Origin of the sequence: Glycomyces sp. L485 (assembly GCF_022548875.1) — a bacterium.
Taxonomy (GTDB): Bacteria; Actinomycetota; Actinomycetes; order Mycobacteriales; family Micromonosporaceae; genus Glycomyces.
The window spans coordinates 1-57671 of sequence record NZ_JAKZEW010000013.1 but is presented as its reverse complement, the minus strand read 5'-3'; the positions used below and the strand labels follow the sequence as shown (position 1 = coordinate 57671).

General features: G+C 69.6%; 48 protein-coding genes (1 of these 48 running past the window's edge). 36 read left to right on the top strand and 12 right to left on the bottom strand.

The genetic code is table 11. The features are described 5' to 3' along the window. The 5 genes from L0U85_RS09075 to L0U85_RS09055 form a co-directional block, all read left to right on the top strand. Nucleotides 1-1409, top strand: partial view of a cation acetate symporter gene (locus tag L0U85_RS09075; protein WP_241377438.1) — the 3' portion only. It extends 271 nt beyond the left edge of the window; the window shows 1409 of its 1680 coding nt (coding positions 272-1680); its start codon lies beyond the left edge, outside the window; the stop codon is at nt 1407-1409. Nucleotides 1410-1548: 139 nt separating this feature from the next. After that, nucleotides 1549-2547 carry a histidine kinase gene (locus tag L0U85_RS21255; protein ID WP_347177406.1) on the top strand — a complete coding sequence of 333 codons (999 nt, stop codon included), beginning with the start codon at nt 1549-1551 and terminating at the stop codon, nt 2545-2547. Then, nucleotides 2544-3299, top strand: a complete 756-nt coding sequence (locus L0U85_RS09065) for a LytTR family DNA-binding domain-containing protein (protein WP_241377436.1) — start codon at nt 2544-2546, stop codon at nt 3297-3299. The genes L0U85_RS21255 and L0U85_RS09065 overlap by 4 nt, the downstream gene beginning before the upstream one ends. Nucleotides 3300-3367: 68 nt before the next feature. Then, on the top strand, nt 3368-3709 hold the full coding sequence (locus L0U85_RS09060) for a hypothetical protein (protein WP_241377435.1): 342 nt from the start codon (nt 3368-3370) through the stop codon (nt 3707-3709). Continuing rightward, the gene (locus L0U85_RS09055) at nt 3706-5199 is read left to right on the top strand and encodes a cation acetate symporter (protein WP_241377434.1); all 1494 of its coding nucleotides are present in this window, start codon (nt 3706-3708) and stop codon (nt 5197-5199) included. Before L0U85_RS09060 ends, L0U85_RS09055 begins: the two co-directional genes overlap by 4 nt. Nucleotides 5200-5405: 206 nt before the next feature. Here L0U85_RS09055 and L0U85_RS09050 read toward each other — a convergent pair whose 3' ends face one another. Next, entirely contained in the window at nt 5406-7322 is a 1917-nt protein-coding gene (locus tag L0U85_RS09050) for a heavy metal translocating P-type ATPase (RefSeq protein ID WP_241377433.1), read from the bottom strand. A gap of 56 nt (nt 7323-7378) precedes the next feature. Between L0U85_RS09050 and L0U85_RS09045 the strand changes: the two genes are divergently transcribed. From L0U85_RS09045 to mgtE, 9 genes are all read left to right on the top strand, one after another. After that, on the top strand, nt 7379-7741 hold the full coding sequence (locus L0U85_RS09045) for a metalloregulator ArsR/SmtB family transcription factor (protein ID WP_241377432.1): 363 nt from the start codon (nt 7379-7381) through the stop codon (nt 7739-7741). A gap of 39 nt (nt 7742-7780) precedes the next feature. After that, entirely contained in the window at nt 7781-9487 is a 1707-nt protein-coding gene (locus L0U85_RS09040) for an ABC transporter ATP-binding protein (RefSeq protein ID WP_241377431.1), read from the top strand. Beyond that, nucleotides 9484-11229, top strand: coding sequence for an ABC transporter ATP-binding protein (locus tag L0U85_RS09035; protein WP_241377430.1), 1746 nt, complete (start codon nt 9484-9486; stop codon nt 11227-11229). The genes L0U85_RS09040 and L0U85_RS09035 overlap by 4 nt, the downstream gene beginning before the upstream one ends. A gap of 40 nt (nt 11230-11269) precedes the next feature. Next, entirely contained in the window at nt 11270-13009 is a 1740-nt protein-coding gene (locus L0U85_RS09030; RefSeq protein ID WP_241377429.1) for an ABC transporter ATP-binding protein, read from the top strand. Next, nucleotides 13006-14793 carry an ABC transporter ATP-binding protein gene (locus tag L0U85_RS09025; RefSeq protein ID WP_241377428.1) on the top strand — a complete coding sequence of 596 codons (1788 nt, stop codon included), beginning with the start codon at nt 13006-13008 and terminating at the stop codon, nt 14791-14793. Before L0U85_RS09030 ends, L0U85_RS09025 begins: the two co-directional genes overlap by 4 nt. Before the next feature lie 530 nt (nt 14794-15323). Next, the gene (gene gatC / locus L0U85_RS09020; protein WP_241377427.1) at nt 15324-15623 is read left to right on the top strand and encodes an Asp-tRNA(Asn)/Glu-tRNA(Gln) amidotransferase subunit GatC; all 300 of its coding nucleotides are present in this window, start codon (nt 15324-15326) and stop codon (nt 15621-15623) included. Between the two features lie 2 nt (nt 15624-15625). After that, nucleotides 15626-17128, top strand: coding sequence for an Asp-tRNA(Asn)/Glu-tRNA(Gln) amidotransferase subunit GatA (gene gatA, locus L0U85_RS09015; protein WP_241377426.1), 1503 nt, complete (start codon nt 15626-15628; stop codon nt 17126-17128). A gap of 5 nt (nt 17129-17133) precedes the next feature. Continuing rightward, nucleotides 17134-18621 (top strand): Asp-tRNA(Asn)/Glu-tRNA(Gln) amidotransferase subunit GatB, encoded by a 1488-nt coding sequence (gene gatB, locus L0U85_RS09010; protein ID WP_241377425.1) that lies wholly within the window; start codon nt 17134-17136, stop codon nt 18619-18621. Nucleotides 18622-18937: 316 nt separating this feature from the next. Beyond that, entirely contained in the window at nt 18938-20281 is a 1344-nt protein-coding gene (gene mgtE / locus L0U85_RS09005; protein ID WP_241377424.1) for a magnesium transporter, read from the top strand. A gap of 4 nt (nt 20282-20285) precedes the next feature. On the opposite strand, the gene L0U85_RS09000 is transcribed toward mgtE, so the two are convergent. Then, on the bottom strand, nt 20286-21899 hold the full coding sequence (locus L0U85_RS09000; RefSeq protein WP_241377423.1) for a metallophosphoesterase: 1614 nt from the start codon (nt 21897-21899) through the stop codon (nt 20286-20288). Continuing rightward, on the bottom strand, nt 21899-23050 hold the full coding sequence (locus L0U85_RS08995; protein ID WP_241377422.1) for a PQQ-dependent sugar dehydrogenase: 1152 nt from the start codon (nt 23048-23050) through the stop codon (nt 21899-21901). Before L0U85_RS08995 ends, L0U85_RS09000 begins: the two co-directional genes overlap by 1 nt. A gap of 35 nt (nt 23051-23085) precedes the next feature. Here L0U85_RS08995 and L0U85_RS08990 point away from each other — a divergent pair, with 35 nt between their 5' ends. Then, a complete protein-coding gene (locus L0U85_RS08990; RefSeq protein ID WP_241377421.1) occupies nt 23086-23997 on the top strand; it encodes a 2-hydroxyacid dehydrogenase in 912 nt (303 codons plus the stop codon). Here L0U85_RS08990 and L0U85_RS08985 read toward each other — a convergent pair. Next, nucleotides 23994-24431, bottom strand: a complete 438-nt coding sequence (locus L0U85_RS08985) for a PH domain-containing protein (RefSeq protein ID WP_241377420.1) — start codon at nt 24429-24431, stop codon at nt 23994-23996. The genes L0U85_RS08990 and L0U85_RS08985 overlap by 4 nt on opposite strands. A 141-nt stretch (nt 24432-24572) precedes the next feature. On the opposite strand from L0U85_RS08985, the gene L0U85_RS08980 reads away from it, so the two are divergent. Both L0U85_RS08980 and L0U85_RS08975 read left to right on the top strand, forming a co-directional pair. After that, nucleotides 24573-25076, top strand: a complete 504-nt coding sequence (locus tag L0U85_RS08980) for a hypothetical protein (protein ID WP_241377419.1) — start codon at nt 24573-24575, stop codon at nt 25074-25076. A gap of 118 nt (nt 25077-25194) precedes the next feature. Further along, nucleotides 25195-26040: a Beta-galactosidase C-terminal domain gene (locus L0U85_RS08975; RefSeq protein ID WP_241377418.1), complete on the top strand. Its 846-nt coding sequence runs from the start codon at nt 25195-25197 to the stop codon at nt 26038-26040. A 296-nt stretch (nt 26041-26336) separates the two neighbouring features. Here L0U85_RS08975 and L0U85_RS08970 read toward each other — a convergent pair whose 3' ends face one another. Both L0U85_RS08970 and L0U85_RS08965 read right to left on the bottom strand, forming a co-directional pair. Further along, nucleotides 26337-27011: a Crp/Fnr family transcriptional regulator gene (locus L0U85_RS08970; RefSeq protein WP_241377417.1), complete on the bottom strand. Its 675-nt coding sequence runs from the start codon at nt 27009-27011 to the stop codon at nt 26337-26339. Between the two features lie 128 nt (nt 27012-27139). Next, nucleotides 27140-27829 (bottom strand): DUF3159 domain-containing protein, encoded by a 690-nt coding sequence (locus L0U85_RS08965; RefSeq protein ID WP_241377416.1) that lies wholly within the window; start codon nt 27827-27829, stop codon nt 27140-27142. Nucleotides 27830-27968: 139 nt separating this feature from the next. Between L0U85_RS08965 and L0U85_RS08960 the strand changes: the two genes are divergently transcribed. From L0U85_RS08960 to L0U85_RS08940, 5 genes are all read left to right on the top strand, one after another. Next, nucleotides 27969-28979, top strand: coding sequence for a hypothetical protein (locus L0U85_RS08960; protein WP_241377415.1), 1011 nt, complete (start codon nt 27969-27971; stop codon nt 28977-28979). 13 nt (nt 28980-28992) lie between these two features. Beyond that, the gene (locus L0U85_RS08955; protein ID WP_347177405.1) at nt 28993-30000 is read left to right on the top strand and encodes a GntG family PLP-dependent aldolase; all 1008 of its coding nucleotides are present in this window, start codon (nt 28993-28995) and stop codon (nt 29998-30000) included. A 101-nt stretch (nt 30001-30101) separates the two neighbouring features. Then, nucleotides 30102-30290 carry a (2Fe-2S)-binding protein gene (locus L0U85_RS08950; RefSeq protein WP_241377413.1) on the top strand — a complete coding sequence of 63 codons (189 nt, stop codon included), beginning with the start codon at nt 30102-30104 and terminating at the stop codon, nt 30288-30290. 163 nt (nt 30291-30453) lie between these two features. After that, on the top strand, nt 30454-30933 hold the full coding sequence (gene bfr / locus L0U85_RS08945; protein WP_241377412.1) for a bacterioferritin: 480 nt from the start codon (nt 30454-30456) through the stop codon (nt 30931-30933). Nucleotides 30934-31188: 255 nt separating this feature from the next. Further along, entirely contained in the window at nt 31189-33819 is a 2631-nt protein-coding gene (locus tag L0U85_RS08940) for an endo-1,4-beta-xylanase (RefSeq protein WP_241377411.1), read from the top strand. A 58-nt stretch (nt 33820-33877) separates the two neighbouring features. On the opposite strand, the gene L0U85_RS08935 is transcribed toward L0U85_RS08940, so the two are convergent. The 3 genes from L0U85_RS08935 to proC all read right to left on the bottom strand — a co-directional run bounded on the left by L0U85_RS08935 (nt 33878) and on the right by proC (nt 36214). Beyond that, nucleotides 33878-34315 carry a GNAT family N-acetyltransferase gene (locus L0U85_RS08935; protein WP_241377410.1) on the bottom strand — a complete coding sequence of 146 codons (438 nt, stop codon included), beginning with the start codon at nt 34313-34315 and terminating at the stop codon, nt 33878-33880. Nucleotides 34316-34323: 8 nt separating this feature from the next. Next, a complete protein-coding gene (locus L0U85_RS08930; RefSeq protein WP_241377409.1) occupies nt 34324-35268 on the bottom strand; it encodes an NAD-dependent epimerase/dehydratase family protein in 945 nt (314 codons plus the stop codon). Nucleotides 35269-35407: 139 nt separating this feature from the next. Next, nucleotides 35408-36214 carry a pyrroline-5-carboxylate reductase gene (gene proC / locus L0U85_RS08925; RefSeq protein WP_241377408.1) on the bottom strand — a complete coding sequence of 269 codons (807 nt, stop codon included), beginning with the start codon at nt 36212-36214 and terminating at the stop codon, nt 35408-35410. A gap of 177 nt (nt 36215-36391) precedes the next feature. Here proC and L0U85_RS08920 point away from each other — a divergent pair, with 177 nt between their 5' ends. The 6 genes from L0U85_RS08920 (at nt 36392) to L0U85_RS08895 (ending at nt 44806) form a co-directional block, all read left to right on the top strand. Further along, nucleotides 36392-37801 (top strand): cytochrome ubiquinol oxidase subunit I, encoded by a 1410-nt coding sequence (locus tag L0U85_RS08920; protein WP_241377407.1) that lies wholly within the window; start codon nt 36392-36394, stop codon nt 37799-37801. 9 nt (nt 37802-37810) lie between these two features. Then, nucleotides 37811-38809, top strand: a complete 999-nt coding sequence (cydB, locus tag L0U85_RS08915) for a cytochrome d ubiquinol oxidase subunit II (protein WP_241377406.1) — start codon at nt 37811-37813, stop codon at nt 38807-38809. After that, a complete protein-coding gene (gene cydD / locus L0U85_RS08910) occupies nt 38806-40449 on the top strand; it encodes a thiol reductant ABC exporter subunit CydD (protein ID WP_241377405.1) in 1644 nt (547 codons plus the stop codon). Before cydB ends, cydD begins: the two co-directional genes overlap by 4 nt. Continuing rightward, the gene (gene cydC, locus L0U85_RS08905; protein ID WP_241377404.1) at nt 40446-42143 is read left to right on the top strand and encodes a thiol reductant ABC exporter subunit CydC; all 1698 of its coding nucleotides are present in this window, start codon (nt 40446-40448) and stop codon (nt 42141-42143) included. Before cydD ends, cydC begins: the two co-directional genes overlap by 4 nt. A gap of 96 nt (nt 42144-42239) precedes the next feature. Further along, the gene (locus L0U85_RS08900; protein ID WP_241377403.1) at nt 42240-42872 is read left to right on the top strand and encodes a hypothetical protein; all 633 of its coding nucleotides are present in this window, start codon (nt 42240-42242) and stop codon (nt 42870-42872) included. 236 nt (nt 42873-43108) lie between these two features. Then, complete coding sequence (locus L0U85_RS08895; RefSeq protein WP_241377402.1) at nt 43109-44806, top strand: stealth family protein; 1698 nt, start codon at nt 43109-43111, stop codon at nt 44804-44806. Between the two features lie 45 nt (nt 44807-44851). Here the strand turns inward: L0U85_RS08895 and L0U85_RS08890 are convergent, their stop codons facing one another. Further along, on the bottom strand, nt 44852-46963 hold the full coding sequence (locus L0U85_RS08890; RefSeq protein WP_347177403.1) for a M3 family metallopeptidase: 2112 nt from the start codon (nt 46961-46963) through the stop codon (nt 44852-44854). A 35-nt stretch (nt 46964-46998) separates the two neighbouring features. Between L0U85_RS08890 and L0U85_RS08885 the strand changes: the two genes are divergently transcribed. The 4 genes from L0U85_RS08885 (at nt 46999) to L0U85_RS08870 (ending at nt 51359) form a co-directional block, all read left to right on the top strand. Beyond that, nucleotides 46999-48078 carry a metallophosphoesterase gene (locus tag L0U85_RS08885; protein WP_241377400.1) on the top strand — a complete coding sequence of 360 codons (1080 nt, stop codon included), beginning with the start codon at nt 46999-47001 and terminating at the stop codon, nt 48076-48078. A 350-nt stretch (nt 48079-48428) separates the two neighbouring features. Next, complete coding sequence (locus tag L0U85_RS08880) at nt 48429-49667, top strand: helix-turn-helix domain-containing protein (protein WP_277605578.1); 1239 nt, start codon at nt 48429-48431, stop codon at nt 49665-49667. Nucleotides 49668-49753: 86 nt separating this feature from the next. Continuing rightward, nucleotides 49754-50587, top strand: a complete 834-nt coding sequence (locus L0U85_RS08875; RefSeq protein ID WP_241377398.1) for a Nif3-like dinuclear metal center hexameric protein — start codon at nt 49754-49756, stop codon at nt 50585-50587. Next, nucleotides 50577-51359 (top strand): hypothetical protein, encoded by a 783-nt coding sequence (locus L0U85_RS08870; RefSeq protein WP_241377397.1) that lies wholly within the window; start codon nt 50577-50579, stop codon nt 51357-51359. The genes L0U85_RS08875 and L0U85_RS08870 overlap by 11 nt, the downstream gene beginning before the upstream one ends. A gap of 49 nt (nt 51360-51408) precedes the next feature. Here L0U85_RS08870 and trpD read toward each other — a convergent pair whose 3' ends face one another. Both trpD and L0U85_RS08860 read right to left on the bottom strand, forming a co-directional pair. Beyond that, on the bottom strand, nt 51409-52518 hold the full coding sequence (gene trpD, locus L0U85_RS08865; protein WP_241377396.1) for an anthranilate phosphoribosyltransferase: 1110 nt from the start codon (nt 52516-52518) through the stop codon (nt 51409-51411). Between the two features lie 23 nt (nt 52519-52541). Next, complete coding sequence (locus L0U85_RS08860) at nt 52542-52901, bottom strand: hypothetical protein (protein ID WP_277605587.1); 360 nt, start codon at nt 52899-52901, stop codon at nt 52542-52544. Nucleotides 52902-53165: 264 nt separating this feature from the next. Between L0U85_RS08860 and L0U85_RS08855 the strand changes: the two genes are divergently transcribed. The 4 genes from L0U85_RS08855 to L0U85_RS08840 all read left to right on the top strand — a co-directional run bounded on the left by L0U85_RS08855 (nt 53166) and on the right by L0U85_RS08840 (nt 57459). Continuing rightward, nucleotides 53166-53786: a heme-copper oxidase subunit III gene (locus tag L0U85_RS08855; protein WP_347177402.1), complete on the top strand. Its 621-nt coding sequence runs from the start codon at nt 53166-53168 to the stop codon at nt 53784-53786. A gap of 180 nt (nt 53787-53966) precedes the next feature. Then, entirely contained in the window at nt 53967-54773 is an 807-nt protein-coding gene (locus L0U85_RS08850; RefSeq protein ID WP_241377394.1) for a cytochrome c, read from the top strand. Beyond that, entirely contained in the window at nt 54770-55885 is a 1116-nt protein-coding gene (locus L0U85_RS08845) for a Rieske 2Fe-2S domain-containing protein (protein WP_241377393.1), read from the top strand. The genes L0U85_RS08850 and L0U85_RS08845 overlap by 4 nt, the downstream gene beginning before the upstream one ends. 29 nt (nt 55886-55914) lie before the next feature. Further along, entirely contained in the window at nt 55915-57459 is a 1545-nt protein-coding gene (locus L0U85_RS08840; protein WP_241377392.1) for a ubiquinol-cytochrome c reductase cytochrome b subunit, read from the top strand. Nucleotides 57460-57671: the final 212 nt, after the last annotated feature.

Here is a 57671-nt window from a genome sequence, read left to right as displayed (position 1 = left end):
TGGTCGCCTGGCTCATCGCGCTGCTGCTCGTGGCCGAGCTGCTGCGCAACTCCGGCCGGTTCACCATGGCAGACGTGCTCTCCTTCCGGATGCGCCAGAGGCCGGTACGCACCGCGGCCGCCGTCTCCACCATGAGCGTCTCGATCTTCTACCTGATCGCGCAGATGGTCGGCGCCGGCGCCCTCATCGCGCTCCTGCTCGGCATCCAGGAAGGTGAGACCTTCCTCGGCATGGACGCCGCCACCGCAAAGATCGCCGGCATCGTCCTGGTCGGACTCCTGATGATCTTCTACGTCGCCCTCGGCGGCATGAAGGGCACCACCTGGGTCCAGATCGTCCAGGCGTGCGTGCTCCTCGGCGGCGCGGCCCTGCTGGCCCTGCTGGTCCTCGCCGACTACGGGTTCAACCTGTCGAACCTGCTCGGCGACGCCGCTGAGGCGTCCGGAGCCGGAGCCGCCTTCCTCGAACCGGGGCAACGCTTCGGTGCGGAGGTCGCCGGCGACGCCACCGCGACGATGTGGAACAAGCTCAACTTCATCAGTCTCGCGATGGCCCTGGTGTTCGGCACGGCCGGCCTGCCCCACATCCTTATCCGTTTCTACACCGTCCCCGACTCGCGGGCGGCCCGCAAATCGGTCAACTGGGGCATCGGCCTGATCGGCACGTTCTACCTGCTCACCCTGGTGCTCGGCTTCGGCGCCGCCGCCATCGTCGGCGCGGAGGCGATCACGGCACAGAACCCTGCCGGCAACACGGCCGCGCCCCAGTTGGCCGAGGCGGTCGGATCCAACATCGGCGGCTCCACGGTCGGCTCGATCCTGCTGGCCCTGATCGCTTCGGCGGCGTTCGCGGCCATCCTCTCGACCGTCGCCGGACTGGTCATCGCCTCGTCCTCGTCGCTGGCGCACGACCTGTACAACAGCGTCATCAGGCGCGGGGCTGCCAGCGACCGCGAGGAGGTCGTCTTCGCCAAGTTCGCCGCGATCGGCGTCGGCGTCGTCGCGATCATCCTGGCGATCTTCGCCCAGACGCTGAACGTCGCCTTCCTGGTGGCGCTGGCCTTCGCGGTCGCCGCCTCCGCCAACCTCCCCACGCTGCTGCTGAGCCTGTTCTGGAAGCGGTTCAACACGGCCGGCGCGGTCGCGGGGATCTACGGCGGACTCATCTCCGCCATCGGACTGGTGGTCTTCTCGCCGGTCTTCTCCGGCAATCCTGGTTCGCTGCTCGGCGAAGGGGTCGACATCGCCTGGTTCCCGATGTCGAACCCTGGCTTGGTGTCCATTCCGCTGGGGCTCGTCTGCGCCGTGGTCGGTACGCTGACGTCCTCCGAATCGAGGCCGGACCGGTTCGCGACCCTCCAGGTGAGGGCGCTGACAGGTGCGGGCTCGGAGCGGGCCGTGAAACACTGAGTCACTTCCACGCGGGGAGGGCCTACCCTCGGCCCTCCCCGCGGTTCCATGTGCCCCACGTTACAGTTGGCGGGTGATCGCGAGATCCCCTCACCAGCAACTGCGCCGCCGCGGCACCAATGCGGCGGCGCTGGCCGCCCTGCGGCTCTCACGCCAGGTCGGCGAGGCCCTCGCCGACGGGCTCGCGGGCAAGCACGCCGGCGACGCGGCCCGCCGCCTCGCCCGCCTCCTCGGCGCAGACGCGGTCGCGCTCGCCGACTGCGACCGGGTCCTCGCCGCCTGGGGCCGGTTCGATCCCGCCGCCGCCTCGCAGATCCTCGCCGAGACCCTCGATGAACTCGAGACCGTCACCGACCCACCCCTGCGCGCTGCGCCCCTCGTCGTCTCCGGGGACCTCGCCGGGGGACTCATCGTCGCCGGTGACGTCACCGACGCCGAGCTCACCGAGGCCGCCCGCCTCGTCGCCACCGCCCTAGACCACGCCGACCTCGACCGGGCCCGCGAGCGCATCGCCGCCGCTGACCTGCGGACCCTGCGCGCCCAGATCTCACCCCACTTCATGCACAACGCCCTGGCCGCGATCTCCGCCCACACCCGCACCGACCCCGAGCGGGCACGTGAGCTGCTCACCGACTTCTCCGACTACCTGCGCTACTCGTTCGCGAACACCGGCGACTACGCCACCGTCGCCGATGAGCTCCAGGCGGTCCAGACGTACCTCGAACTCCAGCGGGCCCGCTTCGACGACCGCCTCGACATCACCGTCCAGGTAGCACCAGAAGTCCTCCCGGTCGCCATCCCGTTCCTGGTCGTGCAACCCATCGTCGAGAACGCCGTCCGCCACGGCTTCGAGTCCCGCCCCGGCGTCGGCCACATCGCCGTCCGCGGGTTCTCCGAGGGCCCCCTGTGCGTCATCGAGGTAGAGGACGACGGCGCCGGGATGAACCCCGAGCACGCCAAGGCCGTCCTCACCGGCAACGAGCGCGGCACCGGCGGCATCGGCCTGGCCAACGTCGACCGGCGCCTGCGGGCCGTCTACGGTCCCGAGTACGGCCTGCTGCTCGACACCGCCCAAGGGGCAGGCACTAAGGCCACTGTCCGCATCCCCCGCTATGCCCGAGGAGTCCTCGCCCAATGAAGCGCCTCCGTGTCCTCGTCGTCGAAGACGAGCCCTCCACCCGCACCGAGCTCGCCGGCCAGCTCGCCGAGCACTCGAGCGTCGGCGACGTCGTCTGCGCAGACGGCGGCGACGAAGCCGTCCGCCTCCTCGGTTCGGGCATCTTCGACGCGGCCTTCCTCGACATCGCCATGCCCGGCCTCAACGGCATGGACGTCGCCCGGATCCTCACCAGGCTCTCCGACCCGCCCGCCATCGTCTTCGTCACCGCCTACGACAACCACGCCGTCGAGGCGTTCGGGCTCGGCGCCGTCGATTACCTCCTCAAACCGTTTCGGGCCGAGCGGCTCGCCGAGGCCGTCGCGCGCATCGACCACCATCGCAGCGGCCCCGCGTCCGCCGGGGAGAAGGCCGACGACCTCGCCGTCGTCCAGGTCGAGCTCGCCGGGCGCACCATCTTCATCCGCCGTGACGACATCGCCTTCGCCGAAGCCCACGGTGACTACGTCAGGCTCCACAGCGGGGAGGACTCGCATCTGCTGCGCCAGTCCCTGACCTACCTCGAACAGGTGTGGGACGAGGCCGGCTTCGTGCGAGCCCACCGCTCCTACCTGGTCAATCTGGCCGCCGTCACCGAACTGCGCGTCACTTCCACGGCCGGGCTCGTCGCCGTCACCGGCGCCGGGGAGGTCCCGGTCAGCCGCCGCCACTCCAGGCTGCTGCGCGAGCGACTCCTCCAGGCTGCGAGGAACAAGGACAGGAGCCGGCCGTGAACCCCACAAGCCCGTCACCCCGCACGGGTGCCGCTTCGTAACGCCCCGCCCCGAATCGGAGTGAACGCATGAGTCAAAGGGTCCGCGTCACCAGCCCTCAGACCCGCCTCGCCATGCGCCGCCGGGCCGACGCGATGCGGCGCGGCAGCCACCAATCCGGGCGAGCGCCGATCGTGTCCACCGCCATCGACATCGAGGCGGCCGAACGTGCCCTGCGGCGTCAGCGGCGCCTCGCCGTCCGCACCGTCGCCCTCCTCGGTATCGCCCTGACCGCCCTGCTCCTGGCCGCCGACCTCGCCGGCGGCCGCCTCGGCTGGGCGGTGCTGTTCTTCATGCCCTATCCGGTCCTGCTCGCGCTCGCCGCGATCCACGTGCGCCGGGCCGAGCGCATTGAGGCCGACCCTCGATGATCGGCCTCGCCTCGATCAGCCTGGTGCTCATCTCCAGCGTCGTCATCGGCGTCTGGGGCGTCAGGGCCGCACGCTCCACACCGGACTTCCTTGTGGCCTCCAGGCGCATCGTCCCCGGATGGAACGCCCTGGCCATCGCCGGCGAGTACGTCTCGGCCGCCTCCGTCCTCGGGCTCGCCGGGCTCTTGGTCAAGAACGGCGTCGGCGCGATGTGGTACGCCGTGGGCTTCACCGGCGGCTACGTACTGGTGGCCGCGCTCGTCGCCGGGCCGATGCGCCGCAGCGGCGCGTACACCGTCCCCGACTTCGCCGAATACCGGCTCGGCTCGCCCCGCCTCAGGCGCATGTGCGGCCTGGTCGTCCTGGTCATCATGCTGCTCTACCTCATCCCGCAGTTCAAGGCCGCGGGCGTCGTGCTCGAACTGGTCAGCGGCATCCCCTACTGGGTGGGCGTCGTCGGCGCCGGACTGGTCGTGGCCTCGACGATCGCCGTCGGCGGCATGCGGGCGGCCACCTACGTCCAGGCCTTCCACTACATGGTCAAGCTCGCGTTCATCGCCGTGCCGGCCTTGTTCCTGATCTTCCTGGCCGGGCCAGCCCGGCGCGCGGCGGCGATCAACCCCGCCGAAGTCGACGCCGAATGGATGCGGCCCCTGCTCGACCTCGACGGTTCCGGGCATCCCGTGCTGGCCACCGTCTCGGTCCTCGTCGCCACCACCCTGGGCGCCATGGGGCTGCCGCACGTCGTGATGCGCTTCCACACCGTCGCCGGAGCGCGCGCCGCCCGCCGGGTCGCCGTCGGCGTCATCGTGCTGCTCGGCGGGTTCTACCTCTTCCCGATCGTCTACGGGCTCCTCGGCCGGGTAGTCGCGCCCAACCCCGCCGAGACCGACATCGTGACGGTCCTGGTCCCCGGCGAGATCGCCCCGGGCGCCGTCGGCGCCGTCCTCACCGCGCTGGTGGCCGCGGGCGCCTTCGCGGCCTTCCTGTCGACCTCGTCGGGGCTCCTGCTCGCCCTCGCCGGCGGCCTCTCCCACGACCTGTTCGGGGGCTCCCTGCCCCGGCTCCGCCTCGGCGTCGCGGCCGGCACCGGCCTCGCGGTCGCCTTGGCGCTGCCTGCCGCGGGCGTCGACATCAACGTCCTCGTCGGATGGGCCTTCGCGGTGGCGGCCTCGACGTTCTGCCCGCTGCTGGCACTCGGCATCTGGTGGCGCGGCCTCACCGCGACCGGGGCGACCGTGGGGCTTCTCATCGGCGCCGGCGCCTCCACCGGAGCGGCTCTGGCCTCGGTCTTCATCGACCTCGAACCGGGAGTCGTCTCCATCCTCCTCTCGCAGCCTGCACTGTGGACGGTACCGATGGCGTTCACGGCGATGATCCTCGCCTCCAGGCCCTCGGAGATCCCCGAATGGGCCGACGAGGCGGTGCTGCGACTGCACCTGCCGACCCGCTCGCGGAAATCGGTCGACGCCCGCGAGGAGACCGACTAGCCCCTCGGCATGTACGGACGGGCCCGCGGTCTGCGCGCCCGCCGCATTCTCGGCCGCCGGGGGAGCACCGGCGCCTGGTCGGCCTCGGCTTCACCGGCAAGGGCGGTTCCCTCGCGGCCTCCCTCCGCCGGGCGTATCCGGCCCGGAGCGCCGACCGCGCCTGCGCTGCGGCCGGAATCGCCCGGGACGCGCCGGTCGGCTTCGTGTCACCTGACCGCTGGGTCAGGCTTTTCCAGGTGCTCCACCGGTGAGGAGTCAGAGGCCGACGAGCGCCGCTCGTTCCAGTGGCGTCCGCTCAGCAGGCGCAGGCCGTTGAGCCCGACGATCACCGTCGACAGCTCGTGGCCCGCCACTCCCAGCACCATCGGCAGGTGGCCCAGCAGGTCCCAGGCGGACAGCGCCACGATCACGGCCGCGGCGAAGCACAGGTTGGCCCGCGCGACGCGCCTCGCCCTGCGGGCCAGGGCGACCGCCGCGGGCAGGGCGGTCAGGCGTCGGCCGACCAGGACCACGTCGGCGGACTGCAACGCGAGGTCCGAGCCGGTGCCGCCCATCGCCGCGCCCACGTGGGACGCCGCCAGCGCGGGCGCGTCGTTCACGCCGTCGCCGCAGTAGAGGGTTCTCGTTCCGGCGAGTCTCGCCGCCTTGTCGCCGGGGAGCAGCTTGGACTCGGCGTCGCCGATGCCGACCGCTTCGGCGACCCGGTTCGCGGCCACCCGGTTGTCGCCCGTCAGGAGGCGGGTCTCGGTGCCGAGAATGGTTTCGAGTCGGCCGATCGCCTCGGCCGCTTCGGGTCTGATCGCGTCGGTCAGGGCGATCGCGCCGATCGGGCGGTCATCGGCCAGGACCACCGCCACGGTCATGCCCTTCGATTCGAGGTCCGCCACCGTCGCGGCGGCCTCGGCCGAGTTCTCGGCGGCCTCCAGGAGGACCGGGTGCCCCACCTGCACTTCGACGCCGTCGACTGCGGCCTTCACGCCTCTGCCTGGGAGCGCCTCGAACCACTCGGCGCCGCCGTTCGGACCGATCGCCGCAAGGACCCTCCCGATCGGGTGCTCGCTCTTGAGCTCCGCGGCGGCCACCAGTCGCCGCAGACGCGCCTGGTCTCCGTCGAGGACCGTGATCCGTTCGATCTCGGGCGCGCCGGTGGTGAGCGTGCCGGTCTTGTCGAACGCCGCCGTCTCGACCTCGGCGAGCCGTTCCATCATGAGCGCGCTCTTGACCAGCACACCTCGGCGCCCCGCCAGTGCCACCGCCGCGAGCAGCGGCGGCATCGTCGCAAGGACGATCGCGCAGGGGCTCGCGACGATCATGAAGGTCATGGCTCGCAGCAGCACCGGTTCGAACTGTGCTCCGAAGGCGAGCGGGAGGCCGATGAGTGCCAGGGTGATCGCGACGACCGCGAGGGAGTACGGCTGCTCCACCTTCTCGATCGTCAACTGGGTCCTCGACTTCGCCTCCGAGGCCTCCTCGACCTGGCGGGACACGCGGGCCAGGACCGAGTCGGAAGGGTCCCTGGCGACGGCGACGGTGAGCGCGCCAGTGCCGTTGACCGTTCCCGCCAGCACCGTCGAGCCGGGGGCCTTGCGGTTCGGCATCGGCTCGCCGGTGAGGGTCGACTCGTCGACCTCGGACTCCCCGGCGGTGACCGTGCCGTCGGCCGGCACGCGGTCGCCCGGGCGCACCAGGACCGCGTCTCCGGCGGCGAGGTCAGCCGCGTCGACGGCCTCCTCGGTTCCTCCGCTGAGGCGGACCGCGCGTTCGGGGGCGAGGTCGAGGAGCGAGCGGACCGAGTCTGCGGTCCGCTCGGTCAGGACCGCCTCCAGGGCGCCGGAGGTCGCGAAGATGACGATGAGCAGCGCCCCGTCGAACCACTGGCCTATGGCCGCCGCAGCGACGGCCGCGATGACCATGAGCAAGTCGACCTCGAAGCGCGGCTTGGCGAGCGCGCTGAGTCCTTCCCAGGCCGGTCCCCATCCTCCGGTCGCGTAGCAGGCCAGGTAGGCGCCGATCCACAGCCACGGTGGCGCGCCTGCCAGCTGGGCGAGGCCGCCGACGGCGAACCAGGCCAGCGCGGCGGCGGCCCATCTGACATCCGGGACTCTGAACATTCCCTCCAACATGCGCACAAGCGTATCTTCGCAGATACGAAGATATGAAGCCGCGGTAGGCTGTGGCCATGCACGATTCGCTGTCGGACTTCAGCATGCCGGACGACGAGCAGGTGCAGGTCGCCGCCGACGCGCTGCGCATGCTCTCCGACCCGACGAGACTCAAACTCATGTGGGCGCTCCTCCAGGGCGAGGAGAACGTCGCCTGCCTGGCCGACCTCGTCGGCGCCCGGCCGACCGCCGTGAGCCAGCACCTCGCGAAGCTCCGACTCGCCGGGCTCGTGACAACCCGTCGCGAAGGGACGTTCGTCTACTACTCGGCCGCCCACCACCACATCCTGCCCCTGGTCGAACAGGCCCTCTCACACGCGGCACACCTGACGGGTCGGCCGCTCGCGGCCCTGAAGGAGGAGCGCCGCACCGGAAGTTAACCGTTTGCCTTGGTAGTCGCCTGCGGCTATGGTGACCCGGTGACGCTCCTCCGCGCCCCCGACCTCCCCGCCGCCGACCCCGGGACGCCGACCCGCACCACCCCGTGGCGGCTGTTCTGGTGGCTCGCCACGCGCCGCAAACCCCTCGCCGCCGCGGTCTGGACCTCGGCGGTCTTCTCCCTCGGCCTGGTCCCGGTCATGCCCATCTTCCTCACCGGCGCCATCGACGACGGACTGTCGCAGAGGGACTGGGGCGCGCTGGCCGCCTGGGTCGGCGCCCTCATCGCGGCCGGATCGGTGGTGGCCGTGAGCATCGTCGTCCACCACCGCATGACCGTCTGGTGGCGCCAGGACGCCTCGTACCGCGCCCAGCAGCTCGCCATCGCCAAGGTGGGCGTACTCGGCAGCCGCCTGCGCACCCACGCGACCACAGGGGACGTCGTCAGCGTCGGCATCACCGACATGCGCACCGTCCAGCGGTCCGTCGAGTGCGTCGCCCCGACCGTCGGCTGCGCCGCCGGCATCATCGCCGTCGCCGTCCTGCTGTTCAGCACCTCGGTCGAACTCGGCGCGGTCGTCTTCGGCGGCGTCATCGCCGTCGCGGTCCTCACCGGGCCGCTCCTCGGCCGCCTCCAGCGCGGCTACAGCGCCTACCGCCGGCGCGTCGGCGCCATCACCACCCGCGCCTCCGACATCGTCGCGGGCCTGCGGGTCCTGCGCGGCGTCGGCGGCGAGGACGCCTTCAACGACTCCTACCGCCGCGACTCCCAGGCGCTCAAGCGGGCCGGCCTGCGCATCGCCGGTCCCGGCGCCTGGATCGACGTGCTCTCCGAGGGCGCACCGCTGGTCCTCCTCGGCGCCGTCGTCTGGATCTCGGCGCGGCTGGTCAGCGCCGGAGAGATCACCGTCGGGCAGATGGTCTCCTCCTACGGCTACACCGCCGCGCTGCTCCAGCCGGTCGGCTGGCTCATGAGCACCGCCATGGTCCTCATGCAGGGCCACGTCGCCTCCGCCAAGATCTGCGACCTGCTCAACCTGCCCGACCCGCCGCGACGCACCGACACCGTCCCCGGGCCCCAGGCCGGTGCGCCCCTTGCCGACCCCGACTCCGGACTCGCCTTGCGACCCGGCCTCACCGCCGTCGCCTCGGCCGACGCAGGGGCCGTCACCGAGCTGTTCGACCGACTCGCCGGGCTCGCACCGGGCGAGGCGGTCTTCGGCGACGTACCGGTGGACCGCATCGACCCCGACGAGCTGCGGCCCCGAGTGCTCGTCGCCGACCACGACGCGTTCCTGTTCGCCGGCACGCTCAGCGCCGTCATCGCCGGCCGCCGCGGACCCGAACGCGTCCGAGCGGCGGTCGAGGCCGCCAGCGCCGAGGACATCGTGGACGCCCTCCCCGACGGCCTCGACACCGAGGTCAGCAACCAGATCCGGACCCTGTCCGGCGGCCAGCGCCAGCGGCTGCGCCTGGCGCGAGCGCTCGCGGCCGACCCCGACGTGCTGCTCGCCCACGAGCCGACCTCCGCGGTCGACTCCCACACCGAGTCCCGCATCGTCGAGCGCGTCGCCGCGCTCCGCGGCGGCCTCACCACCGCGGTCGCGACCACCTCGCCGCTGTGGCTCGGCCGCGCCGACTCGGTCGCCTTCGTCCAGGACGGCAAGGTCAAAGCCGCCGGCACCCACGCCGAACTCATGACCTCCAACCCCGACTACCGGGCACTCGTCTCCAGGGAGCTGCCATGACGATCGAACTGCCGGTCGCCGAGGGCCGCCGGGTCCGCCGCGCGTTCTTCTCCCTGCTCGGCGCCGAGCGCCGTCGTGTCATCACGGGCGTCGTGCTGCACGTGGCCGCCGCCGGGGCCTCCACCGCCGCCCCGCTGCTCATGGGCCGCATGATCGACGACCTGTCGGCCGGCGCTTCAGTCGGCGACATCGACCGGCTCGCCCTCGGCCTGGCCGCGGCGCTCCTAGCCGCCCTCATACTGACCTGGGCGGCCGGCTACACGCTCAACCAGATCGGCGAGCTGCTCTCGGTCAGACTGCGTGAGCGCTTCATCGACCGCTGCCTCCGCCTGCCTCCGCACGTCGCCGAGCAGGCCGGGTCCGGCGACCTCACCACCAGGTCCACCGTCGACGTCCCCGAGGCAGGGAGCCTCCTGCGCGATACCGCGCCCTGGGTCACCACCGCGATCCTGACCTCGCTCGTCTACATCGGCGCCATGGCCTGGACCAGCCCTGTCCTCGCGCTCACCGTCCTGCTGGCCGCCCCCTCGATCTCCATCGGCGCCCGCTGGTACCTCAAACGCGCCCGCTCCGGCTACATCGACGAACGCCGCGCCGAGTCCAGAATGGGCGAGACCCTGGCCGCCAGCTCCGACGGCGCCCGCACCGCCGAACTGTTCGAACTCACCAGGCACCGCCGCCGGACCGGAGACGAGGCCATAGCCGCTCACTGGGGAGCGACGCGATACACGCTGTTCCTGCGCAGCGTGTACTTCCTCGGCCTGGAGAGCTCCTATGTCCTGCCCACCGCGGGTGTCCTCCTTGTCGGCGCGGTCCTGTACTTCGACGGCGCGGTCAGCCTCGGCGCCGTTTCCGCCTGCGCCGTGCTCAGCCGCCAGGCCATGGCCCCGCTCAACAACCTGCTCATGACCATCGAGCGGGTCCAGCGCGGCCTCGCCTCGCTCGCCCGCGTCGAAGGCGTCGGGCAAACCGAGTCCGACGAGCCCGTCCAGAGCGGCCGGGCGCCGACCGGCGGCGACGTCGTCCTTCGGGACGTCCGCTTCACCTACCCCACCGGGGGAGAGGTCCTCCACGGTGTCGACCTCGCCGTCCCCGCAGGGGAGCGGCTGGCCGTCGTCGGACCCTCCGGCGCCGGCAAGTCCACCCTCGCGCGCCTCATCGCCGGCATCGACCCGCCGGGATCGGGCTCGGTCGCGCTCGGCGGCGTCGACGTCGCGTCCATGCCGCTCGAGGTCCGCCGCAGGCACGTCACCCTCGTCACCCAGGAGCACCACGTCTTCACCGCCACGCTGCGCGAGAACCTCGCCCTCGCCGAACGCGACGCCACCGACGCCGAACTGCGGGACGCGCTGGCCACCGTCGGCGCCACCTGGGCGGACGACCTCGACGTCGAGCTCGGCGGCACCGCACGCGAGCTCGACGCGGCCTCGGCGCAGCAGATCGCCTTGGCGCGCATCATCCTCGCCGACCCGGACGTGGTGATCCTCGACGAGGCCACCGCGATGCTCGACCCGCGCGCCGCCCGCGACACCGAACGGGCCCTCGCGGCCGTCCTCGAAGGACGTACTGTGATCGGCATCGCCCACCGGCTCCACACCGCTCACGACGCCGACCGCATCGCGGTCGTCGACGGTGGCGAGGTCGCCGAGCTGGGCAGCCACGAAGAGCTCCTCGCCCGCGATGGCGCCTACGCCCGACTCTGGCAAAGCTGGCACGGGACCGCCGAGTCGTCCGCGACTTAATCGATTGCCGGATGCCGGAGGCCTACTTTACGGTCGACTAGTGAGGTTCCTCCGCGCTCCCGAACTCCCGCTCGAAGACCCGCTCCACCCTGACGGCACGACGGGCACCACCGCGTCCCCGGTCCCCCTGACACCCTGGAAGTACTTCGTCTGGCTCGCCACCCGCCGCAAGGGCCTCGCGTTGTCGGCCCTCACCGCCTCCGCGCTCGCCCTCGGCGCGCTGCCGTTGCTGCCATACTTCCTCACCGGAGCGGTCGACCACGGTTTGGCGCGAGGCGACTGGGGAGCCCTCGCCGCCTGGTGCGCCGGCCTGGTCCTCGCCGGCTTCGCCACGGCGGGCGCGATCGTCTGGTCCCACCGCCTGACGGTCTACTGGCGCATGGACGCCGCCTACCGCACACTCCAGCTCGCCACCCGGAAGGTCAACCGGCTCGGCGACGACCTGCGCCGCAAGGTCACCACCGGCGAGGTCGTCAGCGTCGGCGCCACCGACATCCGCCGCATCGCCGAGGGGGTCGACTCGCTGTCGCCCGCCGTCGGCTGCGTCGTCGGCCTCGTCGCCGTCGGCGTCCTGCTGTTCAACACCTCAGTCTCGCTGGGACTGACCATCTTCGGCGGCGTGTTCATCGTCGGCCTCATCACCGGCCCGGTGCTCACGCGGCTCCAAAAGCGCCAGGAGACCTACCGCGAGAGGGTCGGCGACATCACCGACCGCGCCTCGGACATCGTCTCTGGACTGCGCGTGCTGCGCGGCATCGGCGGCGAACGGCGCTTCAGCGCCTCCTACCGGCGCGACTCAGAGGAGCTGCGCGAGGCCGGCTACAAGGTCGCCGGCCCCGTCGCATGGCTCAACGCCCTCGGCGAGGGCACCCCTGCGATCCTGCTCGGCCTCGTCGTCTGGATCTCCGGCCGGCTCGTCGCCTCCGGCGAGATCAGTCCCGGCCAGATGGTCTCCGCGTTCGGCTACACCGGGGCGCTCCTCCTACCCGTCCACTGGCTGATCGGCACCGCCTACCGCATCATCGAGGCCCGCGTGGCCTGCGGGAAGGTCTGCAAGCTGCTGGGCGTACCGCTCCGGCCCGCCCCTGATCGGCCACAGGCGGGGCCGCAGGCCGGAGCCGAGCTCCACGACCCCGACTCCGGTCTCACCGTCGAAGGAGGTGAGCTGCTCGCCGTCGCCGCGGCCGACACCGACCGCGTCGCCGACGCATTCGACCGGCTCGGGGGCTACACCGACTCCGAAGCGCGCTTCGGCGAGGTGCCCGTCGCCCGCATGGACCGCGACGAGCTGCGCCGCCGCGTGCTCGTCGCCGAACACGACTCCTACCTTTTCGCGGGCACCGTCGCCGACGTCGTCGCCGCCCGCGACGGCGCCGCCCGCGTCGAGAAGGCCGTCGAAGCCGCCTCGGCCGCAGACGTCGTCGAGGCCCTCCCCGAAGGGCTCGACACTGAAGTAGACAACCAGATCCGCACGCTCTCCGGCGGGCAACGCCAGCGGCTGCGCCTCGCCCGCGCCATCGCGGCCGACCCCGAGGCCCTGCTGCTCCACGAGCCGACCTCAGCGGTCGACTCCCACACCGAAGCCCGCATCGTCGAGCGTCTCGCCACCGCCCGCACCGGCAAGTCGACCGCCGTGGCCACCACCTCGCCGCTGTGGCTCGGCCGCGCCGACCGCGTCGCGTTCATCCGAGACGGCCGGATCGCCGCCACCGGGACCCACCTGGAGCTGACCGCCCAGTGTCCCGACTACCGCGCCCTGGTCACCCGGGAGGAACAGTGAACGCCGAGACCCAAACCCCACCGGCCTCGAAGGGCGGGCAGCTGCCCGTCGCCGAGCGCGCGGAGGTCCGCCGCGCCTTCGTGGCGCTGCTGCTGTCCGAGAAGCGCCGGGTCGGCCTCGCCGTCGGCCTGCACCTGCTCGGTGCCGCCGCGGCCGCCGTCGCCCCGCTGCTGCTGGGCGAGATCATCGACGACCTCGCCGCTGGCGGCGGCGCCTCCGGTGTCGACCGGCTCGCCCTCGGCATCGGAGCCGCGGTCGTCGCCGTCGTCGTCTTCACCTGGGCCGGAACCTATGTCTCCCACCGGTTGGGGGAGCAGCTCTCGGCGCGCATGCGCGAGCAGTTCGTCGACCGTTGCCTGCGGCTGCCCATGCCCGTCGTCGAGCAGGCCGGCTCGGGCGACCTCATGACCCGGTCCTCGGCGGACGTCCCCGAAGCCGGCGGTCTGTTCCGCGAAGGCGTCCCGCAAGTCACCGTCTCCATGCTCAAGGTCCTCGTCTACCTCGGCGCGATGCTGTGGGTCAGTCCGCTGCTCGCCGCCTGCATGCTCGTGGCCTTCCCTCCGATCGCCTACGGCACCCGCTGGTACCTCAAGCGCGCCCGACACGGCTACCTCGCCGAGCGCGAGGCCGAGTCGAAGATCGGCGACACCATCGGCGCGTCGGCCGACGGAGCCCGCACCACCGATGCCTACCGTCTCGAAGACCGACGCCGCCGCGTCGGCGACGACTCCGTCGCCGGGCACTGGCGCGCCACCCGCTACACCCTCTACCTGCGCAGCGTCTTCTTCCCGTTCCTCGACGCCACCTATGCGCTGCCGACCGCCGCGGTCCTGCTCATCGGCGGAGGCCTTTACTTCCAGGGCTCGGTCAGCCTCGGCATGGTCGCCAGCTGCGCCGTGCTCACCCGTCAGATCATGTTCCCCATCGACCACATCCTCATGTGGGTCGAGCGCCTCCAGCGCGGTCTCGCCGCCCTGGCCCGCGTCGAAGGGGTCGCCGCAGCCGAAAACGCCGAGGACGGCGCCACCGCCGAGCGCCCCGCCGACGGGACGGTCGAGCTGCGCGAGGTCCGCTACGCCTATCCGACCGGCGGCGACGTCCTTCACGGCGTGAACCTCACCGTCCCGGCCGGTCAACGGCTCGCCGTGGTCGGTCCCTCCGGGGCCGGCAAGTCGACGCTGGCGCGCCTGGTCTCGGGGGCCGACGTCCCGCGTGAGGGCACCGTGACGATCGGCGGGGTCGACGTCGCCGCGCTCGGGCTCGACGAGCGGCGCCGACGCGTCACCCTGGTCACTCAGGAGCACCACGTGTTCACCGCGTCCCTGCGCGACAACCTGATCCTCGCCCGGGCCGATGCGCGCGACACCGAACTGGAGTCGGCGCTGGCGGCCGTCGGCGCGGACTGGGCCTTCGAGCTGCCCGACGGCCTCGACACGCGGCTGGGGGGCACCGCGCGTGAGCTCGACGCGGCCTCGGCGCAGCAGATCGCCTTGGCGCGCATCATCCTCGCCGACCCGGACGTGGTGATCCTCGACGAGGCGACCGCGATGCTCGACCCGCGCGCCGCCCGCGACACCGAGCGGGCACTGGGCGCGGTATTGGAGGGCCGCGCCGTCATCGCGATCGCCCACCGGCTCCACACCGCTCACGACGCCGAACGGATCGCGGTCGTGGAAGGCGGTCTCGTGGCAGAGCTTGGCAGTCATGACGAGCTCATCGCCCGCGACGGGCATTACGCCGAGCTCTGGCGCGCATGGCATGGGGAGGTCGCCGGGGTCCGCTGACGACGAAATCGGGCCCCGGACTTTCGCCCGGGGCCCGGCACTGGTCCGAGAACACCACCACAAGTCGGAACACCCACCGACTCGTTATTAGCAAGGAAACAGAAAGGAAACCAGGAAACCCGTTCCGAACCAGTGAGCACAATCATAGACCACGATCGAGGCATTCTGAAGGGGCCTCTGGTCCCTGATTAGCCGTGTCGCGCCATCCGCAGGTCACAGGGCCTGTCGGCGGGTGCCCAGGACCGGTGCGCGAGAAGCCCGAGGCTCTGGCGCGCAGGCGAATCCATGTGACGCGCCGACGCGGTCACGGCCGTCCGAGGTTGCCTGCCCGTCGGTAACGATTCCGCATCGGCGGTTGCCGACGCCACGTTCTCGCGGTGAGTCTGCGGTGAGCTCGAAACCACACGACGCCTCGATCACCGCGCTGTGCGGCAGTTTGCTGCGCGGCAGGGTGCCGGATGTGCCCGGCCGCGCACGACCTAGACTCGATAGGTCTTCCCGCAGCTAGAAACCGTTAGGAAACACCTGTCGTGAGTACGATTTCACGTGAGGAAGTCGCGCATTTGGCGCGACTGGCCCGCCTCGAAGTCACCGATGACGAGCTCGACGCCTTCGCAGGGCAGCTCGACGTCATCCTCGAATCGATGAAGACCCTCGGCGAGGTCGACACCGAAGGCGTCCAGCCGACCTCGCACGCGGTGCCCCTGGTGAACGTGCTCCGGGAAGACCAGCCCCAGCCATCGCTGCCCCGCGACGCCGTCCTCGCCGGTGGCCCCGACACCGCCGAGGGCCGTTTCCGCGTCCCGCGCATCCTGGACGAGGAGGCCTAGACATGGGTGAGCGCACCATCGACCAGACCGCCGCGCACATCGCCGAGGCCATCCGCGAAGGCCGCACCAGCGCTTACTCGGTCACCGAGGCGTTCCTCGACCGCATCGACGCCGTCGACGGCACCGTCAAGGCATTCCTCCACGTCGACCGCGAGGGCGCCCTCGCCACCGCGGCCGAGGTCGACGCCGCCATCGCCGCAGGCGAGGAACTCGGCCCGCTCGCCGGAGTCCCGATCGCCATCAAGGACGTCGTCGTCACCAAGGACATGCCGACCACCGCCGCCTCCAAGATCCTCGAAGGCTGGATCCCGCCCTACGACGCGACGATCACCGAGCGCGTCAAGGCCGCGAAGATGCCGATCCTCGGCAAGACCAACCTCGACGAGTTCGCCATGGGCTCCTCGACCGAGTACTCGGCCTACCGGCAGACCGCGAACCCGTGGGACACCGGGCGGATTCCCGGCGGCTCCGGCGGAGGCTCCGCCGCGGCCGTCGCCGCCAAGATGGCGCCGCTGGCCATCGGCACCGACACCGGCGGCTCCATCCGCCAGCCCGGCGCCGTCACCGGCACCTTCGGAGCCAAGCCCACCTACGGCTCCAACTCCCGGTACGGGCTGATCGCCTTCTCGTCCTCCCTGGACACCCCGGGCCCGGTGGCCCGCAACGCCCTCGACGCCGCGCTGCTTCACGAGGTCATCTCCGGGCACGACCCGCGCGACTCGACCACCATCGATGCTCCCGTCCCGCCCGTCGTCGAAGCCGCCAGGTCCGGCGCCTCCGGCGACCTCTCGGGCGTCAAGCTCGGCGTCGTCAAAGAGTTCGCCGAAGGCTCCGCCGCCGCCGAACCCGGCGTCGTCGAGGCCTACCAGGCCGGCGTCGACCAGCTCGTCAAGCTCGGCGCCCAGATCGTCGAGGTCTCCTGCCCGTCGTTCACCTACGCGCTGCCGACCTACTACCTCATCGCGCCGTCCGAGGCGAGCTCGAACCTCGCACGCTACGACGGCGTCCGCTACGGCCTGCGCGCCGGCGACGACGGCAAGCGGAGCCTCGAAGAGGTCATGAGCCTCACCCGCGAGGCCGGATTCGGCCCGGAGGTCAAGCGCCGCATCATCCTCGGCACCTACGCGCTCAGCGCCGGCTACGTCGACCAGTTCTACGGTCAGGCCCAGAAGGTCCGCACGCTCATCAAGCGCGACTTCGAGGCCGCGTTCGGTGAGTGCGACGCGCTCATCAGCCCCACCACGCCGTTCATCGCCTTCAAGTTCGGCGAGCGCACCGGCGACCCGTACCAGATGTACCTCGCCGACCTGTACACCATCCCGACCAACCTCTACGGCGGTCCCGGCGTCTCGGTGCCCGTGGGTCTCTCCGAAGGCATGCCAGTCGGACTCCAGGTCATGGGCCCGGTCATGGGCGACGACATCACCTACCGTGTCGCGGCGGCCCTCGAATCCACCCAGGAGACCCTGCTGGCCGACACCGCGCCCGAGATCGAGGGGAAGTAGCGCAGATGACGAAACTCAACACCTACGAAGCCGCCGTCGCCGCCTACGAGCCCGTCCTCGGGCTTGAGACGCACATCGAGCTCGACACGAACACCAAGATGTTCTGCGGCTGCTCCACGACCTTCGGCGCCGAACCGAACACCCAGGTCTGCCCGGTCTGCCTGGCCCTGCCCGGCGCGCTGCCGGTCGCCAACAAGGCAGCCGTCGAAGCGACCATCAAGATCGGTCTTGCCCTGAACTGCCGCATCGCCGAGTGGACCCGCTTCGCCCGGAAGAACTACTTCTACCCGGACATGCCGAAGAACTTCCAGACCAGCCAGTACGAGGAGCCGCTCTGCGAGGACGGCTACGTCGAGGTCACCGTGGACGGCGAGTCCTACCGAGTCGAGATCGAACGCGTCCACCTGGAAGAGGACACCGGCAAGACCCTCCACGTCGGCGGCGCGACCGGCCGCATCCACGGTGCCACCGAGTCGCTCGTCGACTACAACCGCGCCGGTATCCCGCTCGTCGAGATCGTCACCAGGCCCGTCCCGGGGACGGGCGCCCTCGCCCCCGAGGTCGCCCGCGCCTACACCGCCGAACTGCGCGACATCGTCCGCTCCCTCGGCGTCTCCGACGTCCGCATGGAGCAGGGCTCGCTGCGCTGCGACGTCAACCTCTCGCTGAACAAGTCCGGCGACGAGTGGGGCACCCGCACCGAGACCAAGAACGTCAACTCGCTGCGCAGCGTCGAGCGCGCCGTCCGCTACGAGATCCGCCGCCAGTCGGCGCTGCTCGACGCGGGCGACAAGATCCACCAGGAGACCCGCCACTTCCACGAGGCCACCGGCGAGACCAGCCCCGGGCGCTCCAAAGAGGAGGCCACCGACTACAGGTACTTCCCCGAGCCGGACCTGGCCGTCATGGAGCCCGGCCGCGAATGGGTCGAGGAGCTCCGCGCGAGCCTGCCCGAGCCGCCGCGCCAGCGCCGCGAGCGCCTCCAGGCCGAATGGGGCCTGGGGGACAAGGAGATGCAGTCGGTCGTCAACGCCGACGCCGTCGACCTCATCGCGGCCACCATCGCCGCCGGGGCCAGCGCCTCCGGCGCCGTCAAGTGGTGGCTCGGCGAGCTGTCGCGGCGCGCCAACGAGTCCGGCGCCGAGCTCGGCTCGCTCGCCATCACCCCGGCGCAGGTAGCCGAGCTCCAGGGCATGGTCGACGACGGCCGGCTCAACGACAAGCTGGCCCGCCAGGTCATCGACGGTGTCCTCGCCGGTGAGGGCGGCCCGGCCGCCGTGGCCGCCGCCCGCGGCCTGGAGGTCGTATCCGACACCGGCGCACTCGAAGCCGCCGTCGACGAGGCCATAGCCGCCAACCCCGATGTGGCCGAGAAGATCCGCGGCGGCAAGCACGCCGCCGCCGGGGCCCTCATCGGTGCGGTCATGAAGGCCACCAAGGGACAGGCCGACGCCGGGACGGTCCGCCAGATCATCCTCGACAAGCTCTCCTAGCCGAGACGCGAAGCGGCGGCGCGGGTCCGGGCGACCCGCGCCGCCGTTCGTCATCGGTCGGTGTGAGCCGCCATTCCCCGATGCCGCGAATCGAGTTGTCGTTCACGGGCCCTTGCTAGGCTTGACCGCGCTAGCACCGTTTCGGCCGGAGGAGGTGAGAGTCATGGGCGATGATCCCAGTCCTAGTCGAGATACCGACGTGCTGCCCCATGCTTCTTTCCACCGTGCTCCGCGTCCGACCTGCAGCTGAGGCGCGTCCGAACCTGTAGTCGAGACCCCGAGCACGGCCGTTCTCTCGTGCTAGGAGGTGACTCTGGTGTCGAATCAGGTCATCCAACCGATCTCTCCCGCGGCCATGGACTCCCTCGCCGCGCTCCGGGCCGAGCTCTCCGAATCCTCGGCCGTCGAACTCGCCGAAGAACTGCCCCGCATGGAACTCGCCGACCAGGCGGTGCGGTTCCGCCTGCTCCCCAAGGACCGCGCGCTGGCCGTCTTCGAAGAGCTCGACACCTACCACCAGCAGGAGCTGCTGGACGCGCTCAAGACCGAGACCGTCCGCGACCTGCTCGACTCCATGGAGGCCGACGACCGGGCGAAGCTCTTCGAGGAGATGCCCGCCATGGTCGCCACACGGCTCCAGGCGCAGCTCAGTCCGTCCGAGCGGCTGTCGACGGCGAGGCTCCTGGGCTACGACCCCGAGTCCGCCGGGCGCATCATGACGCCCGACTTCGTGTCGCTGCGGGCATCGATGATCGCCGCCGACGCGATCGAACGCATCCGGCACTTGCGCAGTCGGCCCCGCCACCTGGACATCCTGCCGGTGACCGACGGGCGCCGCAAGCTGCTCGGCACCGTCGCGCTGCCCGACCTGGTGGCCGCCGACCCCGACACCGTGGTCCACGACCTCATGGCCGACGACCACCACATGGTGCGCACCGACACCGACCAGGAGGAGGCCGCGCGCCTGGTCCAGGACGCCAACCTTGCGGCCCTGCCCGTCGTCGACCACGACGACCGCCTGGTGGGGCTCATCACCTTCGACGACGCCATGGAGGTCCTGGAGGCCGAGGACACCGAGGACGCCGCCCGATCCGGCGGCTCGGAGCCGCTGGAGCGGCCGTACCTCTCCGCCGGGGTGTTCATGCTCGCCCGCAAGCGGGCGTTCTGGCTGCTGCTGCTCGCCCTCGCCGGGATCCTGACCGTCTCGGTCCTCAACTACTACGAGGCCGCGCTGGAGCGGGTCACCGTTCTGGCGGTGTTCATCTCGCTGCTGACCGGCGTCGGCGGCAACTCCGGCTCCCAGGCATCGGCGGTCGTCATCCGCGCCATGGCCGTCGGTGAGATCCGCTTCTCCGACACGTTCAGGATCGTCTGGCGGGAGGGCCGGGTCGGCCTCATGCTCGGGGCGATGCTCGCGATCGTCGGCGGACCGCTCGTCGGACTCGCCTACGGGCCCGACATCGGCCTGATCATCGCGCTGACGCTGTTGACGATCTGCACCTGGTCGACGTTCGTCGGCGCGTTCCTGCCCCTGATCGCCAAGAAGGTCGGCATCGACCCTGCGGTGATCTCGGCGCCGATGGTCTCGACGCTGTGCGACGCGACCGGCCTGGTCCTGTACTTCTCGATCGCCGCGGCGGTGCTCGGCCCGCTGATGTGAGGGGTCATTCGGTCGGCTCGGGCGAGGTCGGCTCCGGCGAGGTCGTCTCGCCGTCCTCGATCTCGGCCTCGTCGACCTCCTCGTCCGCGGGGATGACGGTGCGGTCCAGCGTGATGTCCGATTCGCCGACCGTGCCGATGGAGATCGAGTCGTAGGCGGTGAGCGCCTTCGTGTCCCGGTCGAAGTAGAGCACGTCGAGCTCCATCTTCATCGGCGTGTCGGAGTCGAACGTCCGCAGCCCGGCCGCGCCGGTCGAGCCCTCGACCATGAGCGTCGTCCCCTCGCCGAGGTCCTGCACCGCCCGCTTGTGCGTGTGTCCGGCCAGCACCAGCGGCACGGAACCGGTGAGCGGCACCGACATCGGCGGCTCGTGCACCAGCGCCAGGTCGGCTCCGCCGGCGTCCTCGATCGCCTGCCGAAGCCGCTCGCCCGACTGGGCGAGCATCTGCTGGGCGTATTCGCTGGACGGTTGGCTGCCCTTGTCGGGCGTGAACCGGGGGTCGCCGACGCCGGAGAACCGCAGCCCGGCCACGTCCTGGACCTCGCCGTCGAGGATCACCACGTGGTCGTAGGCGGCCAGCGCCGCCACGGTGGTCGCCGAATCGTGGTTGCCCTTGACGAACACGTAAGGCACGTCGATCCGGTCCACACCGCGGGAGAAGATCTCGGCCTCCTGCTCCGAGCCCCAGTCGTTCAAGTCGCCGGTGTCGGCCACCGCGTCGATGTCGAACTGCTCGACCACCGACTCCATGACCGGGAACGCCGAGGGGTTGAGGTGGATGTCCGAGACGTGCAGGACGCGGATCGAGTCGTCGTCGATGCCCAGCTGGGGCATGTCCATCGCCAGCGCGTAGAACCCGGAGATGTTCGTGACGAACTTCTGGAGGTTCGTGACGTACTCCTCGTAGTTCTCGGCGATGTCCTCGGCGTTGCCGACCACCGAGGGGGCGTAGGCGAGCAGGCCCTCGTAGCGCGGTTGCGATATCGACTCGGCCTGCAGGGTGGTGGAGGAGTAGCCCATGAGCGCCGCGGTCACCGACAGGGACGCCAGGCCGGTCAGCAGCGTGCGGCGCATGTTGCGGAAGGCGAGCGCGCCTACCAGCAGGCCGCACAGCGTCACGATCGCCAGCGCCTCGACGACGACGCGGACGGCCGCCTCGGTGACTTCCGAGGCGAGGCCTTCGGAGGCGGCGGTGACGCCGCCGGGGGAGTTGATGATGGTCTGCGCCGCTTCGGGGTCGACCGAGTCGAGGGTGAGGTTCACGCCGATAGGGCCGTCGTGGCTGTCGAAGACGACCTGGCCGAGCGGCGGGATGTTGACGACGGTCTCGCCGTGGACGTCGGGATGCAGGGCGACGGTGGTGTCGAATGGGCCGATGGCGGCGTTCGTGCCGCCCACCAGCAGCAGGCCGCCGGCTGCCGAGGCGGTGCCGATCAGCAGGACCATGACGGTGACGGCGAGGCTGCGCGCGAGCCGGGAGGCCCGCAGCGCGTTCCAGACGGTGCGCGTGCGGTGGCCCGCCCGGCTCGATGCGCGTCCGATCACCTGCGCGCCGCGCCTAACGGGGCGCGCAGCGGATTTGAGGTGCTGGGGGAGCGAGTTGTGCCGATCCGGCATTAGACCCTTCCTTCGACGGCGTACGAGGTGGCGAAGCGGATGATGCGGTCGTCGGCCTCATCGGCGACGCAACCGCGGTCTTCGACGCAGCGGCCGTCGCGGTTGGAGGTGGTCACCCACAGCATCCCGTCGGGACCCATGGCGATCGATCGTAGCCGACCGAATTCACCTTCGAGCGCTGGTTGCGGCTCGCCGCTGATCGCGCCGGAGGGATCGAACTCGAGGATCCACAGGCGCTGGCCGCGCAGGCAGGCGGTGACGAAGGTCTGGTCGACGAAGACCGCGTCGGCGCACGAGGACTCGAACGGCTCCCAGGCCACGACCGGGTCGATGTAGTCGTCGTCGCCGCCGGGGCCCTCGAACAGCGGCCAGCCGTAGTTGCCGCCGGCCTCGATGCGGTTGACCTCGTCGGCGAGGTCGGCGCCGAACTCGGTGGCGTAGAGGCGCCCTTCGGTGTCCCAGGCGAGTCCCTCGATGTTGCGGTGGCCCGTGGAGTAGACCGGCGAGTCGGGGTCGGGGTTGTCCTCGGCGGCGTCCCCGTCGGTGTCGATGCGCAGGATCTTGCCGCCGAGTGAGCCCTCGTCCTGGGCGTTCTCGCTGTTGCCGGCGTCGCCGGTGGAGGCCCAGAGATAGCCGTCGGGACCGAAGGCGAGCGCGCCTCCGTTGTGGTTGGCGGCGGCGGGGATGCCGGTGAGGATCGGCTCGGGCTCGTCCTCGGATTCGAGGTCGATCGCGGTGATCCGGTTGTCCTCCTCGGTCGTGTAGTAGAGGTAGACCGTGGAGTCGTCCTCGAAGTCGGGGGAGACGGCGAGGCCGAGGAGGCCGCCTTCGCCTTGGGAGTCGACCTCGACGCTGCGGATCTCCTCCGGCTCGCCGGCGGTGCCGTCTTCGGCGACGGTGATCGAGAGGATCCGTCCGGAGTCGCGTTCGCCGACCAGGGCGGTGCCGTCGGGCAGGAAGTCGAGGCCCCATGGAACTTCGAGCCCTTCGGCGACGATGTCCATGAAGGTGGCAGGTTCCTCGGGCGAGCCGGAGGGGGTCGGCAGGTTCGGCGGCTCGCCGCCTTCGGGTTCGGGGGGGTCCCCGAACGAGCAGGAGGCGGTGGTGAGCATGACCGCGGCCGTCACGGCCGCCGGTACCGATCGGCGCATGGACCCAAGCCTAGTGGTGGATTAGGATTTGCCACGTGAAGGTATGGATCGCTCATGAAGAAGGCGGCGAATACATCGGCGAAATGCCCGAGAACGTCGAGGTGGAGGTGTTCACCGGCCGAGGAGAATATCCCTCTGATCCGGCGACGGTTGATTTCTGGGTCCCGCCGTTCCTGGCGAAGTCGAAGGTCACCAGGCCCCTGAACGACATGACATCACTGAAGGCGATTCAGCTGCTGAGCGCCGGGGCCGAGGTGTGGGTCCCGGTGGTGCCGCCGGGCGTCACGCTGTGCGACGCGCGCGGTGTCCATACCGGAGTGACCGCCGAATGGACGATCGGGGCGATCCTCGCCTCCATGCGCGGCTTCGACGTGTTCGCGCGGCAGCAGTCGCGCCGCGAGTGGAAGGTCCAGTGGGAGACGACGGTGTGCGACAAGCGCGCCCTGATAGTCGGCGCCGGCGACATAGGAGAGAAGGTCGCCGAGGTCTTGTCGGGGCTCGGCACGAGGATCACCAAGGTGGCCCGGCGGGCCAGGCCGGGCGTCCACGCCGTCGACGAGCTCGACGAGCTCCTTCCCGAGGCCGACATCGTGGTCCTCATACTCCCGCTGACCGACGCCACCCGGGGCCTGGTCGACGCGAACTTCCTCTCGCGGATGAAGGACGACTCGCTGCTGGTGAACGCCGCGCGGGGACCGGTCGTCGACACCGACGCCCTCGTCGCCGAGGTCGCTTCCGGGCGCCTGCGGTGTGCGCTCGACGTCGTCGACCCCGAGCCGCTCCCCGCCGACCACCCCCTGTGGGACCTGGAGGGCGCCCTCATCACACCGCACGTGGGCGCTTCGGTCGACGGCATGATCGAGCGCGCCTACGGACCGGTGGGCCCGCAGATCCGCCGGTTCGCCGCCGGCGAACCGCTCGAGAACATCGTCACCGAAGGCTATTAGTCCGCTTCGGGCTCGGAGTCGTCCCTGAGCTCCTGGCCTCCGATTTCGAGGACCTTCGGGAGGTTCTCGGCACGGAGGGGCTTGAGGCGGACCTGGGACTGGTCGTCGAGGATCGCGGCCACGCCCTCCTCGTCGGTGGCGAAGCCGTCGATGTGGCGCCATTCGATCAGGCGATGCGAGGTCAGCCTCCTGACGGTGATGCCCTCCCGGGTGACGTCCACACCGGATCGCCACGCCCACACTGAGAAGACGATCGGGGCGGCCAGCATCGCCAGGCCCAGCACCGTCGAGAACCAGTCCCACAGCGGCTGCTCGATCATCAGGGCCAGCGCCAGCGGGCCGACGGTGAGCCAGGCGATGAACGCGGCCACGGTGATCGCCGCCGATCGGCGAATGCGCAGGCGGGGCGAGGAAGCGGGCTCGGCAGCATGCATGGTCCGATCCTGACACACCCGAATGGGCGTCGCACCGCCAGTGCGGTCCGGTTTCTGTCGGATTGTCGCTTGGCGCACCCGTTTCACGTGGGACGATCACTTCAGAAGCAGCACTACGAGGCCGGCAGTGGTGGGGTGGCCGTGAAGATCACAATCCGTCCGACACCGCGCCAGGTGCTCGGGCGCGCCCTGTTCATCGCGGCGTTCGCCTGCGCCGTGGCGCTGCTGCCCGCCGCGGTCGCGATGGCGCTCTCCGGGCGCTGGCGCCCGCTCGTGCTGCTCGCCCTCGCGGCGGGGGTGTTGGCGTTCGCGATCGCCTTGGCCTATTGGAGCTCACGTCGCGCCGGCGTCGTGCTGGACGAGCACGGCATCCACCCGATCGTGCAGCCCGCGGTCTCGCCGAAGGCGGACCGCTACGCCCACTGGACCCGCGTCGGCGACATCCGCGCCGAGCGGCGGCGCGGGCGGACGGTCCCGGTCGTCTACCTTCTCGACGACGCGCAGCAGCCGTGGCGTCTGCGCGCCCCCTACTCGGGTCGCGGCATGGCCGCCGACCCCGAGCTCGACGAGAAGATCTTCGTCATGCGAAGCCTGTGGGAGACCTACAAGAGCGGTCGGCCGCCCCGCCGAACCTTCCGGGCCTGATGCACCTGCGACACCGGGGCCGTCGAGCTCGAAGACGGCGTCCGCCGCGAAAAGCTCGAACCTCGCGGCATCGTCAACATGCGATAGAAGAAAGCGTATGCCGAACATAATCCCGTCCGTGGACGAACTCGCCTTCGGTGGCGACTACAACCCCGAGCAGTGGCCCCGAGAAGTCACGCCTTCCACCGGAGCGATCTTCCGCCGCGAGTTCGGCAAGGGCGAGGTCTGGTACCTCTCGACCCGCCTGACCGACCTCGACCGCCTCGACATCACCGGAGAGCTCCCAGGTCTGCCGGTGGGCGTCGAGACGGTCCGCCGCGTCCACGAGGACGGCCGAAGCTACCTCTTCGCGATCAACCACACCGACAAGGCGGCGACCATCCCGACCGAAGGCACCGATCTCCTCACCGGAGCGACCTGGACCCCGAGGACCCGCCTCAGGGCAACAGCGCAGCCGTTATCCGAGAACGCTGACGGCCGTCGGCGTTCTGCGGAGATTTCGCTCGATGACCGCCAGATCCGCGAGGTCCTTCGGGCGATTGAGATGACGCTTGTACGCGACGACGTCCGGGATGGTGAGATATCGGAGTCCGTCGATGACGTCGGCGGTGCGAATGAGTTCCTCGGTATCGCAGCCGGGAACGACCCAGGTAACGCAGACTTCGACGATCCCACCGTAGAGCCGGGCGATCTTGTCGCCGGTGTGATCGCTGGTCCTCAGCGGGGAGTATCCGAAAAGCGGAGCATGCTCGAATGCGAGTTCGCTTGCCCGCCGCCAGGTCTCGCTGCCCTGGCGGGCGAGTATGTCGATGTCGGACAGCTGCTGCGTGATACCGCCGGCCCACAGACGCGCGCTCCCCGCGAACAAGAATTCGCTAGGATCGAAGTCGTGCGGAATATGCTGATGTATCAACTCCATGAGTTTGAAGCCGTTGAAGGTCTCAACCCGTACCCGAGTCACTGAAAAGATTCCTCATCCGTTGGATCGGTTTGTGATTGGCCGAGGTTGGCTCAGCCGTCGGCTTTCGCTTCGGGTTCGAGGCGTCGGGTGGATCGGTTGGCAGACGACCGCATTTCGCGCACCGGTCCGTGCTCACGGACATCTTGTGGCGCTTGGTCATCTCCTTCTCCCGGGTATGGACCGACTTGTAGCCGAACCATGCGCGGGCGATCACTGCCACGGAGGTGAATATGACCGCCGCGGCTGAGAGATGAATCGGATCGGGGTTCAACATCGTGGATCATGCCGGCGCGTCCTGGTCAGTGCGCGTGGTCAAGGCGCTGTGCGAGTACCTCGATCTGTTCGAGGTCGTGGATGAAGATTCGCTGTCGTCCGGTCGTGATCACACCTTTCGATTTGAGCTGCTTGAGGATCGCCGATACGGACTCCCGGGAGACCCCCGCCAGCGAGGCCAGGTCCCGCTGGTTGAACCCGGCGAGTTCCAAAGCGTTTCCGCGTTGAACGCCGATGCCGGATCTGACGATCTCGGTGATCGCACGGGCCAGGCGCCGTTCGGCGCTGGTGATCGATTTCGCGCGGTCCCCGAGTTCGTGGACCCGTTCGGCGAGCCCTTGGGCCACGGCGACCGCGACCTTGCCGTTGGAGGCGACGAGCTTGAGGAAGGCGTCGGCGGGGATCAGGATCGCCTCGATGTCGGTCACCGCGACGAGGTCGGCGGAACGGGCCGTGGATGTCAGGGCCGCGAGTTCACCGATCAACGTCCCCGGCCGATGGACGCCGAGGATGCATTCTGGGTCGTGGCGGACCGACTTCACATACCCGCTGAGGAGGTAAAGCACGAAATCGGTCTGGTCGCCGACGCAGACCAGGCGGGTCCCCGCCGGATACGCCAGGCGGTGGGCGCTCGGTCCGAGTGCTGCCTGCTCCTCATCGGTTAGGAGCGGTTCTCGCCTTTGGCCTGTAAAGCTCTCCATATTGTTGAGTGTAATAGTGCACACAATGTGATCTTGGGGACGAAACGCCGACTGTCGGGATTCCGACGGGGAATTCACGCCCGCCTTGTGTCGCTTCGCAACACGAATACATGTAGTGGCGTCTCGTCTCAGGCCGGTGGGATGCCTCGGTCAGGGGCGTCGGGTGCGGGCTTCGCGGGCGGTGGGGCGATCGGGTGGCGAAGGCCGGGATGGGCCGCCGGAAGTGACAATCTGATCACTGAGCCGGAGACTGCCAGGCAGAGCACGAGCAGGGGCCAGGAGAGGAGGACCTGCGCCGCACCTCCCCCCAGGACCGCGAGGTGCTCCTGATCGGCCAGCCAGAACGGGGTCAGGACCGCCACTCTCAGTCCGTACATCGCCACCCAGATCCACGAAGCTGCGCTGTAGGCGCGCACGAGCGCCGGGTCCAGCCGCCATCGCGCCCTCTGTCCCAGGAGCGCTCCGACGATCACTCCCAGCAGCGGCCACCTGAACGCGATCGAGCCCGCCCACACCAGCGCGCTCGCCGCGTTCGAGAAGATGCGGGGGAGCAGGATGTCCGCCGCCCGTCCTGTGTAGAGGACGACCAGGCCCGCCGCGCAGACGCTCAAGAGGCCGAGGATCACCGCTCGGGGCTTGGTCTTCTGGCGGAGTCGCACCGCGGCGATCACTGTCGCTGAGACGAGTGAAGCCGCGACTCCCCAGGCGATCGAATTGCCGGTCGCGAGCCAGGTGAGGACGAACACGAGGAGCGGGGCGGTGGCGTCGAACGCTCCGCGCCTGCCGCCTAGTAGGCTGACAAGCGTGTCTTGCCGCACAGTATCGGAAGCTTTTGAAGACAACTGCCAACCCTCAACCCTCATGGACCCGCTATGCCAGGCAAGGCTACCCTAACCGCAGCGAGCCGCCGGCTTCATGCCCGCGGCCCCACCCACGGATGGATTGGCGCAGTACCTGATGCTCGGCACACACCGGATCAGCGAATCGCAACTCGTTGAGCTCCTCCGCCGTGCCCGACAGACCGACTTCGGGCGGTGGAGCAAGGACGACCTGAAGCGGGCCATGACGAACCTGGGATGGCAGGTTCGCTCCGCCGAGGTCGACATCGGCATGTGGCGGGCCGAGACCGGCTACGAAACCGGCAACGCCATCGCTGACTCCGTACCGCCCCAGACCCCGGTCACCGGCCGCGCCGACTTCTACTCGATCGAGGTCATGGTGCTCCGGTCGGCGGAGCGAGGCAGACAAGGCGAGAACCACCGCACCATCGTCTTCCGCGAAGTGCTGCGCACCATGATGAACGAGCTCGGCGTCCCCGAAGTGCGCGGCGGAGACGGCGGCCCCTGGATCCGCTGGTACCGCGGCGACTTGATCTTCGAGCTGCACCTGCGGCGCTTCCACGGCGGCGTGACGCTGCGGCTGCTCTCACCTCAGCTGTTCGAGCAGTTGGAGGCGCACTCGGTCGGCAAGGGCGACGTCTCGGGCTGGCAGGCCTTCGCCCGCAAGTCCAAGCACCCGACAGAGCCCGCCTGCTACGACATGGGGGAGTTCACCGAGCGGCTCAGCTCGCTGCTCGGCGACATGGCCGCCGACGTCCCCACGATCGACACCTCCGGGACCGTGCTCCTGCGCACCGGCGACTGGTCGGCGCGGTACGTCGCGGCCTTCGTCGACGGCGGCCTGCGCGTCGAGGCCTCAGCCGCCGTCAAGGGCAACTGGCGCGGCGGCCTGTCGAACCTCCCCAACATGGGCTACCGGGCTCCGAGCGGCGCCCAGCCGAACTGGTCGCGCGCCTTCTCCTCGGCCGACCGGGCCGCCACCACGCAGGCCGCCCACATGATGGTCGACGCACTGCGAGCCTTCGGCATCCAGGACTTGTTCGACATCGTCTACGACGGTTTCACCGCAGACGGCGAGCGCATGTACTTGCCGGTCCTCGGCATCGGCAACGGCGACAACCCGTACTAGTCTCGGGGGCATGATCGTCGATCTGCGCTCCGACACCGTGACCCGCCCCGGCCAGGCCATGCTGGAGGCCATGGCGAACGCCGAAGTCGGCGACGACGTCTACGGCGAGGACCCGACCGTCAACGCACTCGAAGTCGAGGTCGCCGAGCTGTTCGGGCACGAGGCCGCCGTATTCACCCCGACCGGTTCGATGGCCAACCAGATCGCGCTCCAACTGCTGGTCCCTCGCGGAGACGAACTGTTGTGCGATTCCATGGCTCACGTCGTCAACTTCGAGGTCGGCGCCGCAGCCGCGCTCGGCGGCATCTCCACCCGCACCTGGACCGCGCCGAACGGGCGTCTCGACGTTTCGCTCGTCGAACCGATGATCAACCGGCCCAATCCGTACGTGACCACCACGCGCGCCGTCGCGGTAGAGAACACGCACAACATCGGCGGAGGGACCGTCCAGCCGCTCGCCGAGTTGAAGGCGCTGCGCGAGCTCGCCGACGCCTACGGCCTGGCGCTGCACCTCGACGGCGCCCGCGTCTGGAACGCCCATGCGGCGACCGGCGTACCGCTCCGCGAGTACGGCCGCCTGTTCGACACCGTCTCGGTGTGCCTGTCGAAGGGCCTCGGCGCCCCGGTCGGGTCGCTCCTGATCACCGACGCCGAGCGTGCCGAGCGCGGCCGGGTCGTCCGCAAGCGCCTCGGCGGCGGCATGCGCCAGGTCGGCTACCTCGCCGCCGCCGGTCGCTACGCGATCGCGAACAACATCACCCGGCTCGCCGAGGACCACGCCCGCGCCAGGCGCCTCGCCGAGGCGCTGGAGCCCTATGGGATCTGCGACGCCTCCCAGGTCGAGACGAACGTGATCCTCCTGCGGACCCCCGAGATCGGGAAGATCGCCGCCGCCGCTGCCGAGCAGGGCGTCCGCATCTCCGCCCTCGCTTCCGACTGGGGCCGCCTGCTCACCCACCTCGACGTCGACGACGCGGGGATCGAGCACGCGGTGAAGGTCTTGGGCGACCTCGTCCGATAGGCCCCGATCCCCGAACTGATCGGCTGTTGCCGATCGGCCCTGACAGAGAGTAGGTTAGGCATGCCTTTATTAGTCATGCCTAATCTCCCGGAGGTCTCGGGATGTACGCCTGCATCTGCCACGGAGTCCACGACCACGAGGTTCGTGACTGCATCCGTGCCGGCGCGCACAGCGAAGAGGCGATCGGCGACGCCTGCGAGGCCGGCACCGGCTGCGGCAACTGCCGCGAGCGCCTCGCCGACATGATCGAGAGCTACTTCGCATCCGAGGCCGTTCCCGCAGCGGTCTGAGCGTGCGCTCGTCTTGTTCCTGCGCTCTCGGTCCCCACGGGGTTAGGCTAGCTTGTCCTATTTTAGGCATTCCTGACTGGAAATCCGGCCTGAACTCGACCTACGCTGGGGTCGTCGGTCTTCGTGACCGGCCTCTGACGAACCTTGGGAAGGACGGAGCGACATGCAGGGCGACGAGCGAGTCATCGAATTCCTCAACGAGCAGCTGAGCGCCGAGCTCACCGCCATCAACCAGTACTTCCTGCACGCCAAGATGCAGGAGAACTGGGGCTACGCCAAGCTGGCGAAGTACACCCGGTCCGAATCGGTCGACGAGATGCGCCATGCCGAGGTCCTCACCGACCGCATCCTCTTCCTCGAAGGGCTGCCGAACTACCAGCGCCTCTTCCCACTGCGGATCGGGCAGAGCGTTCCGGAGATCTTCCGATGCGACCGCGAGATCGAAGTCGAGGCCATCGACCGCCTCAAGCGCGGCATCGAATACATGGAATCGGTGAAGGACTACGTCTCGCGGGACCTGTTCGAGGGGATCCTCAAGGACGAAGAGCACCACATCGACTACCTCGACACGCAGCTCGACATCATCGAGAAGATCGGCGAGGAGCTGTACATCCAGTCGCTCATCGAGCAGCCGAGCGAATAGGAGCCCTTCGGGCGGAACGAACGTGGAAGAGGGGGCCGGCGTGAGCCGGCCCCCTGTTCTGTTGCGGCGGAGCCCCTCACATCTCCACCGCAGTGGCAGGCCGACGCCGGTCTTGACAGCGTCGACCTGGGGATCGTAACATGTCGATACTTCGAATGAAAGTTTCGCGAAACTTTCAGTCCAAGCTCGCGGCGGCGATCGACTCCCGAATCCGTGCCCGGCACCCCGCGAGCCGGAACCGCAAAGGAGCGATGCATGAGACCCCTCCCGGCACCCCGAATCCAAGGCGCGCAAAGCCCACCGAGACGGCGTCCGCGCGCCGTGGCCCTGGGCGGCGCGGCAGTCCTCGCCCTCGGACTCCTCGTCGTCGACACCGAGGCGGCCGGAGCCGACGAGCCGATCCTCTCCACCGACTTCTCCTCGGGCACCACCGAAGGCTGGTTCAGCCGCGGCGACGTGGTCGTCGAGGCCACCGCCGAAGAGCACCTGCTCGTCGAGGGCCGCACCGAGACTTGGCACGGCGCCGCCATCGACATCACCGACCACATCGAGGTCGGCTCCCGGTACCGCCTCAGCGTGGATATGAAGCTGCCCGAAGGCGCCGATCCCGCGCAGCTGCGCACGACCGTCCAGCGCGACGTCGGCACGGAGTCGAGCTACGACTCCGTGGTCTTCAACCGCGAGGTCGGCGGCGATGCCTGGATCGAGTTCACCGGCGCCTACTCGATCGCGGCACCGGCCGACAGCCTCCACTTCTACGTCGAATCCGACCAGAGCCTCACCCCGATCCTCGTCGACGACTTCTCGCTCACCCGCCTCGACGACCCCGAGATCGAGGACCTCACGCCGCTCAAGGACGTCCTCGCCGACGACTTCGTCATGGGCACCGCCGTCGAACCGCCCGAAGTCACCGGCAAGCCCTCCGAACTGCTCGCCAAGCACTTCGCGCAGCTGACCGTCGGCAACCAGATGAAACCCGAGGCCATCCAGCCCGTCGAAGGCGTCTTCGACTTCTCCGAGGCCGACCGGATCGTCGACTTCGCCGAAGCCGCAGGGATGCGGATCTGGGGCCACACCCTCCTGTGGCACAACCAGACCCCCAACTGGTGGTTCGAGGACGCGAACGGCGAGCCGCTCACGGGAACCCCCGAGGACCGGGCGCTCATGATCGCGCGACTGGAGTCCCACATCAACGCGATCGCCGACCACTACGGCGACCGGATCTGGGCCTGGGACGTCGTCAACGAGGTAGTCGACCCCTCCGAGGCGGACGGGCTGCGCCACTCGCGCTGGTACGAGATCTTCGGAGGCGGCGACTACATCGCCCACGCCTTCACCATCGCCCGCGAGGCCTTCGGGCCGGACGTCAAGCTCTTCATCAACGACTACAACACCGAGTTCCCCGACAAGCGAAACGCGATGTACGACCTGGTCGAGTCCATGCGCGCCGACGGCGTCCCGATCGAGGGCGTCGGCCACCAGGCCCACGTCTCACTCGACCGGCCGGTCGAGTTGCTCGGTGAATCCATCGACGCATTCGCCGGACTCGGCGTCCTCCAGGCCGTCACCGAACTCGACGTCTCGATCTCCAGGCACGCCGAGGAGAGCCTCCCCGAGACGCCGCCCGAGCGTCTGGTCGAGCAGGGCTGGTATTACAGGGACCTGTTCGAAGTCCTGCGCGCCCGAGCCGACAAGCTCGAATCGGTGACGGTGTGGGGCCTGTACGACGCGGTCTCGTGGCTGCGCACCTGGCCGATCGACCGCCCGCACGAGGCGCCGCTGATCTTCGACGACGACCTTCAGTCCAAGCCCGCCTACTGGGGCATCGTGGACCCGAGCCGGCTGGACCACTTCGCGCCGGCCCAACGGGCCGCCCGAGCCGCCGTCGAGGTCGACGGCTTCTCGGAGACGGAGTGGTCGCTCGTGCCCGGTGGCGACTTCGGAACCGGAGCGTTCCAGACCCGCTGGGACGAGGAGCACCTGTACCTGCTGGCGCGCCTGGAGGGCGGCGAGAGGCTCGACGTGTTCGTGAACGACTCCGGTGAGCGGGCGGGGGAGTGGACCGAGGGCGACGCCGCCTACGCGGTCGCCCGCGACGGCACCGCCTCCGAGGGGATCGAGGCCGTGGTGGCCGAGGACGGCGGCGGCTGGCTCGTCGAAGCGGCGATCCCTCTTGCCACGCCCGGCGCGACAGGCCGGAGCATCGGTTTCGACCTGCGGGTGGCCGACGGCGGGATCCTCCAGTCCTGGTCCGATCCCGACCACGCCCAGGAGACCGACACCTCCCGCTTCGGCGCGGTCGAGCTGACGGAGGCCATCGCCGCCGTCGAGGTCCGCGAGGCCAAGTGGTTCATGAAGCCGGTGATCGACGGCAGGATCGACTGGGCCTGGTGGACGGCGCCGTGCATCGAGACCGAGGTCGACGTGGTCGGCGCCGACGGCGCACGGGCGAGGGTCCGGCTGCTGTGGGACGACACCTACCTGTACGCCCTGTTCGCGGTGGACGACGCCGAGCTCGACGAGTCGTCCCCGGACGTGTGGGCGCACGACAGCGTGGAGCTGTTCGTCAACCCCGGCAACACGAAGTCCGGCGCCTACGGGCCGCTCGACGGCCAGTACCGGGTGAGCTTCTCGGGCACCGAGAGCCTCAACACCGGCACCGCCGCCGGGGCGCTGACCTCGGCGGCGGCGACCACGGCGACCGGGTACCTGGTGGAGATGGCCGTCGCGCTGCCCGAGGGCTTCGGCACCGGCTCGATGCTCGGCCTGGACGCACAGGTCAACGACGCTGCGGACGGTGCCAGGACCGGCGTGACCACCTGGCACGACCCGACCGGCGACTCCTGGCAGAACACGTCGCGTTGGGGCGTGGCGATGCTCGACTGACCTGCCGCGAAGAGGGACCGGTGGCGGAGCGCGAGCCGGGCGCTCCGCCCTGCCCTTCCTACCGGCCCTTGCGGATCATCGGGACGTGCGCGATGCCGTCCTCGATGAACTCGGGGCCGTCCTCGACGAAGCCGAAGCGGCGATAGAACCCGGCCGCGTAGGTCTGGGCGTCGAGGGCGAACGTGGTCTCGGGCCCGGCCCGGCCGATCGCGGCGGCCATGAGCCTCGCGCTCAGACCTCGGCCCCGTTCGGCCTTCGCGCAGCAGACCCGGCCGATCTTCCACCCGGCGCCGTCGCGCAGCAGCCGCAAGCACGCGACGATACCGTTCTCCCCGCCGATCCAGAAGTGGACGGTCTCGGGATCGGTGTCGCGGTCGTCGAGGTCGGGATAGGCGCACTCCTGCTCGACGACGAACACCTCCTGCCTGAGGCGGGCCAGGCCGAACACCGTCGCGGCGTCGAGATCGGTGAACCGCCCGTGTCGAATTTCGCCCATGCCCGCAATTAGACCAGGGCCAGTCGGCGCTGCCACCATTCGAGGGTCTGGGCGAGTGCGGTCTCGGTCTCGGTCGGCTCGTCGCCGAACGTCGCGGTGAAGTCCGAGGAGTCCACGACGAACGGCCCGTCCCACTGGTGCCGAGTCTCGGCCAGGCCGCGCAACGCCGGCTGGAAGGCACCGGCCACCCTTATGAGGACCCACCAGGGGATCCGCTTGATCGTGGCCGGCCCGTGCCCGAGCAGCCGCGCCATGGCCTGGACCATCTCGCGCTGTGACGCGGCGGGCGCGGTGGGGATGTGCCAAGGGCGGCCCCAGGCGCGGTCGTCGCTGCCGAGCCGGACGAGCGCGTTCGCGACGTCGGGGATGTAGGTGAAGCTGTGGGGCGCGTCGAGGTCGCCGAAGACCGAGACGTCCTTGTTCTCGATGACCGGTCGGACGACGCGCTCGCCGAGCACGGAGTCGGCGAGGGCGCCGGGCCCGAAGTAGTCGGAGCCGCGGGCCTCGGTGAACCGGATGTCGCCCTTGCGGTGCAGCTCCATCGCCTGCTTCCACATGTCGGTGCGGATCTGCCCCTTCCGGCCGGGGGAGCGCAGCGGCGTCCGCTCGGTCATGGGTTCGCTCACGGGCCCGTAGACGTAGAGGTTGCCGGTCTGCACCAGGCTCGCGCCGCCTGCCTTGGCAGCGGCGAGGACGGCGGCGAACATGGGCGGCCACTCCTCGGCCCATTTGTGGTAGCCGGTGGGGTTGGCGCAGTTGTAGAGGACGTCGGCTCCGGCGGTGGCGGCGGTGAGCGCCGCGGCGTCTCTGGCGTCGACCTTGACGTGGGTGATGCCGGGGGCGTCGGCACCGCCGGAACGGCTGAGGACGCGGACGCGCTCGCCGCGCTCGGCGAGGATGGCGGCGACGGCCGAGCCGATCTGGCCCTTGCCGAGGATGACGTGGTCGGTCATGGCGGGTTCCCTTCTCAGAGAGAGCGATGCTCTCGTTATGGATCAACGATCGCATGTCGGACGGCATTCGTCAAGAGCGCTGCTCTCTTTTTTGTGCAGTGATCTGAATGTTGCGTCCGGGAAGGGAACCCGTTGCTGCTCAGGCGTATTCGTCGGCGATATCCCGGGCCCGGTCGCGGGCAGCCTCGATGGCGTCGTTGACGGCCGAGCGCACCCGGTGGTTGTCCAACTGCCGCACCGCGCTGATCGTCGTCCCCGCCGGGGACTCGACCGCCTCCCGCAGCTCCGCCGGGGAGGACTCGGCCTCCTTGAGCATCCGAGCGGCGCCCAGCGACGTCTGCGTCACCAGCTCGCACGCCACCGCCCGCGGCAGCCCCATGAGGACGCCCGCCTCGGTCATCGCCTCGGCCAGGTAGTAGAAGTACGCCGGACCCGAGCCTGAGATCGCCGTGACCGCGTCCTGGTGCTTCTCCTCGACGATCAGCGTGCGGCCCAAAGGTTTGAACAGCTCCTCGACCTCGGCCAGGCACCCGGCGTCGGTGTGCGTGCCCGGGGAGAGGACGGTCATGGCCTCGTCGACCAGTGCCGGAGTGTTCGGCATCGCCCGAACCACCGGCGTCGAATCGGGCAGCCGCTTCTCGAAGAAGGCGGTCGGCAGACCCGCGCAGATGCTCACCACCGGCGCGCCCGCCGCGAAGACCCCGTGCAGTTCTTCGAGGAGCGCGGCGGCGTCCTGGGGTTTGACCGCCACCACCACGACGTCGGCGCGCCTCACCGCCTCCTCGTTCGGCTCCACCGCGACGCCGTAGGCCTCGCGCAGCTCGGCCGCGCGCTCGGCGCTGCGCGCCGTCGCCACCACCGAGCCGGTCTCCCAGCCCGCGCGCAGCAGGCCCGACAGGATCGCCTGCCCCATCTTCCCGGCGCCGAGCACCGCAACTGTCCCCATGCCGTCTCCCCTCGAAATCGGTTGCCTCACCGATTGTGCCTCGCCCGAGCGGTGACCTACCTCGTCCGCGCGCATCGTGAAAGTCCCCGATTGTCGGGCGTTTAGTCCCGTGGGGGTCCGCAGCGCCGCCACGATAATTGCCGCAGCGAGCATTCTGGAAAACTCGATTGGGGCGATATGGACGTTCTTGATTTGGCGCGGTTGCAGTTCGGTGTCACCACCGTCTACCACTTCCTGTTCGTCCCCGTCACGATCGGACTGTCGCTGCTGGTGGCCATCCTGCAGACCCTGTGGCGCACCACCGGGAAGAACTCCTACCTGCGCGCCACCAAGTTCTGGGGCAAGCTCTTCCTCATCAACCTCGCGATGGGCCTGGTGACCGGCATCGTCCAGGAGTTCCAGTTCGGGATGAACTGGAGCGACTACTCCCGCTTCGTCGGCGACATCTTCGGCGCACCACTCGCGTTCGAGGCGCTCCTGGCGTTCTTCGTCGAGTCGACCTTCATCGGCATCTGGATCTTCGGCTGGGACAAGCTCAAACCGTCGATCCACCTCGCCTGCATATGGCTGGTCGCCTTCGGCACCATGGCAAGCGCCTACTTCATCCTGGCCGCCAACGCCTTCATGCAGAACCCCGTCGGCTACCAGATCAATGAGACCGCCGGGCGCGCCGAACTCACCGACTTCGGCGCGGTCCTGACCAACCCGGTCGTGCTCGCCGCCTTCCCCCACACGATCTTCGCCTCCTGGATGACCGCCGGGGTCGTCGTGATCGCGGTGTCCGCGTATCACTTCAAACACGAGCGCGACCTCGACGTCCACCGCCCCGCGATGCGCCTCGGAGTCCTGACGACGCTCGTCGGGGGCGTCGGCACCGCCATCTCCGGCGACGCCCTCAGCAAGGTCATGACCAGTACGCAGCCGATGAAGATGGCCGCCGCCGAGGCGCTCTACGAGACCACGGACAACGCGCCGTTCTCCGTTCTCACCATCGGCTCGCTCGACGGGCGCACCGGCACCCCGGTCGTCGAGATCCCCGGCCTCCTGTCCTACCTGGCGACCGGGGGCTTCGGCGGCCAAGTCCACGGCATCGACGACCTCAACGCCGACTACCAGGCTCTCTACGGGGCGGGCGACTACGCCCCGTACATCCCGCTCACCTATTGGTCGTTCCGCCTCATGATCGGCTTCGGCATGCTCGCGCTCGCCATGGCCGCCATCGTCTGGTGGTCCACCCGCCACGGGCGCCTGCCCTCGCGTCGCTGGTTCTGGCCCACGGTCATGTGGATGGCCGTCACGCCGTTCCTGGCCAACAGCTTCGGGTGGATCTTCACCGAGATGGGCCGCCAGCCATGGGTGGTGTTCAGCCTCTTCAGCACCGAGGCCGGCATCTCGCCGAGCGTCGGGATGCGGACCGTGGCCCTGTCCCTGGCAGGCTTCACCCTCGTCTACGCCGTGCTCATCGTCATCGCCCTCAAACTGTTCTTCAAGTTCGCCAAAGCCGGACCGCCGAGCGAAGAGGACGCGCTCGCGTCCGCCTCCGGCCCGTCCGACGACCCCGACAAGCCCATGGCATTCGCCTACTAAGGACCTCTGATGGAATTGACGACGATCTGGTTCCTGGCCATCGCGCTGCTGTTCACCGGCTACTTCATCCTGGAAGGATTCGACTTCGGCGTCGGAATCCTGCTGCCGGTGCTCGGACGCGACGACCGCGAGCGCCGCGTGATGATCAACACGATCGGTCCGCTGTGGGACGGCAACGAAGTGTGGGTGCTCACCGCCGGCGGCGCCATGTTCGCCGCCTTCCCGCACTGGTACGCCAGCCTGTTCTCCGGCTTCTACCTGCTGCTGTTCGTGATCCTTCTCGGCCTGATCGTTCGAGGCGTGGCCTTCGAATACCGCGGCAAGGGCACCACCGACCGGTGGCGGCGCGGCTGGGACGCCTGCCTGTTCGGCGGCTCGGTCCTCCCCGCGTTCTTCTGGGGCGTCGTCGTCGCCAACATGGTCCGCGGCGTTCCGCTCGACGACGGTTTCGACTACACCGGGACCGTCTGGCAGCTCCTCAACGGCTACGCGCTCCTGGGTGGACTGACAACGCTGCTGCTGTTCACCGCCCACGGCGCGTTCTTCCTGCACCTCAAGACCGCCGGTGACATCCGCGAACGGGCCAGGGCCCTCGGCTGGAAACTCGCCGCCCTCACCGCCGCGCCCGCCGCGGCGTTCCTGATCTGGACTCAGGCCGCCCACGGCGACGCGCTCAGCGCCATCCTCATCACGCTGTGCGTCCTGTCGCTCATCGGCGCACTCGTCCTCGACCTCCTCGGCCGCGGCGCTCTGGCGTTCGCCTGCACCGCCGGGACGGTCGCCCTCGCATCGGCCGCCCTGTTCGCGGCACTGTGGCCGAACGTACTGCCGTCCACCTCGGACCCGATGAACAGCCTCACCCACGCCAACGCGGCCGCGACCGACAAGACGCTGGGCATCATGACCTGGGCCGCGATCGTCTTCTTGCCGGTCATCCTGCTCTATCAGGCCTGGACGTACTGGGTGTTCCGCAAGCGCGTCTCCGTCAACCACATCCCGGTCGCATGACCGCGCTGTCGCCGCCGCGCGAGCGGACGTTCGACCGGCGCCTGCTGCACCGCGCCAAAGGGGCGACGCCCTACATCGCCGTGTGCGTCGCGATCGGCACCGCCACGACCGCGTGCGTCATCGCCGGAGCCTGGCTCATCGCCCGACTCGTCAGCGGCGCCTTCGCGGGCGGCCAGAGCCTGGAGGAACTGGCCCCCTCGCTCGCCGCGCTGGCCGCCGTCCTCGGCGCCCGGGCCCTCCTGGCCTCGGTCCAGGAGGCCGCCGCGCACAGTGCCGCCGCCGGGGTCAAGACCGCGCTGCGCCGCCAGGTCCTCGCCCACCTCATGCGCCTGCCCTCCACGGACCGCAACACGGGAGAGACCACCGCGCTGCTGGTGCGCGGCATCGACGCGCTCGACGCCTACTTCGCCCGCTACCTGCCGCAGCTCGTCCTCGCCGCCATCGTCCCGGTCGGCGTCCTGATCACCATGGCCGCCGCCTACCCGGCCGCCGCCTTGATCGTCGCCCTGACTCTGCCGCTCATCCCCGTGTTCGGCATCCTCATCGGCCTCTACACGAAGACCCACGCCGAACGCCGATGGCAGTCGACCGCAACGCTCGCGCACCACTTCGCCGACCTTGTCGCAGGGCTCCCGACCCTGAAGGCGTTCGGTCGCGCCGCGGCGCAGGTCGATTCGATCCGCTCCACCACCGGCGCCTACCGCAAGCGCACCATGTCACTCCTGCGCGTCGCCTTCTGCTCGGCGCTAGTCCTCGAGCTGGCCGCGAGCCTGTCGGTCGCGATCGTCGCCGTCACCGTCGGCGTCCAACTCGTCCACGGAGGCCTGTCCGGCCAGATCGGACTCCAGACCGCCCTGCTCGTGCTCATCCTGGCTCCCGAGGCCTACCTGCCGCTGCGCAACGTCGGCGCTCACTACCACGCCAGTGCCGAGGGACTTGCGGCCGCGGAACGGCTGTTCGCCGTTCTCGACCAACGCCCCGAGGCGTCGGGCGGCGCCTCCCGGATCGCCGACCGCGCCCCGGTGATCCTGTTCCGCCGCACCGTCTTCGCCTACCCCGGCCGCGAACCGCTCCCCGAAGTGAGCCTGACCGCCCCGCCCGGCCGGATCACCGTGCTCACCGCGCGCTCAGGCGCGGGGAAGTCGACGCTGCTGGCCGCCCTCGTAGGCTTCCGCGTTCCAGCGAGCGGTGCGATCGAAATCGACGGCACCCCGCTGGCAGAGCTCGACCTCACCGCGCTGCGCCGCTCCATCGCGTGGATGCCGCAGCGCCCCGCCCTGGTCGACGGCACCGTCGCCGACAACGTCCGCCTCGCCGTCCCCGACGGCGCCGACGAGGCCGCCGTGGCCGCCGCGATCGCCTCCGCCCGCGCTCCCGAAGCGGGCCGCCGCGTCTCCGCAGACGGCTCAGGCGTCTCTGCAGGAGAAGCCGCCCGCATCGGCCTCGCCCGAATCCTCCTGCGGGCCGAAGCGCTCGACACCCCGATACTGCTGCTGGACGAGCCCACCGCGCACCTCGACGCCGACACCGAGCAGGCCGTCCTCGCGTCGATCGAGACCGCCGCGACAGGCAGGACCGTTCTGATCGCCTCCCACCGCCCGGCGGTGCGCGCCATAGCCGACCTGGAGGTGCACTGGTGAAGGTGACCCTGTGGCGCACCGGCGTGGCGCCCCGGCTCGGCCTCGGCGCCGTCCTCGGTGCTCTGTCCCAGCTCAGCGCCCTCGCACTCCTGGCCGTCTCCGGCTACCTGATCTCGCGCGCCTGGCAGCAGCCGCCGATCCTGTACCTGATGGTCGCCGTCACCTCGGTGCGGCTCTTCGGCGTCAGTCGAGGCACCCTGCGCTACGCCGAACGCCTCGTCTCCCACGACGCGGCATTCCGAGGCCTGGAGCGGTTGCGCACCGCCGTCTACGGCAGGCTCGTCCGCCTAGCCCCGGCCGGGCTCCCCGTCTGGCGATCCGGGGACCTCCAATCGCGACTGATCGACGACGTCGACGGCGTCGGCGACCGCTGGCTGCGCGGCACCCTGCCCCTCGCCACCGCCGTCATCGTCGCGGCCGCGGCGGTCGCCCTCCAGAGCGTCCTTCTGCCCGCCGCGGGGGCCGTCCTCGCCGCGTCGATCCTCGCCGCGGCCACGCTCGGCCCCGCGCTGGCGTCCTGGGCCGCCCGGATCGCCGTGCGAACCACCGGGAGCGCGCGCGCCGACCTCACCCACGGCGTCCAGAGCTGCCTGGCCGGACGCGAAGAACTCGTCGCCTCCGGAGCCGACCGCCTCGCCCTCGACAACATCTCCGCCACCGACGACCGACTGCGCCGCGCCCACGCTCGCATCGCCTGGACCGCCGGGCTGGGCGAGGCCGTAGGGCTCCTGGCTCTCGCCGCCGCCGTGTGCGGCGCGCTCTACACCGGCATCCCCGCTGTCGCCGAAGGGACTCTCGACGGCGTGCTGCTGGCCGTGATCACGCTCGTGCCGCTCGCCGCCTTCGAACCGGTCCTGGCGTTGCCGCAAGCGGTCCAGCAGACCGCGATCGCGAAGGAATGCGGCCGCCGCCTCACCGAGATCACCGAGATGCCCGAGCCCAGACCCGATCCGGCCGAACCGCTCGAATTCGGACCCGAACCCGCGGGCGGGCCCGCGCCCATCGAGATCAAGCGGCTCAGCGTCACCTGGCCGGGCGCCGGGGCCCCGGCGCTGACCGGCCTCGACCTCACGCTCCAGCCCGGCGAACGCGTCGGCATCATGGGCCCCTCCGGGGCCGGCAAGTCCACCCTCGCCGCCGCGCTCATGGGCTTCCTGCCCTACGAGGGCAGCCTGCGCTTCGGCGGGATCGAACTGGCCGAACTCGACGGCGACGCCGTCCGCGCCCGAGTCGGCCTGTGCTCGCAGAACGCGCACGTCTTCGACACCACGCTCGCCGAGAACCTCCGCATCGCCCGCCCCGGAGCAGACGACGACGAGCTCGCCCGCGCCTTGCGCCGGGCCGGGCTCCGCGAGTGGTTCGACGGCCTCGAAGAGGGTCTGGCGACCCGCCTGGGGGAGCACGGCCGCGCCGTCTCAGGAGGCGAGAGAGGCCGCATCGCACTGGCAAGGTGTCTCCTGGCCGACCGCGAAGTGCTCGTCCTCGACGAGCCCGACGCCCATCTCGACGCCGCCTGCGCCGACCGCGTGCTGCGCAACGTCGCCGCCGCCCTCGAAGGGAAGTCGGCGATCATCATCACGCACCGGCCCCTGCCCGAGGGCGTCGTCGACCGGGTACTCCGTCTCGACGCACCCGCGCCGCCGCTCCGTGACGCGCGGAACGACCCGCTGCTCGGAGTCGCCACAGGCATGTAGAATCCGGTTTCGGTGCTACCGAGCTCCATCGGTGGACGCAACAAGCGGCGCTGGACCCGGCGGCCGCCTCTCCCAACATTCTCTAAGGCATCAGCAGTGAATACATCTGCGCCAGAGCCCGAAAGCCCCAGATCCGGGCAGCGCTGGCCTGAAGGCTGGACGAAGCTCCACGTGTATCTCACCGATCTCGAAGAGGTCAAGCCGGTCGCGGACTCGTACCGCCCGGTCATCGAAGAGGTATCCGACGAAGTCGCCGTCCCCCACCAGTGGCTCCACGCCACCATCGCCTCGATCGAGTGCGATGCCGCCGACATCTCGTCGGAGACCCGCCACCGCCTCGTCGGATCGCTCCGCGATCGCGTCGGCGAGCAGGAGTCCTTCGGCCTCACCGTCGGACCGGCGCTCGCCGCGACCGGAGCGATCATGCTCGACACCAGTCCCGACGAGGAGTTCCAGCGTCTCGTGCGCACCTGCGTCGACGTCATCAACGAGGTCGTCGACGGCGGCTTCGGCCGCCCGTGCGGCGGGCCCGGTCACGTGTCGCTGTCATACCGCCCCGACTCGGTCGGCGCCGACACGAAACGCGGCGCCATACAGAACCATCTGCGCGACGTCAGGCCCGGTAGGGCCGAAATCACAGTGACCGGTGTGGATCTCGTCAGGGTCATTCAGTCCGAGGACGCCTCGACCTACACTTGGGAGACCGTTGCCCGAATCCCCTTGGGCTAGAACAACATCGACCTGACTCCGTAGGGTGAACCCGAGGTTAATTCCGAATTCGTTGACGGTTCGGACGCTTTTCTGACACTATCTCGTCACCGTTCTGTGGCCTACTGTTGGGACATGTGTCAATGTCCGGCCACGTGGGGTTCGAGCGTGGTCGAGGACAGATCCGCTTCCCACGGCGCCGGTTGGAGTCTCCGGTTCTCCCGGAGCGGCAGCTTGCCGTGAGTCAGGAGGTGTCGATGTTCGCCCAGAGAGAAGGTCGTATCGCAGCCCGAACGACCCAATACGTTCCGCCGCTTGAAGAGGCGGTGAATCCGACCGGACCCCGTCCGGTCGAACCTCATTGCGCCGGAACCGAAGTCTCCGAACCCTACCGTTTCTTCACCGACCTCGCCTCCAGCCACGTCCTGCACTCCCTTCAGATCCGTCCGGCCTACGCCCTCGCCGCGCCGACGCCGCTGGAGATATGGCGGCGCAACCTGGAGATCGTCTCGGCCCTGCTCACCGCCGTGGGTGTCGAGTTCTTCGCCGTCCCCGGCTTCAGCCTGACCCGGCCGGTCCTCGGCGTCGCCGACATCGACCGCCATCGCGTCTGCGCCGCCCTCGCGATGCTGTGCGACACCACCGGCGGGCGCCTGACGGTCCCCGAACCGGCCTACCTCGAATCCGAATCGGCCCTCGACAAGCCTGTGTGGGCGCGCGGCACCGGCCTGGGCGACGTGCCGATGGTGCGCGCCGACTGGCTGTGGACCGAGCCCACCCGCAACCTCGTCTTCGGCGCCGACTACGGCTGCGACGTCGAGTTCTGGACCGACACCGGCGACGGCCACCTGATCGCCCCGCGCCACAACCGCATCAGCCCGGTCGTCCGCCGCGACGGCGCGGCCGCGGTCGCGCCCGGGCGGCTGTTCACCGCGCTCGCGGGCGGCTCGCGCGCCAGCCTGCCCGATGTGGTCACCCGCCCCGAGTTCGCCGGGCCGGGGCCGGATTACGTCGGCTTCCCGATCGACGTCGTCTACACCTGGGTCGACGGCTCCGACCACGCCTGGCTTCGGCGGCGCGCCGAGGCCGACCAGTCGCCGTACCACGCTGAGTCCGCGAACGACGCCAGGTTCGTCGACCGCGAGGAGCTGCGGTACTCGCTGCGCTCGCTGCACATGAACGCGCCGTGGGTGCGCAACGTCTACCTGGTGACCGACCGGCAGCGCCCGCACTGGCTCGAATCCGAGGCGCCGGGCATCACCGTCGTCGACCACGCCGACCTGTTCGACGACCTCGACTGCCTGCCGACGTTCAACTCGCACGCGATCGAGACGCAGCTGCACCGCATCGAGGGCCTGTCGGAGCACTTCCTGTACTTCAACGACGACATGTTCCTGGGGCGCCCGGTCGGGCCGCAGTCGTTCTTCGAGCCCAACGGGCTGAGCCGGTTCTTCCCGGCTGAGACCTTCATCGGGATGGACCCCGTCAACGCGGCCGACACGCCGCCGAACGCGGCGTTCAAGAACGATCGGGCGCTCATCGAGCACGCGTTCGGGCGGACGATCTCGCGGATGATGAAGCACGTGCCGTACCCGATGCAGCGCAGCGTCCTCGCCGAGGTCGAGAAGGAGTTCAACGACGTCCACACGCGGACGGCGAACAGCTCCTTCCGCAATGTCACCGACGTGTCGGTGGTGACCTTGCAGCACTACTACGCGTTCTTGACCGGTCGGGCGGTGAAGGGCACCAGCCGGGACTCGTACCTGGAGCTGGGCAGGCCCGACCTCGCCGAGCGGCTCGACGAGCTGCTCGACCTGCGCGACCGGGAGTCGTTCTGCATCAACGACGCAGGGCTGAGCCCCGACATCGCCGAGGAGCGCTCGGCGATGATGCGGTCGTTCCTGGAGGCCTACTTCCCGGTGCCCTCGCCGTTCGAGCGCCCGATGGCCGTCTGAGCGAATGAGCAGGCCCGGTCGGAGGTGCTCCGACCGGGCCTTGGACTACTTCAGGCCGCGGCGTTCGAGCAGCGGCTCGATCTGGGCGTCCCGTCCGCGGAAGCGCCGGTAGGACTCCATCGGGTCGATCGATCCGCCCTTGCTGAGCAGGTGCTCCCGGAAGTAGTCGCCGTTCGCGCGGGTGAGGCCGCCGTTCTCCTTGAACCATTCGACCGTGTCGGCGTCCAGGATCTCCGACCAGATGTAGGAGTAGTACCCGGCCGAGTAGCCGCCGGCGAAGATGTGCGCGAAGTAGCCCGACCGGTAGCGCGGCGCGATCTCGTCCATCGCGATGCCCGCGTCCTGGAGCACCTTGCGCTCGAACGCCTCCACTGCCGCGGCAGGGTCGTCGCCGGGCTCGGGGACGTCCTCAGGGGAGAGCCGGTGCCAGGCCTGGTCGAGGATCGCCGCCTGGAGGTACTCGGTCGAGGCGAAGCCCTCGCCGAATTTGCCCGACTCCTCCCACTGCTCCAGCAGCTCGGTCGGGGCGGTCTCCCCGGTCGCGTGGTGGCGCGCGTAGTTCGCGACGACCTCGGGCCGGCGGATCCACATCTCGTTGACCTGCGAGGGGTATTCGACGAAGTCGCGCGGCGTCGAGGTCATCGACGTCTTCGGGTAGCGGCAGGCCGACAGCAGCCCGTGGATGGCATGCCCGAACTCGTGGAACAAGGTCTGGACGTTGTCGACGGTGACCAGCGCCGGCTCGCCCTCGGAGGGCGCCACGACGTTGAGGTTGTTCACGACCACCGGCTTGTCGCCGGTCAGGTCGGACTGGACGACGAGGGCGTTCATCCACGCGCCGCCCTTCTTGGAGTCGCGGGTGAAGTAGTCCGCGAGGAACAGGCCCAGTGTCCCGCCGTCGGCGTCGAAGACCTCGAAGACTCGCACGTCCGGGTGGTAGCCGACCAGGTCGTCCCTCTCGGCGAAGGTGAGGCCGAACTCCTTCTCCGCGGCGTGGAAGACGCCGTCGAACAGGACCCGATCGAGCTCCAGGTACGGCTGGAGCGCTTCGGCGTCGAAGCCGTACTTGGCCTTGCGGACCTTTCCGGCGTAGTACGACCAGTCCCAGGCGGCGAGCTTGAAGCCGCCGCCCTCGGCGTCGATGAGCTCCTGGAGTTCGGCGGCCTCGGCCCGGGCGTTGCGCGCCGACGGGGCGGCCAAGGACGCGAGGCGCTCGGCGATGATCGAGGCGTCGCCGGCGGTCTGGTCGGCGGCTATGTAGTCGGCGTGGTGCTCGAAGCCGAGCAGCCGGGCCTTCTCGGCGCGCAGCCGCACCATGGACAGGAGGGTCCCGGCGTTGTCGGCGCCGCGCGAGGTCGAGGCCCGCCACAGACGCTCGCGCAGGGCGCGGTTCGTCAGCTGCTCCAGCTGGGGGTGGTTGCTGAACAGGCTCTGGGTGAACAGGTAGCCGTCGAGATCGCGGTCGGCGGCGGCCGCCGCGGCGGCCCTGACGGCCTCCTGGCCGAGCCCGTCGAGCTCTGCGGCGTCGGTGACGTGGACGGCCGCGTCGTTGATGTCGGCCAGCACCTGCTGGTTGAACTTGGCCGACAGTTCGGCGAGCTCGGCGTTGATCCTGGACAGCCGGGTCTTGCCGTCCTCGTCGAGCGCGGCGCCGCCCCGCACGAACTCGGTGTGGTAGCGCTCGAGGAGCCGTTCGTCCTGCTCGTCGAGGCCGAGCCGGTCCCGGCGTCGCCACAGGGCGTCGACGCGGGCGAACAGTTCGGCGTCGAGGAGGATCTTGTCGTGGTGCTCGGCGAGCCGGGGGCTGATCTCGGTCTCGATCGCCTGGAGCTCGTCGTCGGTGTCCGAGGTGTTCTTGTTGTAGAACACCAGGCTGACGCGCGTGAGGATCCCGGTTCCGACCTGCTCCAGGGCGACGATGGTGTTCTCGAACGTCGGCTCGTCGGGGTTCGCGGTGATCGCACGAACGGAGGCGAGCTCCTCCTCCATGCCGGCCTCGAAGGCCGGCAGGTAGTGGCCGATGGAGATTTCCTCGAAGCGTGGGAGATGGAACGGCAGGTCGGAGACGGTCAGAAACGGGTTCTCGGTCACAGGTGCTCCTAACACAGTGGCGGTGGAGCGAATCCTATTCCCGACGCCTGTAGCCGACAACCGCATTCCCTGCGCGGCTTCGCCCCATTAATATCGAGTCCATGTCTGAGACGAGCCCGCTGTTCGTGGCCAGCGACGTCCACGGCCACTTCGATGCGCTCGTCGAGGCGCTGCGCGGACGTGGACTGGTAGACGGGGACGCCGCCTGGACCGGCGGCGACGCGCGGCTGTGGATACTCGGCGACCTGTTCGACCGCGGTGAGGAGGGCGTGGCGGTGGTGCGGCTGCTGCGCAGGCTCGCCGGCCAGGCCGCGGCCGAGGGCGGGATCGTCGACACGCTCGTCGGCAACCACGAGGTGCTTATGCTGGGCTCCAAGCGCTTCGGCGACCGCCGCTTCACCGACGTGGACGGCCAGGAGCGGCAGTTCCTGCACTGGTGGGTCCTCAACGGCGGCTTCGAGGACGACCTGGGCGAGCTGACCGATGACGAGGCCGAGTGGCTCCGGACGAGGCGCGTCGTCCATTTGGTCGGCCGGTCGCTGCTCGTCCACTCCGACACCGAGTCCTATCTGGCTTACGGGCGCAGCGAGGAGGCCGTGAACACGGCGGTGCGGGCGGTGATGGCCTCGGACGAGCCCGAGGAGTGGTGGCAGCTGTTCCGTGAGCTCACCCGCCGCCACGAGTTCATGGGCGCGGACGGGCCGTCGCGGGCGCGCGGGATGCTGCGCGCGTTCGGCGGCGAGGAACTCATCCACGGCCACTCGACCATCCCCGACACGACCGATCTGGAGCCGGGCCAGGTGACGCAGGCGCGCCGCTACTGCGACGGCCTGGCGCTGAATGTGGACGGCGGGGTCTACCAAGGCGGCCGTTGTCTGGTTGTGCACCTGAACTTATTCACCGCCTCGTTGTCGCGGAAACGAAAAGGCTGCGGCGATCGGTGGGGGAGTGGTGCTCTTCGCGGGTCTGGACTCCATCCACAGGCTCAGCGCGAGGGCCGCTCCGATGCCGAGGACGACCCATCCGGCGAGCGAGGAGAGGGCGATGAGGTGGCCCAGCACTGCGGCCGCCGCCGTGGAGAACGCCGCTCCTGTGAAGGCGTTGCCGAACGCATGCCGTCGCCGCCGCAGCGTCCGAACTTTGTCGTGTCTCATATCCGACACAACGATGCGGGCGCTTGAGTAGGCACGTTGCATGTGCATATTTTCCCGCATTCGGGTGGCTTAAACCCGTCATAACGGCATATAGCAGGCGTATTTCAGTGTCGGGCAGGAAATATTGTGATGAACTCTCAACGGAGAGTCGCTGCCGCCGCGCGCGGCCGTTGTGCTGAAGTGGAAAAACCTGTAGATACATATTGTCGGGGCGATCGTCCGGATGAGACCGACCGCTTCGGACGGAGCACTCCAGGGCGGGCCACGACCGCGACCGTCCGGCATCCGGTTGCGACCGTCGCCGCCCAATTCCATAAGGCACAGAAATGCGAAGTCCCAATGAATGCGTTTAACTCCTATAAGGACGGTGGGGTCTGATGGAGTCCGAAACACAACCGACGGGGCGGCGCGTGGCGTACTGGCGCCAGCGCCGCGGGATGTCCCAACAAGTGTTCGCCGATCGCATCGGCAAGTCCAAGAGCTGGGTCGACAAGATCGAACGAGGCGTCAGACGCCTCGACAAGTACTCGGTCATCACCGAGCTCGCGGAAGCCCTCAGCATCGACGCCGGGCAACTGCTCGGCCGCGAACCGAAACGCCGACCCGGACTGGGCGGGTGCCTCGACCAGGTGGAGGTCGAGTCCATCCGGCAGTCCCTCGAACGCTACGAACGACTCGGACGCTTTCTCGAAGCGGCCGCGATCGAACCGACGCCGATACCGGAACTGCGCGGCGCGGTCGCCTACGCGTGGCTCGCCTTCGAGAAGGGCCACTACCCGGTCGTCGCCCGCTCCCTCATCCAGCTCCTGCGCGACACACCCGTCGCCGAGGAGAACCCGATCGGCGGCACCAAAGCCGACGCCGCCGAACTCATGACCCAGGTCTACCAGATCGCCTCCACGGTCCTGCGCAAACTCGGCGAGCCCCAGCTCGCCTGGCTCGCCGCAGACCGCGCCATCAGCGCCGCCCAGCGCGGCAACGACCCGCTCCTGGCCGGCATCGCCACCACCCGCGTCGCCAACGCGCTCCGCGCGCTCGGCCGCTACCAGGCCGCGCTCGACCTCAACATCCAAGTGGCCCACGGACTCATCAGCGACACCGGCGGCGAGTCCGCCGGCCCCGAGGCCATCAGCGTCTACGGCGCCCTCCTGCTCCAGGGCGCCATGGCCGCCGCACTCTCCGGCGAAGGCGCTACCTGCTCTGACCTGCTCGACAGCGCCGACCGCGCCGCCGTCATCCTCGGCCGCGACGCCAACCACTACTACACCTCGTTCGGACCGACCAACGTCCTGCTCCACCGCGCCGCCGCGTTCGTCGAACTCGGGGAGGGCGCCGACGCCCTCGCCGTCCACGACACCATCGACCGGGGAGCACTGGGCGACCTCGTCGCCGAACGACGCGCGCACCACTACCTCGACATGGCGCGCGCCTGCATCCAGATCGGCGACATCGAACGCGCCGGACGGTCGCTGACCGCGGCCGACCGAACCGCACCGGCCGAGATCCGCTGCCGCCCGATCGCCGTCGAGCTCATAGACCAGATCCTGCATCGCGCCAAGGGCGAGCCGACGCCCGAAGTGCGACGACTGGCAGAACACGTGGGGGCCTTGAACTAGTCGGTCGGGACGTGCCCCGAGCCCAACCGCTCGGGCTCGGGGCACACCCCTCCGTCCGCGACACGAACATCAATAGACTCCAAGGCATGCGCACGCTCAGCGAGGTAACCGCAGCACTGGACGAGACCTATCCGCGCCACTGGGCCCAGGGCTGGGACCGGGTCGGACCCGTCTGCGGCCGCCCCGACATCGCGGTCAGGCGAGTCCTGTGCGCCGTCGACGTCGTCCCCGAGACCGTCATCGAGGCCATCGAAGGCGGCTGCGACCTCATCGTCGCCCACCACCCCCTCCTCCTCCGAGGCGTCTCCAGCCTCGACCCCTCCGCCGACTACAAGGGCGACCTCGTCCACACCCTCATCGAACGCAGCATCGGCCTGTACGTCGCCCACACCAACGCCGACGTCGCCAACCCCGGCGTCTCCGACGCGCTGGCCGGACGGCTCGGCCTTGCCGACCTGAGACCGCTCCGGCCGCTCGACGGACCCGAGCACGAGGACTCCGGCCGCGGCATCGGCCGCATCGGCCGCCTCTCCGACGTCAAATTCTCAGCCCTCGTCGAGCACGCCGCGAAGGTCCTGCCCGCCACCGCCTGGGGCATCCGCGCCGCGGGCGACCCCGACCGGATCGTCCGCACCGTCGCGGTGTGCGGCGGCGCCGGGGACGGCTACCTCGACGACGCCGTCGCCGCAGAGGCCGACGTCTACCTCACCGCCGACCTCAGACACCATCCCGTCAGCGAGCACATCGCGAGGGGCGGCCCGGCGCTCATCGACGCCGCCCACTGGGCGACCGAGCGACCCTGGCTCGATACTGTTGCAGAACGGCTGTCGGTTCTCGTAGACGAGGTGATCGTCTCCGACATCGACACCGATCCGTGGACCATCCATCAGAATTCCGGGGTGAACCGAGTTGAAAGCTGACCTGTTCGATCAGCGACGACTGCTCGACCTGCAAGCCGTCGACACCACGCTCACCCAGCTCGACCAGCGACGCAAGAGACTCGCCGAAGACTCGACGGTCGCCGACGCCCGCAGGCGCGTCCAGGCCCTGACCGACCGCGCCGCGTCCCTCACCGCCGACATCGCCGATCTCGACCGCGACATCAAGCGCATCGAGCAGGAGGTCGAACTCGTCACCAAGCGCGCCGCCGGCGACCGCGACCGCATGGCCTCAGGCGCGGCCAGCGCCAAGGAACTCGAAGGGCTCCAGAGCGAACTCGCATCGCTCGCCCGCCGCCAAGGCACCCTCGAAGACGACGAGCTCGAGTTCATGGAGCGCCGCGAAGGCCTCGAAGCCGAGCTGGAGGCGACTCGCCGCCAGACCGCCGAGGCCCAGAACGCCCTCGACGACGCCGAGACCGCCCACCGGGGGGTCCTCGACGAGATCGACGCCGAGACCGACACCGCGCGGGCCGGGCGGATCACCCTGACCTCCTCCATCCCCGGCAGACTCGTCGAGCTCTACGAGCGCATCCACACCCGCCAGCCGATCGCCGCCGCCGAACTGGTCGGGCGCCGCTGCGGCTCGTGCCGCATCGAGAAGTCCCCTGCCGACATGGCCCCCATCCGCGCCGCCGCCATCGATGAGGTCCTGCGCTGCGAGGAGTGCGGTTGCGTCCTCATCCGCACCGAGCTGCCCTCCGGCGGCCCGAAGACGAGCGCCTCCGAAGAAGAGCTCAAGAAGTACACCTAGACGACGGCGAAGGGGGCGAACCGAACGGTTCGCCCCCTCCGCGATGCGTTCACGACTTGCTGAACCCGGCCCAGCGCTCCACCAGCGCCGCCGCCGCGCCCTCGTCGACCGCCTTCGCGGCCTTCTTCAGGCCCGCTTCGAGCATCTCCCGGCGCCGGGACACATCGTGCAGGTCCACGTCGTCGACCAGCCCGTCCCGTGAGGCCAGCGCCGCGGCGGCGTTGATGAGCACCGCGTCGCGGACCGGGCCGCCCTTGCCGGCGAACACCTCGCGGGCCACGTTCGTGTTGAACTCCAGGTCGCCGCCGCGCAGCGCCTCCGGTCCGGCCTCGACCAGGCCGAACTCCCCGATGTCGAGGCTGCCCTCGGTGACCCGGCCGCCAGAGACCACCCATTCGGTGGTCGTCGACGACGTCGAGATCTCGTCCAGGCCGTCGTCGCCGCGCACGACGAACAGCGACGCGCCCCGGTCGGCGAAGACCTGCGCCATCAGCGGCGCCATGCGCGGGTCGGCGCAGCCGATGAGGCCGGACTTCGGCTGTCCCGGGTTCGTCAGCGGCCCGAGCACGTTGAACACGGTCGGGATGCCGAGCGCTGCGCGCACGGGACCGGCATGGCGCATGCCCGGGTGGAAGGCCCTCGCGAAGCAGAAGCCGATGCCGACCTCGCGGACCGACGCCTCGACCCGGTCGGCCGAGGCCTCCAGGTCCACGCCGAGCGCTTCGAGCAGGTCCGCCGAACCGACAGAGGAGGAGGCGGAACGGTTGCCGTGCTTGATCACCGGCACACCCGTCGCCGCGACGACGATCGCCGCCATCGTGGAGATGTTGACGCTGTTCGAGCCGTCGCCGCCGGTGCCGACGATGTCGACCGCCACGCCCAGGTCACTCACGTCTATCCGAGTCGTCTCGGCGAGCATCCGCCCGGCGATCGCCGCGATCTCCTGCGCCGTCTCACCCTTCGAGCGCAGCAGCACCGCGAACGCCGCCAACTGCGCCGGGTCGGCGTTGCCGGCCATGATCTCCGCCATCGCCCAGTCGGCACTGGCCTCATCGAGATGCGTGCCGCCGGAAAGGCGCGCGAGGACGTTCGGCCAGCTTGGAGCAGCGTCCACTCCGGTTCGGGTGGTGTCGGGAGACGGGCGGGTGGTGTCGGTCATGAAGGCTCCAGAGGGCTATAGGCTCAGGCGGCGCGCTGTGCGGGCAATTCGGCCGAGCGCCGGTTGACCAGCAAGTCTACTACCGTCTGCCCGGTCGTCACGGGGTTGAGAGGGTGGGTCAGGACGGAGTCGGCCCGCGACCACGCCGCCAGCCAGCGGTCGGCGGCTCGGGCCACGACCACCGCCAGGGTCGGGGGCGCGTCGAATTCGTCTCGGAGCTGGCGGGCTATGCCCATGCCGCCGGCGGGCTGCGCCTCGCCGTCGAGCAGGACGAGGTCGATCTCGTAGGAGTCGATCAGGGCCACCGCGTCGTCGTAGTCGTCGGCGACGGCGTACTCGATCTTCACGCCATCGGCCGGCTCGTCCCCGATCGCGGATCGCATCTGCTCGATCACGGAGGGCTTATGGCTGTAGAGCAGCACTGCGTACTCGGTCGTTGAGGTACTCACGCCTCGCATATTAAACCGGCCACACTGAAATGGGAAGACCGGCGCGGCCACTTCCGCCTCCCGCCGCGGCCACCTCGGCCGAACGGCAGATGACCTGCGGAAGCGATATCGAGGCGGGCGGAGCCTACCGTCGGCCGACACGCACGAAAAACACACCCCATGCACAGGTTGCGACCGCCGGGCCGTAATAATGTGCGCGTGACTGCCGCCGAAGCAACTATCGACCCCAGCCGAATCCACTCACTGACAAGGCCCAATGTCGTCAGTGTCGGCACCATCGTGTGGTTGAGCAGCGAACTCATGTTCTTTGCGGGCCTGTTCGCGATGTACTTCTCCATCCGCGCCGCCGCGCCGGAGCTGTGGAACGGGACCGCCGAGCACGTCGGAGGACCCGCGCACCTCAACATTCCCTACGCGCTGGTCTTCACCGTCATCCTGGTGGCCTCCTCGATCACCTGCCAGCTGGGCGTCTTCGCCGCGGAGAAGGGCGACGTCTACGCCCTCCGCCGCTGGTTCGCGATCACGTTCGTCATGGGTCTGGTCTTCGTGCTCGGCCAGGTCAACGAGTACCGCAACCTGATCGCGGAGGGGTACACCATCGCCTCGGACGGGTACTGGTCGATGTTCTACCTGACCACCGGCTTCCACGGCCTGCACGTGACCGGCGGCCTGGTCGCGTTCATCATCTTCCTCATCCGCACGACGATGGGGCGGTTCAGTCCCGCTCAGGCCACAGCTTCCATCGTGGTGTCCTACTACTGGCACTTCGTCGACGTGGTGTGGATCGCGCTGTTCGCGATGATCTACTTCCTCCAGTAATGAATTCGGGCCGGAAGCGACCACCGTCGAGTCCGGCCGCAATACTGTCAAGGCCCCGGCCCCGCGCCGTGGTGAAATCCCGAGAAGAGCGACGGCCGTCCCCCGGAGGCGGCCGCCCGATCGGCGGGGACCGCAGAGCCCCCGCCGGTCTGAGAGCTAGATAAAGGTGAGGCAACAACCGTGGCTGCATCAGCGAAACGCCGGCGAGGCTGGCGCAAGCGCCTCGGCGCGCTGGCCAGGTTCACCGGCGCGTTGGTCATTGTCGGTGGGCTCTACTCGGCCTTCTCGCCGAGCCTGTACGCCCAGGAAGCCGACGACAACGCCATCGAGTCGGACGTCGTCAAAGGCGAGGAGCTCTTCGACACGAGCTGCATCAGCTGCCACGGCGCGAACGGCGAGGGCATCGAAGGCCGCGGACCGAGCCTGATCGGTCTCGGTTCTGCGTCCGTGGAGTTCCAGGTGAACACCGGCCGCATGCCGATGGCCGCCCAGGGCGCCCAGGCGCCCCCCGGCGACCCGGTCTTCTCCGAGGAGGAGGCCGAGTGGCTCGGCGCCTTCGTCGAGCACCTCGGCGGCGGGCCCTCGGTCCCCGACGACCTCGAAGCACTCGTGACGGAGGGCAACGCGGCCGAAGGCGGCGACCTGTACCGCGTCAACTGCTCGTCCTGCCACGGCTATGCCGGCGGCGGCGGAGCACTCTCCTCCGGCGCGGAGGCGCCCTCGCTGAACGGCGTCACCGACGAGGAGCTCTACCAGGCGATGCTGACCGGCCCGCAGAACATGCCGGTCTTCGCCGACAACGAGCTCACCCCTGAGCAGAAGGCCGACGTCATCGCCTACGTCCAGTACATCGTCAACGACGACAAGGACCCGGGCGGCGTGTTCACCCTCGGACGCTTCGGCCCGTCCACCGAAGGGCTGGCCATCTTCCTGGTCGGCATCTCTTCGCTGCTGCTGGCCACGCTCTGGATTGCAGGTAAATCGTGAGTGCCCACAACGATGACAATCAGCCGGAAGCGGTCGACCTGAACGACCCGAAGCTCTCGCGCTTCGACGTCTACCGTGAGGGTCTGCGTCGCGACGGCATCGAGATCATTCACTACGAGCCGCGCTACGCGACGCCCGGGACGAAGGTCGAGCGGCGCATGGAACGCATCGTCGCCGGCCTGTTCCTCGGCTCCGGCCTGTTCGCGACGCTGTTCGTCGTCGCCTACATCTTCTGGCCCTGGGAATACGAGGGCGTGGCGACCGCCGCAGACCCGCAGACCTGGTACACGCCGATCCTCGGCGTCACCCTCGGCCTGTCCCTGCTGCTGTTCGCAGTCGGAGTCCTCACCTGGGCCAAGAAGCTGCTGCCGGTCGAGGAGCTCGTCCAGGACCGTCACGACGGCGGCTCCTCCGGCGACGACCGCAAGTTCGCCGAGTCCACCGTCGACAACATGGTCGACGACATGGGGATCAAACGGCGCCCGTTCCTGGTGAAGGCCGCGCTGCTCGGAGCCGCCCCGCTGGGCCTGGCTGCGGTCGCGCCGCTCGGGGCGCTCGTCAAGGACCCCGGCGACATGCTCACCGTCACCGGCTGGAACGCCGAGAAGTTCAACGACGGCAACCCGGTCCAGCTCATGATGAAGGACGGCGCGCTGGTGCGCCCGGACATGGTCTCGGCCGGCGGTCAGATCACCGTCTTCCCGGCCATCGAAGGCGGGGCCAGCAACGAGTTCGCGACCGCGCCGACGCTGCTGATCCGCCTGCGTGAACAGGACGCGGCGCTGCTTCGCGAGAACCTGTACCCCATGTACCAGGAAGCCGACGCCATGTGGGGCGACTACGTCGCCTACTCTAAGATCTGCACCCACGTCGGCTGCCCGGCCAGTCTCTACGAGCAGCAGTCCCAGCGTCTGTTGTGCCCGTGCCACCAGTCGCAGTTCAACGTGGTGGACAACGCGGCTCCGATCTTCGGCCCGGCGACGCGGCACCTGCCGATGCTGCCGCTGGACGTCGACGACGAGGGCTACTTCATCGCCAAGTCGGATTTCCTGGTGCCCCCGGGGCCGGCGTTCTGGAATCGCCCGTCCCTCCCAGAGGAGGATGAACAGTGAAGCGCCGCAAAGGCACTAGCGAGAGTCTGATGACGAAGGCGGGCGGCGAGCTCGACGACCGCTTCAAGCTCGCCGGACCGGCCCGGGTCCTCATGAACAAGGTCTTCCCGGACCACTGGTCGTTCCTGCTGGGCGAGATCGCGCTGTTCTCGTTCATCCTGCTGCTGTTGACCGGCACCTTCCTGGCGCTGTTCTTCGAGCCGTCCATGACCCACGTGACGTACGAGGGCTCCTACGTGCCCCTCCAGGGCGTGGGGATGTCCAAGGCCTACGAGTCGTCCCTGAACCTCTCGTTCGAGGTCCGCGGCGGGCTCATCATGCGGCAGATGCACCACTGGGCGACGCTGCTGTTCATGGCGTCGATCCTGGTCCACATGCTGCGGATCTTCTTCACCGGCGCGTTCCGCGCCCCGCGTGAGACCAACTGGATGATCGGCATCCTGCTGTTCTGGCTGGGCTTCTTCGAGGGCTTCATCGGCTACTCGCTGCCCGACGACGGCCTGTCCGGCACCGGCCTGCGCATCGCCGAGGGCATGACCGAGTCGCTGCCGTTCCTCGGCCCGTGGGTCTCCGCGGGTCTGTTCGGCGGGGCCTTCCCCGGCGACGAGGTCATCGCCAGGTTCTACATCATCCACGTGTTCCTGCTGCCGCTCGCGCTGCTCGCTCTCATCACCGTCCACGTCGGACTGGTATTCGCGCAGAAGCACACGCAGTGGCCCGGACCGGGGCGCACCGAGCACAACGTGGTCGGCTTCCGGATGTTCCCGAACTACGTCATGAAGCAGGTGGGCTTCATGCTGTTCATCTGGGGCGTGGTCGCCGCGATGTCGGGCCTGTTCCAGATCAACCCGATCTGGCTGTTCGGCCCGTACGAGGCCTCGGTGGTCTCCTCGGCCTCGCAGCCGGACTTCTACGTCATGTTCATGGACGGCCTCATCCGGCTCTTCCCGGCCTGGGAGTTCCGTGTGCCGCCGTACTTCACGCTGCCGGCCGTCTTCTGGCCGGGCATCGTGGGCATGGGCTTGTCGGTGCTGCTGCCGTTGGCCTACCCGCTGCTGGAGCGCCGCTTCACGAAGGACCGGGCCCACCACAACCTGCTCCAGCGCCCGCGCGACGTTCCGGCTCGCACCAGCCTCGGCGTCATGATCGTGGGCTTTTGGATCATCGGCGTGATCTCCGGCGGGAACGACGTCTTCGCCGAGACGTTCAACATCAGCCTGAACGCGATGACGTGGGCGGGCCGCATCGGTATCGTCGTCGTCCCGATCGCCCTGTACTACTTGACTTTCCGGATCTGCCTGGGACTCCAGCAGCACGACCGCGAGGTCCTGGCTCACGGCCTGGAGACCGGCATTCTCATGCGCGACCCGAACGGCCGCTTCTATGAGGTGCACCAGCCGCTGGCGGAGCCGGACGAGCACGGCCACACCGAGCTGGAGTACAACGGCTGGGTCGTTCCGAAGAAGATGAACCGCGTGGGGGCTCTGGAGCCGACCGACAAGGGATTCTTCAAGTCGATCGAGGAGCCGACCGGGAACGGCGAGCGACGAGACGAGATCGAGGCCGGCAAGTAGTAAGTTAGCAAGCCGGAACGACGGCGGGGCGGTACCGGAAGGTGCCGCCCCGCCGTGCGTCCTGGGGAGTGATGGCGCGTCCTGGGTTGACGGTGCGGCGTGCGTCTGCGGTGCGGGGTCGAGTTGGTCTCAGGGGCGGGCGTGCGGAGTCCGGCAATGGCAGAGGTTGCGTTGGCGGGAGCGGTGTGGGGTGGATGGTTGTTCTGCGCCAA

Excerpts from the sequence above, each read along its gene's own strand:
- L0U85_RS09065 (WP_241377436.1), top strand. The coding sequence starts at position 2,544 with ATGAAGCGCCTCCGTGTCCTCGTCGTCGAAGACGAGCCCTCCACCCGC.
- L0U85_RS09060 (WP_241377435.1), top strand. The coding sequence starts at position 3,368 with ATGAGTCAAAGGGTCCGCGTCACCAGCCCTCAGACCCGCCTCGCCATG.
- L0U85_RS09055 (WP_241377434.1), top strand. The coding sequence starts at position 3,706 with ATGATCGGCCTCGCCTCGATCAGCCTGGTGCTCATCTCCAGCGTCGTC.
- L0U85_RS09050 (WP_241377433.1), bottom strand. The coding sequence starts at position 7,322 with ATGTTGGAGGGAATGTTCAGAGTCCCGGATGTCAGATGGGCCGCCGCC.
- L0U85_RS09045 (WP_241377432.1), top strand. The coding sequence starts at position 7,379 with ATGCACGATTCGCTGTCGGACTTCAGCATGCCGGACGACGAGCAGGTG.
- L0U85_RS09035 (WP_241377430.1), top strand. The coding sequence starts at position 9,484 with ATGACGATCGAACTGCCGGTCGCCGAGGGCCGCCGGGTCCGCCGCGCG.
- gatA (WP_241377426.1), top strand. The coding sequence starts at position 15,626 with ATGGGTGAGCGCACCATCGACCAGACCGCCGCGCACATCGCCGAGGCC.
- gatB (WP_241377425.1), top strand. The coding sequence starts at position 17,134 with ATGACGAAACTCAACACCTACGAAGCCGCCGTCGCCGCCTACGAGCCC.
- L0U85_RS09000 (WP_241377423.1), bottom strand. The coding sequence starts at position 21,899 with ATGCCGGATCGGCACAACTCGCTCCCCCAGCACCTCAAATCCGCTGCG.
- L0U85_RS08995 (WP_241377422.1), bottom strand. The coding sequence starts at position 23,050 with ATGCGCCGATCGGTACCGGCGGCCGTGACGGCCGCGGTCATGCTCACC.
- L0U85_RS08985 (WP_241377420.1), bottom strand. The coding sequence starts at position 24,431 with ATGCATGCTGCCGAGCCCGCTTCCTCGCCCCGCCTGCGCATTCGCCGA.
- L0U85_RS08970 (WP_241377417.1), bottom strand. The coding sequence starts at position 27,011 with ATGGAGAGCTTTACAGGCCAAAGGCGAGAACCGCTCCTAACCGATGAG.
- L0U85_RS08960 (WP_241377415.1), top strand. The coding sequence starts at position 27,969 with ATGCTCGGCACACACCGGATCAGCGAATCGCAACTCGTTGAGCTCCTC.
- L0U85_RS08950 (WP_241377413.1), top strand. The coding sequence starts at position 30,102 with ATGTACGCCTGCATCTGCCACGGAGTCCACGACCACGAGGTTCGTGAC.
- bfr (WP_241377412.1), top strand. The coding sequence starts at position 30,454 with ATGCAGGGCGACGAGCGAGTCATCGAATTCCTCAACGAGCAGCTGAGC.
- L0U85_RS08940 (WP_241377411.1), top strand. The coding sequence starts at position 31,189 with ATGAGACCCCTCCCGGCACCCCGAATCCAAGGCGCGCAAAGCCCACCG.
- L0U85_RS08935 (WP_241377410.1), bottom strand. The coding sequence starts at position 34,315 with ATGGGCGAAATTCGACACGGGCGGTTCACCGATCTCGACGCCGCGACG.
- L0U85_RS08930 (WP_241377409.1), bottom strand. The coding sequence starts at position 35,268 with ATGACCGACCACGTCATCCTCGGCAAGGGCCAGATCGGCTCGGCCGTC.
- proC (WP_241377408.1), bottom strand. The coding sequence starts at position 36,214 with ATGGGGACAGTTGCGGTGCTCGGCGCCGGGAAGATGGGGCAGGCGATC.
- L0U85_RS08920 (WP_241377407.1), top strand. The coding sequence starts at position 36,392 with ATGGACGTTCTTGATTTGGCGCGGTTGCAGTTCGGTGTCACCACCGTC.
- cydB (WP_241377406.1), top strand. The coding sequence starts at position 37,811 with ATGGAATTGACGACGATCTGGTTCCTGGCCATCGCGCTGCTGTTCACC.
- cydD (WP_241377405.1), top strand. The coding sequence starts at position 38,806 with ATGACCGCGCTGTCGCCGCCGCGCGAGCGGACGTTCGACCGGCGCCTG.
- L0U85_RS08895 (WP_241377402.1), top strand. The coding sequence starts at position 43,109 with ATGTTCGCCCAGAGAGAAGGTCGTATCGCAGCCCGAACGACCCAATAC.
- L0U85_RS08890 (WP_347177403.1), bottom strand. The coding sequence starts at position 46,963 with ATGCGGTTGTCGGCTACAGGCGTCGGGAATAGGATTCGCTCCACCGCC.
- L0U85_RS08885 (WP_241377400.1), top strand. The coding sequence starts at position 46,999 with ATGTCTGAGACGAGCCCGCTGTTCGTGGCCAGCGACGTCCACGGCCAC.
- L0U85_RS08880 (WP_277605578.1), top strand. The coding sequence starts at position 48,429 with ATGGAGTCCGAAACACAACCGACGGGGCGGCGCGTGGCGTACTGGCGC.
- L0U85_RS08875 (WP_241377398.1), top strand. The coding sequence starts at position 49,754 with ATGCGCACGCTCAGCGAGGTAACCGCAGCACTGGACGAGACCTATCCG.
- trpD (WP_241377396.1), bottom strand. The coding sequence starts at position 52,518 with ATGACCGACACCACCCGCCCGTCTCCCGACACCACCCGAACCGGAGTG.
- L0U85_RS08860 (WP_277605587.1), bottom strand. The coding sequence starts at position 52,901 with ATGCGATCCGCGATCGGGGACGAGCCGGCCGATGGCGTGAAGATCGAG.
- L0U85_RS08840 (WP_241377392.1), top strand. The coding sequence starts at position 55,915 with ATGACGAAGGCGGGCGGCGAGCTCGACGACCGCTTCAAGCTCGCCGGA.